We start from the raw sequence: 49,411 nt of genomic DNA on the forward strand, positions 1-49,411 counted from the left end.
CTCTTCATGCCCGCTCTACGCGCTGCCGCCGGAAAGGGCGAGTTCGCTCTCTTCTACAAACGCCTCATCGCCAATGGCAAAAAGCCAATGGTGGCTATCGTCGCCGTCATGCGAAAGATCGTCGTCACCCTAAATGCGAGACTAAGAGAGTTGATGACGAAGGGAGGAGCGTTTCGGTCAATCTCCAAGGTTTGCGATTTGCCCCTAAAAGGAGCGATCAGGGGGCCGATCAGCGTCCAGCCTGCGCCGGCCCACTCAGCCGCGGCGGCGACAGCACATCTTCCGCCGAAATCGTCCGCGCCTCCGAGGGCAGCATGATCGGGATGCCGTCGCGTACGGGGTAGGCGAGCTTGGCGATCCGCGAGATCAACTCGCCGCGTTCCGGGTCCCAGGCCAGCGGCCCCTTGGTCAGCGGGCAGGCCAGCAGCTCCAGCAGTTTTGGATCGACATTGGCCGTCTTGCCGTCACGTCCGTCCGCTGCCATCGTTCCTCTTTCAGCCAACCACCGGCCCAAGATGCGTTGACACACCTTACTGCAAACTCGAGCCAAAATCCTCATTTTCGCGCGCCAGCGCCATTTCGGTGATGGCGATCAGCGTCTCGGCACGGGCTCTCAAGTCGGGCGCTTCCAACAGCGCCTGTTTCTCGGCCGGGCCGTAAGGCGCCATCATCGACAGCGCGTTGACCAGCATGGCGTTTTCGGCGCGGCTGACGCTTTCCCAGTCGGCCTCGAGCTCATTGGCCTGCAGATAGGCGCGAAACGCTTTCAAGAGCGCCGGCCGGTCGACCTCGCTCGCCGCCTGGTCCTCGCTAAGATCGGTGAGGAACGGCGCCAGCTTGCATTGCCGGAACGGCGTCTTCAACGGCAGCTCATGCGTGATGCGGAACCGGCACACACCCTGCAGCGAAATCAAATAGCGGCCGTCGCCGCTCTCGGCCATCGAGATGATGCGCCCGGCGCAGCCGACATTGCACAGTTCCGGCTCGCCATCGGCGCGCAGTGCGCCGTCGAGGCTGGGCTGGATGATGCCGATCAGCCGCGCGCCGGCGATAGCCTCATCCACCATCTGCAGATAGCGCGGCTCGAAAATGTTGAGCGGCATGCGGCCGCCCGGCAGGAGCAGCGCGCCGGCAAGCGGAAACACCGGGATGGTCGACGGCAGATCCTTGCCGACCCGGTAATGTGCGTTTCCGACCTGCACTTAAGTCCTCCGATCGCTTCGGGCGCGACAGTATCGGCCTAATCTGGCGCAGCTGACGCCGGCCGCAAGGTCCCAAAACCATTCCGCCGGCAATTTCGCCGGCGAACGGCTCAGGAAAACAGCAGCGACGACAATTTGCGCCGCGCCGCCAGCGTCGCCTCGTCGGTCATGCCCCAGGCCTCGAACAGCTTCAGCAGCTGCGCCCTGGCGCCGTCCTCGTTCCAGGTGCGGTCGGCCTTGATGATGGCCAGCAGGTTGTCGGCCGCCGCATGGCGATCGCCTCGCGCATTCTGGACCATGGCTAGATCGAAACGCGCCTGGTGGTCGCCGGGATTGGCGGCCAGGCGCTGCTCGAACTCGGCGGGATTGCCAAGCGCTGCCGCTTCAGCCGCCAGCGTCATCTTGGCGCGCAGCGCGGCAAGTGCGGGCGCATCCTTCTTGGCCTCTGGTGCTGTTGCCAGCAGCGCCTCGGCGCCTTGCGCGTCGCCTGCCTCGAACAGAAGCTCGCCCAGCCCGGCGATCGCCTCGATCGTCTCCGGCGCCTGCGCCAGGATGGCGTCATAGATGTCGGCTGCGGTCTGCGCATCGCCCGCCGCATGCGCTTCGGCTGCCGCGGCCAAAGCTTCTGCGACCGGCGGCGCGCCATTGCCCTTGCCGCCGACCTTGGTGATGAATTCGCCGATCTGGCTCTCGGGAATGGCGCCCATGAAGCCGTCAACCGGCTGGCCGTCCTTGAAGGCGATGACCGCCGGGATCGACTGGATGCCGAGCTGGCCGGCGATCGAGGGATGATCGTCGATGTTCATCTTGACCAGCTTGACCTTGCCGCCGGCGGCCTTGACCGCCTTTTCCAGCTGCGGCGTGAGTTGCTTGCATGGCCCGCACCAAGGCGCCCAGAAATCGACCAGCACCGGCTGTTTCCGCGATTCCTGGATGACGTCGGCGGCGAAGGCGGCGGTCGTGGTGTCCTTGATCAGGTCTCCACCGGCCGGTGCCGCGCCGGGCACGGCCTTGGCCGGCTCGGCGCCGCCATACTGCACGGAGGTGGTGTACTGGCCGGAATTGCCGCCGAATTGGCCGCCAAACGGATTGTTGTTGTCGCTCATGTCGTCGCCCTTCCGGTCGCGCCCCTCGCCAGCGGAGCAGACGCGACATCCTTGCTAGAGCAATTCCAGGAAAAGTGTGAAGCGGTTTTCCGCCCGGAATTGCGTTGAAACAAAAAGTCAGTTTTCGCCATCCATGTGGCGATCAGGCCGAGACTTTCAAGATAGCAGCATCATGTCCAGTTGCCTCGACGAATCTGATGAGGTCGGCGGAAGTGATCGACGTCGTCGCCTCATTAATCAGCGGATGCGCATTGATGACGTCATGCGCCATCAAATCCTGGTCGAGCACCACCTTGACCCGTCTTTGGGTGTCGTTGATCAGCCCGAACACCGTGACGGCGCCCGGAATGACGCCGAGCAGCTCCATCAGCATCTCCGGCTTGCCGAAGGAGACACGGCTGGCGGCGCCGATGATCGTGTGGATCTGCTTCAGGTCGACGACCGCATCCTCGCCGACGCTAACCAGGAAGAAATTGTCCTTTTTGTCCTTGAGGAACAGGTTCTTCGTGTGGCCGCCCGAAATCTCGCCGCGCAGCGACTGCGAATCGGCGACAGTGTAGAGCGGCGGATGACGCACGGTCGACACCGATATGCCGAGATCGGCAAGAAAGGCGAAAAGCTCGGCTTCAGTCTTCGGCATCGATGGTCTTTCCCTATCTGGTACAAGTCTGGCCACGCGCAAAGCCGTTTACGGCCAATGATGCCGCCGAGACAAGACCGTCATGCGGGAAGTCAATGAATGACCAGCGTTGCCAACGAGGTTCGGCCAAGCGATTTTGGCGCCACCAAAAAGCCCGTCATTTCCCTGTTGCAATCGCCGCGCTCTTCAGCCATATAGGCCCGGCTTGCGGCCCTAGGGCCGTGTGAGCGGGTGTAGCTCAGGGGTAGAGCACAACCTTGCCAAGGTTGGGGTCGAGCGTTCGAATCGCTTCACCCGCTCCAATTTCCTCAAAGGGAATCAAGCGATGAAGAGGCGCCTTTCGGGGCGCCTTTTGCTTACATGGCTTTCTAAACCGGCAATGAAGGCTCATTGTAGGCGCGTTGCGGGACTCTCGTTCTACCTTAGAACCAGGCGCGGGTAAGACGGCGTGGCGCAAAATTCCTTGGTTTCCAGTTCGGCGAACGGCGGCACCGCTGCCGAAGCACTCGCGTGGCTCGCGTTGCGGAACGCCGCGTCGGATTGCGGCTCAGGTTTGCGCTCGATCGACACGCAGCCCTTGCGCGCGCTCCCGGCAGGACGCAAGTGGGCGGTTGAGATCGCCAAGGTGATCGTCGATGGCCTTATGGCGGGAAGCCTGTCGGCGCCGGCGCAATTGGCTGCCGGATGGGACAGATTCGGCGGCGCCATCACCGAGCTGATCGTCGGACTCGGCAAGATCTGGGACAATCCTGCGGCAGCTCGGCGCATCCAGTATCAGCTTGAGCAAATGCTTCTCGACGCCGACGATCTTGCCGCGCCGCGCAGGCTGGCGCGGACGCTTGGAATTCGCGTCGACGCTCGAAACCCGACCGCAACCGAACTGCCTGAAGGGATCGATCAGATCTACGCCCATCTGATGATGGATGGCCGGATCGAGGCTGTCGTGCAGTTCGGCGTGCTCGGAGCTGTGACAAGGGATCATTGGATTGAATTGATCCAGAATGTCGTGCCCGCTGAGCGGCTTGGCCTTGCAGCCGAGGCATCGTTACCCATGGCGGAAGGCCGGTCCGACCCGGACAGCCATTTCGGCAAACTCGCCCAATTGGCCGCGCAAGCGCGGGAGTTGGTTCGGTCGAGCGCCGAACCTGCACAGCCTCCTGCAACGCCACGCCGAGCACGGACCGCGGACAGGAATGATCGCACGGCGTTCTGGAACAGCTATTTCGCGACCGAGGATCCGTGGAAATACGGCTCGCTCTATGAGCAGGAAAAATATCAGCGGCAACTCGAAATCCTGCCTGCCGGTCCCATCAGACGGGCGCTTGAGCTGGCCTGCGCGGAGGGCCACTTCACGCGGCAGCTGGCGCCGCGTGTGGGCCATCTGGCCGCAACCGACATCTCCGCCATAGCCATCGAGCGGGCCCGTGCGCGATGCAGCGATCAGCCGAATGTTGAGTTCGGCGTACTGGATTTCGCTGCCGACACGTTGCCGGGTGAGATGGATCTGATCTTCTGTTCGGAAGTGCTCTATTATCTGGACGATCTCGCCGAGTTGCGGCGCATCGCCAAAAAATTCGCTGCGGCGTTGGCGCCTGGCGGCAGTTTCATCAGCGCACACGCATTCGTGCTGCGTGACAATGTCGAAAAGACGGGCTTCGACTGGAACACATTCGGTGCCCAAGCGATCTCCGAGACGCTGGCAGCGACCGAAGGCCTCGTGCTCGAGCAATCGATCCAGACCGAGCTCTACCGCATAGACCGCTTCCGCCGCCTGTCGTCGGACGATGTGGCGACGGAACCGGTGATCGATCATGTGCCAATCCGCGCGCCCATCGAAATCGGGGTCGCGCGAAACATCGTCTGGGGCGGGGCCCGGGCCTTGCGCCGCGACGTCGCGCGCAGCGAGCGGCGGCGGCGCATCCCTGTTCTCATGTATCACGGCGTCGCCGATGAAGGTCCGGCGGCACTCGCCCGTTTTCGGCTCGCGCCTGCCGCATTCGCCAGCCAGATGGCATGGCTGCGCGCCAATGGCTTTCACGCGATCAGGTCCGAGCAGCTGGAAGGCTTCATCGCCAACCGTCAGCCTTTCGCTGGCCGCCCGGTGGTCATCACCTTCGATGACGGCTTCCAGAATTTCGCCGACCACGCCTGGCCGATCTTGCGCGCCAACGACCTGACCGCGGAAGTGTTCCTGGTAACGGACCTGGTGGGTGAAACTGCAGGATGGGACGCCGACAGCGGTCCACCGGCGCAGCTTATGGGCGCCGGGACGGTGCGACGCCTCGCTGCCGAAGGCGCGTTCTTCGGCAGCCATATGGCGACGCATCGCGCGATCGATGGTCTGTCGAGCGCTGACCTGGCCGCCGAACTCTTGCGCTCTCGCATGTTCATCGAACGGTGGACAGGCCGGCCAACCACTGCGTTCGCGGCACCCTTCTCTGTCACCGACCGACGCCTCGGCCGACTGGCCAGGGAGTGCGGCTATCGAGTGGGCTTCGGCCGCAAACACGGGCCGGCGGACCTCGATAGCAATCCCATCGACCTTCCGCGCATTGAGATACGCGGGGACCGCTCGCTCGATGACTTTGTTGCCACTGTCGAGGCCGTGCTCGATGAACGCTGAACGTGTCAGTGTCCCGCCCACAATGCGCAAGATACAATCGACGAGACGCCCCGCAGCGTAAGCGCATAGTCCCGTGCGAGCGCCGCCCTAAGCCCTGAGACACGCGAAGGATTCCAACCATTCGCATCGGGCAGGTTTTTTAGTAGGCTGCCGCAGGCAAATTGGGGATTTCGGCGTGATGGTGGTCAACGATCGTCTTCTCGAAGGCAAGATGACCGAGATCGAGCAAGCGCGAGCATGGAGTCCGCGCGTAATCTCAAAATTCGAAACGCTTATCAGGAGCGGCGACGACCAGGCGCTCTATCGCGTCAATCCGCTGGCCTTCGCCCGAGACCGCGCAATCGCCGAGCCTGAAGCAATCGACCTTTTCCTTTACGCGGCCCGATACGGCCTGTTCGATATGAGCTGGGACGTGCTCTGTCCTCAGTCCGGGATGGTGCTCGACAGTTTCGGCGCCCTGCGCACGCTGCAGACGCATTACGTCTGTGGCCTGTGCGACGTATCGGGCGATACCGACCTCGACGACTTCATCGAGGTCTCCTTCTCCGTGTCGCCCCATCTGCGGCGCCTTCCGTTTCACGAGCCCCAAACGCTCTCTGTCGAGGATTTTCACTGGAAGCTGCGCTTCGGCCATGACGGGCGGCTGCCCGGGCAGGATGTACGCTTTCTGGATGTTCTGCGAGGCTTCGTGCGTGGCATGACGTTCCTGGCGCCGGGCACCACAACAATGCTGCGCGCTGATCTCGGTCCGGGCTCCCTGTCGGGCGTCAACGTGCAGACACAGGCGGCATTCGCTGTACCCATCTCAGGGGATCCGGCGTTGGCGCCGACACTTCTCAAGATCAACTATGACGGCAAGCGTTTCTTGCCGGCGTTGCCGGTCGTGCCACCCGGTCCGGTCGTCATTGAGGTTACGAATACCGGATCCGGTCGTGGCGCGTTGCTTCTCATCAACTGGCCGCCCGAGCTTGTCGCGCTGACGACCAAACCGACGCTCGATTTCGACCCATACGTTTCCGGCGGGGCGCTGCTCGCGCGGCAAACCTTCCGCCACCTCTTCCGTTCCGAGCGTGTCGACGAGAAGGAGGGGCTCGGCATCCGGCAGATCACCTTCCTGTTCACGGACCTCAAGGGGTCCACCGCCATGTATGAGCGCCTTGGCGACCTCAACGCCTATGCCCTGGTCCGCGAGCATTTCGCTCTGGTCAACGCGGCGGTTCAGCAACATTCCGGAGCGGTGGTCAAAACTATTGGAGATGCGGTGATGGCGGTATTTTCGCGGCCATCGGATGCAATCTCGGCCGCACTCCACATCTTTGAAGAAATCGATCGCTTCAACGGCGACCACGACGGGCCGGGGATCATCCTCAAGATCGGTGCCCACTGTGGACCGTCGATTGCCGTGACGCTCAACGACAACCTCGACTATTTCGGCCAGACCGTGAACGTCGCCGCGCGCGTGCAGTCACTGGCGGAAGCCGGACAGGTCTGCATCTCCGAGGCGCTCTATTGCGCACCCGGCGTGAGTGACCTGCTTGCGGGTCGAAGCGTCGTCGCGTTTGACGCGCCTCTTCGAGGCGTAGAGGGCGATGCAACTGTCTATCGCATCATGCCAGGATAGAACGCGACTGCGTGCCGCAGCCATTGCCTCGGCCCCAGTAACCCGCCTGTTTACCTCGTTCACAAGCCTATTGGGCGACCTGCGACACGGCAGACATCAGTTCCTGGGGGTTTGGCGCGCCAAACATGTATCGCCCACCCTCCGGCACCTCGGTGAAGCTCCAGCGGACGATCCCCTGCCGGTCCAGCAGGAACTGACCGACCAATTGCCCGTGTCCCGTTGCCATCATCTGCTGGTCGGCGTCGGTCATTTCGTAATGGTCCTTCTTGTCAAGGATTTCGCCGGCCGCCATAGGATTCATAGGACCGGGCAACTCGCCTGGCATGTCGACCCGCATATCCATCACCGATGCCATCGAGACCTTGTACGGCCAGTTCGTCTCGTTCTCGGTGAATTCGAGATTGGGCAGCCCAAAAGCACGATGTGAAGCGCGTTCCGGGTCCGAGGCCGCAAGCAGGTTCGGCATCGGGTGATAACGGAAATAGAGACGTGCCCGTTCGATCGGCGTGTTGACCACCGTCAGGCTCTGCACGCCCTTTTCACGCAGCTCCGGATCAAGCCGCGCCTGGGCGGCGATGTGGCGCCGGCAAAACGCACAATGCAGGCCTCGAAACAAGCCGACCAGCACGGGCTTTTGTCCGCGAAAGTCGTCAAGCGCGATCTTGCCTTCCTGGGTAATGGCGTCGAGGACCACGTTCGGCGCACGGTCGCCCGGCTGAAGCGGCAACAAGTCACTATGCGCGGACATTTCCAACCTCCACCCCCGGCTAGTCGAGAAACGGCAGCACCACAAGCCCTTCCGGGTCGAGCCCGTGCTGGGCGCATATACCCTGCGCCAGGGAAAAGTAGCGTTCGGCCTCGGGCAGATTGTCGAGGTCGAGATTAAGCGTTGCAAGACCATCATAGCACGGAAACAGCAGTTGCGGTTCGCCCGTTTCGCGGGCTACGTCCAGTGCTTCGTGGAACAAGCCAACCGCCAGGTCCGGACGGCCGTTGCACTGGTGGATCTGTCCAAGCACGATCAACGGCACCGCCAGGTGTTCGCGCTGGTCTAGCGCCCGGTCGATCTCGATGGCCTTCTCGGCAGCAGGCACGCCCTCCGTTGGGCAGCGATCCGTGAAAGTACAACAAGCCACCGCCAGATTGACGAGGAGGCGCGCCTGGAAGCCCAGATCACCAATACGGCGCGCCACTTCAAGACCGCGCCGACAGACCTCCATCGCCTTGGCCGGGTCGATGGTCGTGTAAAGCACGCCGAGATTGGTGTAGCCGCGGCAGGCCGCGCCCAGCAGACCGGCGGCTTCGGCCAATTCAATGCTGCGCTCAACCTGGCGCACGGCTTCATGGTTTCGCCCAAGGCGAGCCAGCGCAACACCCTTTGTATTGAGTGCCTCGGCGGTCACGAGAGTGGCATCCTCTGGCACATGCTCAGTTGTCAGAGCGCGTAGGCAATCCAGCGCCGCGTCCGCCCATTTTGCCGCGAGCGCATGATCTCCGCTACGGAATGCCTGTCGGCCACGCTCTTGCCACAGATGCGCCTGCTCGACCGGGGCATCCGCTCCATCGAGGAGCGCCGCCGCTTCAGCATAGCGGGATTCCGCGTTGTCCCGCTTGCCGACGTCCCAGAGCAGTCGACCTATCTTGCGCAAAACGCGCGCCGCAGCGACACGATCGGCTGACGCGCGGTACGCCTGCAGCACCGTCTCGTAGTGATGGTGCGCGATCTCGCGGCGGCCTGCCGGGCCGCTCAAATCGGCAATGCGCTCTGCAATTGCCAGTTTGAGCGGTGTTTGTGCCTTTTCGCCCAACGCGGTCAGCGCGCGCTCGTAGAAACGAAGGGCGTCGTCATTGGCGTATATCATGCGAGCGCGATCGCCCGCCGCCTGCAGGTAATGCGCCCCTCTCTCGCGCTCCGCGCTCAGTGCGAAATGGTGACCGAGCACGGTCAAATCCTCGAGCCGTTCCGGCTTGTCGCCGCACAATCGCTCCAAGGCGGCGCCGACCCGCCCGTGGATGTCGGTCCGGCGTTGCAGGAGCAGGTTCTGGTAGATCACGTCCTGCAGCAATGTTTGCGTAAAGCGGTAGCTTTGCGACGAGACAGAACCAGATCCGGCAACTTCCTCGATGATTTCCGCATCGCAAAGCAGTTCGCAGCCGGCCTCCAGGCGGCCGGGGTCGACCGTCACGGCCTTCAGAAGCGTGGCATCGAAGCGCGGGCCGATTACCGCGGCTTCCTGGGCCAACCGGCGCACGTCTTGAGGCAGCCGGTCGACGCGAGCAAGTAACATTGCCTGGATCGTTGCGGGGATGCCGGTTGCGACTTCGCCTGCCACGGTCCGCCATTGCTGACCCTCGCGCGTCAACACACCGCGATCGATAAGGCCACGAACGATCTCCTCGATAAAAAGCGGGTTGCCACCCGCGCGCTCGAGAATCTGGTCGAGAAGGCCTCCCGCGGAGTTTACCCAACTCTCGCCGAAAAGCGCCGCCACCAGGCTGCGTCCGTCATGGCCGCTGAGCGGCGAAAGCCTGAGCGCTGTGTGACTGACCCGACTTGAGTCGAGCTGGTCGTTGTCCGGCGCCGGACGATGCGTGACCAGCAACATCAACCGCGTCCGTTCCAGCCTGTCCATCACGAAACGCAGTGCCTCGAGCGAGACGGCGTCGGCCCAGTGCAGGTCTTCGACGACAATCAACAGCGGCGACAACGCAAGCCGCCGTTCGATGATTGTGCGGACTGCGTAGAGAATTTGCCGCCGCAGCTGCTCGGGCTCGACATGCTGCAAAGTGGCATCGGGGTCGCCAAGGCCAAGCACATGGTAGAGCAAAGGCATCAGCCGCTTCGCCTCCTCACCCTGCAGGCCGAGATCGGTCAGTAAGGCTGCGAGCTTGTCCCGCATTTCGTCGCCATTGTCGTTTTGCATCATCCCGGCAGCGCTGCGCACCACTGCGCCCAGGGCGCCGAATGATTGTTCGCCCAGCGGTGAGCATGTGGCCTGCCGCACGGCGACATTGCGAAAACGATCCTCGTCGCCGACGCGGGCGACGAACTCCTTCACCAGCCGCGATTTCCCGATACCGGCTTCTCCGACGAGGCGGACAAGTTGGGCCGAGCCGCCGCACGCCTGGTCAAGGCTCGCCAGCATTCTGTTGAGCTCCGCATCACGGCCTATCATCGGCGCACTGAGGCCGAGCGCCTCGAGCCCACGCGCTGCACGCGGCGCGGCCAGCGGTGCATCCAGTCGATGGACGAGCACACTGCCGGCCTTGCCGCGCAAGACGACATCGCCCAGCGACTCGTAAGAGAAGGCATGCCGGGTCAGCCTGTGCGTGAGCTCACCCACCAGCACCTCACCCGGCGCTGCCAGCGATTGCAGGCGTTGCGCCGTGTTCACCGTGTCGCCGGTCACCGAATAGGATTTGGCGGTGCCGATGCCCAATCCGCCGGTAACGACCGGACCCGTGTTTATGCCGATATGGAGCAACAGAGGCGAACCGGAGCGGGCTGTGCTTTCACCGAGCCGCGCCGTCCGGGCGATCATGTCGAGAGCGGCGTGAAGCGCGCGTTCCGGATCGTCCTCATGCGCGACCGGCGCACCGAACAAGGCGAGCAGTGCATCGCCGATGAATTTGTCGACGAAGCCACCAAAGTTTCGCACGGCCGCCGTCAATTCCTTGAACAGTTCGTTCTGCAGCGCTTGCATGACTTCGGGGTCGAGCTGCTCGCTGAGTGTCGTGAAGCCGCAGAGGTCGGCGAACAGGACCGTTACCGTCCGTCGATCGGCGTCAGAGACGGGAGGCTGCCCTTCTCCGCTTTCGATGTTCGGCGACGGAGTTCGAGAGGGTGGCGCAATGGTCCGGCCTGGTGTCGGAGCAGGCCGTTCAACGGCCTTTGCGGACGCACCGACGCTTGCCCCACATTTCGGACAGAACTCGAAATCGGGTGCTAAGGCGTAGCCGCAACTGGCGCAAGGCACGGGCTGGCGCCGGCCACACTTCGGACAAAAGGCGTAGCCGCCCTCAATCTCGAAACCGCAGCCCGAGCAGTCCATAATCACCTCACCACAGCATGATGCCGAAAAATGTAAAGCGGTTTTCGGACGACATCATGCTCTATCTCTTTGACCGGGGGCATGACGCGTGATCTCGCCACGCTCGTCACGGCCAGCACAAGGATGAACCGATAGTCGTCAACCGGCAAGCGGCAGCGCAAATGGGCATCCGGGAGGGTTCGGCGGCAGAGCGCTGCCGACGGGCGGCTAGCCGTTGTTTGTAAAAGTTCCCTCCCAGCCCCTATCTTCCTGCTATCGTGGAGATGAGGAGGCGGACGCATGAGTGAGAACCGTAAGCTGGCCGCAATCCTGGCCGCAGATGTGGTCGGATACAGCCGACTCGCGAGCGCGGACGAAGATCGCACGTTGGCGAGGTTGCGGACGCTGCGCAGCGACCTGATCGATCCGACCATCGCAGTGCACAACGGACGGGTGATCAAGCGCACCGGCGATGGGGCACTGGTCGAGTTCCGCAGTGTGGTGGATGCCGTGCGCTGCGCCGTTGAGGTTCAGAACGGCATGGCTGAACGCAATGCCGGCGTGCCGCAGGACCGCCGCATCGAGTTCAGGATCGGCATCCATCTGGGGGATGTGGTCGAAGAAAGCGACGGCGACCTGATGGGCGACGGCGTCAACATCGCCTCGCGTCTGGAGGGCGTCGCGGCGCCCGGCGCGATCTGCCTGTCCGAGGATGCCTATCGCCAGGTCAAGGCGAGGCTCGACCTTTCGGTCAGCGATCTCGGCAGCACACAGCTCAAAAACATCGCCGAGCCGATCCGGGTCTATTCACTGCAAGTCGGGACCAAGGCGGCCGCGACCCCGGAAACCGTGACGAGCCGGCCGGCCACGGCAGCGCCGCCGAAACTGTCGATCGCCGTGCTGCCGTTCGCCAACATGAGCGGTGACGCTGAACAGGACTACTTCGCCGACGGCATTTCCGAAGACATCATCACGGCGCTGTCCAAACTGTCGCAGCTCTTCGTCATCGCACGCAATTCGTCGTTCACCTTCAAGGGCCAGAACGTCCATGTGCAGGACGTCGGCGCGAAGCTAGGCGTACGGCATGTGCTTGAGGGCAGCGTACGCAAATCGGGCAACAGGGTGCGCATCACTGCGCAGCTCATCGATGCAATCTCGGGCGGCCATCTGTGGGCGGAGCGGTTCGATCGCGACCTGACCGACATATTCGCCGTGCAGGACGACGTGACGCAGCAGATCGTCGGTGCGCTGGCGCTCAACCTGACTGATGGCGCCCGTCCGCGGCTGGCTCCGGAGCCCCCGCGCAACACGGAGGCGTATGACTGTTTCCTGCGCGGCCGGGAGCTGTGGCACCGGCTGACGAAGGAGACGAACACCGCGGCCCGCGGCCTCTTGCAACGTGCCACCGAGCTGGACCCGAACTTTGCCTCTGCCTACGCCTTCCTTGCCCTCACGCACGGCATTGATTACCTGAACAGGTGGGGTGCGTCACCGCCGGAATCGATGGCGCAAGCCGAAGAAGCCGCAACGCGAGCGGTGACGCTGGATGACAACGATCCCTGGGCGCACTGGGCGCTGGCGATAGCCAAGCTGTACACACGACGGCACGATGAGGCCGTCGACGAGGTCGAGCGCGCACTGGCCCTCAATCCGAACTTCGCCGAAGCGCATGTCTGCCGCGGCGAAACGCTGTACTATTCAGGCAGACCCGAGGAGGCCCTCGAGAGTTTCGCCCGGGGAAAGACCTTGAACCCGTACTTTCCGGATGTGGTTCTGCACTTCCAGGCTTTGGCGTTGTTTCAACTGGGAAGGTACGACGAGGCCGTTGACCTCTTGCTGCAACGGCTGGCCCGCAACGCGGCCACCGATGTCTCGCGCGCGCTTCTGGCCGCCAGCTACGGCCATCTGGGCCGTTTGGAGGAGGCTCGCGCGGCATGGCAGGAGGTGCTTCGCGTCAATCCCGACTTTTCGCTGGAATACCGTCGCAAAGTCTTGCCTTACAAGGACCCTGCCGATTTCGAACTCATGGTCGACGGCCTCCGCAAGGCCGGCGTGGTGAAATGATCGGGTAGCGGCCTGCTCAGACGCCAAAGGCCCGGCCGATCTTGCGCCATCGGGCGTTTTCGCGAACCAGTTTCAAGTCGTCGGTCGTCTCCGCAAATGTCCGCAAACGGTATTGCCGGAGCAGATCCGGAAAGAGCGCCCCTACCGGCAGGCCGGCAAGCTGCTCGCGGACCGAGGTCTGTTCATCGATGACCCGCATGCCCCAGGCATTTTCCCGAACCTCAAGCTCCGCAGCCAGATCGCGCTCCTCGGGAGCGTTTTCATCCAGCGCAGCCAGCAGGATCGAGTGGAAAAGCGCGACATAGCCAATCTGTCTCAGGCCACCCACAACCCGCACCCGCGGCAAAATGGCGAGCACAAGGAACATCAGGAACAAGTTCGGCAAAAGCACGCCGTCCAGCAGCGCCTGCCTGAGATGCGGCCGCTCGAACGGGATGGAAACACCATGCGGCCTGTCGGGCTCGATCAGGCGCCCGTTCTCCAGCACAAGCTTGCGCACGCGCTCTTCGCGAATGCCCCAGAAATAGTCAGTGGCATTGGGCAGGAATCTGCCGAATGGGCCCGATGAGGCCTCTTGCAAGGCATGGTCGAGACGCTGGCGCCTTGCGGGCTCAAAGAGCAGCCTAGAAAGAAGGCTGCCATCATCGTCCAGATGCCGCGCCATGGCGGAAGCGGCGAGCCGATCGTCGATGAAAACCGGCCGGGCCATGCCGGAACGATCCCAGTCGGCGACCAGATTCCCGTTGAGTTCTGTCAGCGCATCGGCAGCGGTTGCAAACACCTTGTCCTGGCTGGCGAGCAGTGTACCCAGCCAGCGGCTGGCATCCGTCTCATCGCCCACCGCTTCGAGGGCGCGCTTGTTGAGGGAGACGGGACCGGCCGCGCAGACGCTTTTGCGGCACAGTTTGTGGCGCCCCATGCCAAACAAATTGACCTTGTCGTCGCCGAAATCGAGCCATCCCGGTCCTTCCTGGCCGACGGTCTCCATGGTCATCGTCGTTCCCATGAAGCCGAAGAAGGCCGACAGCCCGTTTTCGACCGCGCCGAGCCAGGCGAGCAGCAGGGCATCGAAGGTGATCCGGTCCATCAGAAGCAGGCAGTGCAGGCCGGACTGGATCACTGGTCTGTGCTCGAATTCGTCGAGCGCCTTGCCGACCTCTTCGGGCTGCATGATCGCAGCAAGCCGCTGATGCAGAACGTCGCGCAGGATCGAGCGGGCAGCGATCGACGGGCCTGATGCAGGGCTTGCCACCGGCCGCCACAGATGGCGGGCGTAGTCGGAAACCGGCGCATTCCAGTTCTGCTCGATGTCATGCACCACTTCCGGGCAGAGCAGCGACAGCACGGCCAGAATTTCCGCCGGAGGCGCAGGGGCTGGGGCAAGGATGGCGGTCATCAGAACCGCAGCCGCGCCATGCTCAGGAGATCGTGGTACCGCCCGTCGGTAAAGCCGGCCTTCACATGCCGGCCTTCGACCTCGAAGCCGTGGCTGGTGTAGAGGCGGATGGCCGGTTCGTTGTCGGCATAAACGGTCAATTCGACCCGCTTCAGGGCGCGCCAGTTGTCGGCCACATCAAGCAGCGCGGCGAGTATGGCAGAGCCTATGCCCTTGCCGACAAAGCCGTCGTCAAGGCCGATGTTGATCTCGCCTATATGCGAACGGCGCGGCGAACCTTGCACGACCAGGCTGCCATGGCCGACCACCTTGCCGTCCATCTCGGCAACGATCCAGGTGGTTTCCGGACCGGACTTGGCGATGCGCCGCTCCACCTGCTCCACCATCTCGAACGGCATCCTGAGCGTGCCCCAGCGGAAGCCCGGCATGTTGAAGATGGCGCAAAGCGCCTCCGCATCGCTTGGCCGTACGGCCCGGAGCTGCGGCTGGATCTTCTCTGGGGATGGCGAGGTCATGGTTTTCCTGGCGAAGGCTATCAGCCCCGCACGATGCACCGGACATCACCTGAAAATCCAGCCGTCTCTGCAGCCTATGATGCCGATTGCGCGCTGAAATACCGGGAAGCGGCGATGAGTTTGGCGCCGCCACTGACGCCGATCCAGCCGAAAAGGGCGAGCCAGCACAATGTCCTGGTCGCCGTCCAGTCGATCCGGTGCACCGCAGCGTCGGTGATGATAAGGCCAAGAATGGCAAGCAGGCCAACCAGAAACTGCGCCAGGCCGAGCACCAGCAGCTCCTCGCGCGGTGCGCTTTTCGAGACGAGATATGCGCCGCCAGCGCCGGCGAGGAAGATGGCGCTGTAGACTTGGGCGTGAAAGGGATCGACCGGCCATGGCCAGGTGCTGCTGACCATCAGGGGAAACAGCAACATGCCGACGCCATAGAGCCCAAGGATCGCCGTTTCTGCCAACATGTAGCCGCGCCATGCGGGGTTCAGGGTCATGCCTTTTGCTGAAGGACGGGCCCTGGAACGCCACAGGAACAGCCCGGATACCGCGGCCGAGGCAAGATAGACCAGGAACCATAACCAGGTCGCTTTTCGCCCGAAGTTGAAATAGCCGAGATTGATCAACGAAACCGCCGACACGATGACGGTGAAGATGAAGGCCATGACGAGCACCAGCCTGCCGGGCGACCAGCGATTCCAGAACAAGAGCGCCGCCATCACCGCCATTTCGGCGGTGTAGAAGCCGCCGAGGAAGCGGGCACTGAATGGCGTGACAGGCCAAGGCCAACGCGGCTTGACCAGTGCCGGCGCGAAAAACAGGCCGGCGCCCACGATCAGGACGATGATGACCCCTAAGGAGAAAATGCGCAGGGCCGCCGGAAATGGCGGGTTGTCGGATGTCGGCATGGAGAAAGCCCCCAAAATGCATGCCCAATGTAGCATCATAGTGCCGCTTGCGGCCGGTGAAAATCGGCGGACGGAAATCGAACTGTCACCAGGCTTGTCTATTCGAATGGCCGTACGGCCCGTTTCGGCGTAAAATGGCGGACTCGGACCAAGGAGCGGTCCGGCCAACCCGCCTAGAGCCGGATGATTTCAGGTCTGTCCGACCTGAAATCTGAATCCGTCTCTAAATCAAGAGATAGAGCATGATGTCGTCCGAAAAACCGCTTCACACTTTTCGGCATCATGCTCTAGTGGCGCATTTTCCGGAGCCTGCACGATGAACGAAGCTCAGGATCTGTTCTCGCTTCTGCGGCAATCGACCGATGTCGATCCGCAGGCAATCGACGCGATCCGGCGAACCATCGCGGAAGGTAAGGACCGCGAACTTTGCCGCATCAACGCGCTGGCCTTCGCCAGCAAGCATGGCCTCGACGAGGAACGCGCCATCAGCGCCTTTCTCCATGCGGCGCGGGTGGGCATCTTCGACATTTCCTGGAATGTTCTGTGCCCCGGCTGTGGCGGCGTGCTCGACACCAACGCCACGCTGAAAACGATGCAGAGGGACGAATACACCTGCTCGCTGTGCTCCCAGGACTATTCGCCGACCCTCGACGAGATGGTCGAGGTAACATTCACCGTCAGTCCCCGCGTGCGCAGGATTGCCGCCCACAATCCGCACGAACTGCCGTTGGTGGAATATTACCGCCAGATCTACTGGGGGTCCGGCGCCGATCTTCCGGAAGAGGATCTGGCGAAACAGATGGAATCGTTCTCGCTGGAGGATCTCGAGCTTGCGCCCGGTGAAAAGGCGGTTCTGCACATACAGCTTCCGTCCCAATTCGTCATCGTCTTCGAGCCTGTCACCCATTCTGCACAGTTCATCGACGTGAAGGGTGAACCTGCGACAGAGCGCCGAACTCTCTCTCTGGTCTTCGACCGCGACCATGTCCAGAGCCAGACGCTGGAGATGCAACCCGGCCCGTTGCGCATTTCGCTGGAAAACAGGACAGACACCCGCGTGCTGCCGGCGGTCTTCATCGCCGGCCATGCATTGCATGATTTCCTCGGCAAGCGCCGGCCCTTCGTGACCGCCAAGCGCCTGCTCACCAACCAGACGTTCCGCGATCTCTATCGCACGGATACGCTCGACATCAACCAACGACTGAAGATCACCAGCCTGACCTTCCTTTTCACCGACCTGCGCGGATCGACCGAGCTCTATGAGCGGGTGGGCGATCTTTCAGCCTTCGATCTCGTGCGCGAGCACTTCCAGGTTCTGCACGAGATCGTCGCGGCGGAGGCAGGCGCGGTTGTGAAGACGATCGGTGATGCGGTGATGGCGACCTTCGCGACGCCAGATCGTGCGATTGCCGCGGCCCTCAGGATGCGCGATGCCATGCGTGCGCTCAATGACAAGAGCGGGCGCGAGGACCTTCTGCTCAAGATCGGAGTCCATGCCGGGCCCTGCATCGCCGTGTCCATGAACGAGCGGCAGGACTATTTCGGCCAGACGGTCAACATTGCTTCACGGGTCCAGAACCTTGCCAAGGCACAGGCGATCTTCGCCACGCGTGCCGTGGTCGACGACAATCTCACCGCCGATCTGTTGAAAAGGAACGCGCTGACGCCCGTGCCTCATGAGGTCTCGCTGCGCGGCATTGAGCGGGAGATAGCAGTCTATACGATCCCCTGAAGACTTGGTCCCTAGAGCAATTCCAGGAAAAGTGCGGCATAATGGAGCAAACTCACCAAATATGATGTTTGCGCCATCGTAAACGATGTGTATATCATCGTGCATGGTGAACATTCGCGATTACGATAAAGCACGCCGAGCTAACCACCCTGCGTGACAAGTATCGCGCCGAGATCAAAAAGCTGACGGTTGATATAGACCATCTGGACGCGGCCATTCGGCTGTTCGATCCGAATGCTGACACGCGGGCGATAAAGGAATACGTGACCAAGCACCGGGCGCAGAAAGGCTCCGTGAAGCGTTTCGTACTCAACACCATGCGGGAAGCCAACACGCCGCTTACGTCGCGCCAGATCACCGAGCTATGGTTGCTGACCGTGGCCTAGCCGCCGACGAGGAGACCGTCACCGCGATAAGGAAACGCATCGGCGCTTGCATAAAGGTCTGTGTCATCCAAGGGCTGGTCGAGGATTGCGGCTGGACCGACGACCACGACGCATTCGGCCCTTACAAGCTATGGAAACTGAAAAGGGGCGACCAGTAGGCCGCCCGCATTTCGTCAATATCGCCTGCTTAGGACGGGAAGTCAGTCGGCAGCGACGGCGCAGGCGGAACGTCAGGGTACTTTCGGCCCATCATGACGTCCGCTACGCGGCCCTGATTGATCTGGAAATACGACGCGATACGCGCGTAGTTGTAATCCAGATGGCGGGCCAGCTTGATCACCGGAACCATCTCCGGAGTGAGCTTGCGGTCTTGCATCGATGCAGTCTCCTAAAGCCCCTTGAAGCGGGCGCCAGGAAATGCGAATCTACGGCTGCGAGGCTGTTAGATCGTCATTCCCAGCACTCCCGCCCAGCGGGTTGGGTTTGTCCGCTGACACCATGGGTCACATTGCATTTTCGGGGTTCAGCCGATTTGCTTTGTGGCCCTTCGTGTTACTGCCGCCCGGCACGGTGTTCATGGTGCCGCTCAGCTACCGCTATCAATGTCCGCCTCCAATCTGCGCTCGTGCTGGAATCGCCTCACGCAGCGACAATAATCGTCTGGCGCTGGCGGTCGGTCAAGAGAAAAGATTCTTAGGAAATTTTCTCATCCTCACGATTTTCTTTCTTTCTTGCGCCATTGAGAATATACTTCGGCGGATCAAACCTCGATTCCAACCGGAGAAATTGACATGGATTCACGCCAGAGAAGTCCGAGCTACCCAAGCACGCCATTAGAACAAGCTATTGATATGGCTCGGGAATTGCATCTTGTTGAACGCACGAATCCAGTAGATCGGGAAGTGGCTGCGAAGGCCATGGGCTACAGCGGCATTTCCGGGCGCTCAGCTACCATACTCTCTAACCTCATTCAGTTTGGGTTACTGGCGAAGACGGGGAAAAACGAAGTTCGCCTGACACCACGAGCCGTTGAAATCCTGTATCCCGATACGCAAGCCACGAGAGCGATGGCACTTCGGGAAGCAGCAAGAGAACCCGAGCTTTTTCAACGCATTATGGACCGTTTCACGGATGGTTTGCCGTCTCAAACTGCTCTGGAAGCGTTTTTGATTAGGCAGGGGTTCACACATACTGCTATCCCCGCTGCGACGAGAGCCTTCTTAGATACCTTTCTCTTTTTGGAGAATGCGATCGGAAGCGAAAGTTATTCACAAGCGGCCCTTCCGGTGGTTGAATCGCAACCAAATCAACAGGTTGAGAGGATTCCGCAAATGACCGTCGCCCAGCTGCCTCCGCCGCTCGCAGAGAGACAGGTAAGCCAACACGATCAAGGGCCTCAGCCATATGAGGTCAGCATCCGGCAAAAAATGCTTTGGATCTCAGGGACTATTCGCGACCAAGCCGAAGCTGATGACGTGATCGCAGTAATCAACGGGCTCAAATCAATGCTGCCCGCGCCCCGCGCCGATCAGGACGAAAAGGACGAAGATTACCCTCATCCGGGCTAGGCGCAGCGCTGCCAGTATCCATAGAGCCTTTTCGACTTCGGGGCGACACTGACAGCGTAGGTCGCCATCGCATACTGAGTGCCGTTCGCCTCGCGGCGGTTATCTTCCCGCCATGCCATCTCGGCGGCGTAGGAACCGAGATAGTCGCCAGCGATACGATGATGAATGCCGATCTCGGCGCGGCGGATGCGCGAGAAAAAGCTCTCCGCGGCGTTGGTGCAAGCGCCATCCTTTGAATAGGCTTCCTGATGGTTGATGCGCTTTATCGGGAAGTAGGCCGCCAGCCTGTCCCAGTGTGACGCCTCGTCGGCGTGGACGGTCGAGCCGTGCTGCACATTGGCGGCGAAGAATGCAACGCCATCGGCTTCCGTGCGGCCAACGTGGATGATGGTGCGGCCATCGGTTTCACGTGCAACGATGACCGACTGGCGCTTGCCGGATTGGCGGCAAGGCGACGGTCCTAGCGGTCGGCGCGGTTGTTTTCCGGTTTCACGTAGCCGCCAAAGTAAGCGCCATCTACTGCCACGTCGCCGGATAGCGCGCCTTCTGCGCGGGCCAGCTTTATGGCTTCGCGGACCTTGTGAAGCATCACGAAGGCGGTTTTGTAATCAACAGAGAGGTCGCGGGAGAGTTGAAGGGCGCTATAGCCCTTGGCGCCGTTTATGAAGACGGCGATGGCGGCGAGAATATCGCGCACGGCCAGCTTGCGGCTGGCAAAGATCGTGCCTGACGTGATGCTGAATTGCTTGTAGCAAGCGCGGCACTTGTAAACCTGGCGCGTCTTGAGGTCGTAGGCATCGACGTCGCCGCATTCCGGGGCAGACCGGCTCCCCATCCGTTTCCGACCAGCGTATCTTGCGGAAAGCTGTCCGGGCTTCCGTGTCCGACATGCGCATGACCTTGACCAATGAGAGGGTCTTGGCGGCGGGGGAGAGGAGGAAATGCTGAGACACATCACATCCGATGATGTTGTGCATCGGATATAGGACATTGAATCAGCACATGCAAGGGTGTATATCATCATCCATGATGTTTTTTCAGGAGAAATGATGATGTCGGATAATTCCCTGACTGCGCCCTATGAGGAGCAGGCGAAAAACATACTGAAAGGCGAGTTGAAGCGCCGAGGCATAACCTATGCCGCGCTGGCCGAAAAACTGACCGCGAAGGGCGCGCATGAAAGCGAGCGCAATCTGGCGAACAAGATAAGCCGGGGCAGTTTCACCGCCGCGTTTTTCATGATGTGCATGGACGTAATCGGCGTCAGGCAAGTCAATCTGGAAGCGTAGGGGAAGGGTGACAAACTGGCGAACGGTCCGTTAACCCGGAACCGGCGACACTTGAAACACGTTTGTGATTCGCTTCCGGGTAAAAAATGGATCACAGTGTTCTTGTTCCGTTCGCTGTGACTCCAAAAGCACGCTCAAGGAAAATATTTCTGGATCGTTTATGGCGAATAGGAATCTGGAATGACATTTGATCAACTCTCGAATCAGACAGGTAGGGGAGATTCATCGTGGTAAACTTTATTATTGGGAGCAGCATAGGGATCGTCTGCAAGGTAAATCCCGGCCCATTTGACGATGAGATGCTTGTTGAGTTTGACTCTATTGACGGCAAGGTGTCAGGGTTCACGCGCAAAGAAAATATTCGTGAAACGGGGGGGCAGCACTTTATCAAGGGTAAGGTCTTATCTGTGCAGGGTGAGGTTGTGACCGTTATGGTCGAAGGCTCTTTCTTCTCGACCAACGGGCTTGCAAATGTCACCGCAAACAAGGTGGAGACTCTTCCTCTCGCTGCATAATGGATGATACTTTCACAGTCGGAAATTAGGGCGGAAGTCGAGGCGGGTCGGATTGTTTTCGATCCGCCGTTAGAGGAAAAACAATGGGGTGAAGCGTCGGTCGATCTGCGACTAGGCTTCGATTTCACGAAACTTCAACCCGCTGATGGAGCTACATTCTCTGTAGCGGGCGGTCTTGGGACGATTGCTAGGGCTGGTATCTATGCCAAGCAACGGCTCTCCACTGACAACGGCATGGGAAAACCGGAAAAATTCGAGCTGGGCTCAGGTGAGTTTGTTCTTGCGCTGACCCACGAACGCATCTCCATGCCAAAACATCTTATCGCTCTTGTCGAAGGCCGAAGCACCTATGCGCGTGTGGGTCTTTCGATGCACCAAACCGCGCCTTGGATACAGCCGGGTTGGAGCGGCCAAATCACCTTGGAAATCAGAAACAGTGGGCCGTTGGATATAGCCCTCCAACCGCTGCTGGACCGACCCTGCCAGCTCACATTCTTTCAACTCACATCAGAGCTTGGCGCCGACCAAGCTTACGGCGCGCAAGATGGCGGACGGTATCAAAACCAAACAAGCGCCCTGCCGGGCGGCAAGTCAGGCGGCTAGCCGCGTACTTGAGCAGCCCACCTCTCCACTTGACGTGGCGTCAACCAATAACTAGATGCTGGCGTGCGACCCCGGCGGTCTGCTTGATCGCCTATAGTTTAACGGTAGAATAACGGATTTTCACTCCGCAGGTTCTGGTTCGAATCCAGGTGGGGTCGCTAAATTTCCTCCCCGGCAACCACATATGCAGCGGGAAACATCATCATATTTGGTGAGTTTGCTCCATAATACCGGAAAAGTGTGAGCGGTTTTCCGTCCGGGAATTGCGAAAAACAAAGAGATAGAGGGGTTCGCCGTTTCCGTAAAACGGGAAACGCTATAAGGACCCGTCTCCACCCTCACACGCGCTTGCAGAGAAAATAACGATCGGCGGGCTCCGAAGTCGGCGCCGGCAGGCGTTGCAGCTGCGGGTGATCGAGCGGCGTGCCGCTCACCGCGAAGCCGCCGACGCGAAGCATGCCCGCAATCAGATCGGGAAGCCAGGTGGCGGTCACTGCATCGCGATCTTCATAGCCGGTGCCGATGTCGGCATGGACAAGAGCGGCGTCGATGCCAATGAATCTCCTCGCCGTCTCGCGTATATCGCCGAGCACGAGATTTTCAGCGTCGGGAATTGAGCTGGCGTGTGCGCCAACTTCGCGGTCGAACACCACGATCCGGCGTCCGGGCAGGCGCTCGCGCAGATGGTGGAACGTCCGGCCATTGCCGAGGCCGAGCTCGAACACAAGCCCCTCCATCTTCGCCACCTCGGGGCAGATTTGATTGAGAATGTCGCGCTGTGCGGTCATCCTGCTGATGAAATTATCGAGGCGACTCATATGCGATTGTATGTCCTGAACCAGCAGCCCCGATCGAGGCTTGCCGCATATAGAGGCGAATGACGAACCCTGCAACAACCGCATAGGCTGCCGACAAGGATCATACCGGGTGGAATAGGCGCTCGCCGCCGCGCAACTGCGATGTCATTTGTAGGGGTCTGCGGCGTCCCGCAAGCCGTCGCCGAGGAAGTTGAACGCCATGATGACGAGGACGACGGGGAGCATCGGCAAAAGCAGCCATGGATAGAACGCGATCACGCTGACGCTGCGCGCCTCGGTGAGCAGGATGCCCCAGCTGGTTATCGGCGCCCTCAGGCCGAGCCCGAGGAAGCTCAGCGCCGTCTCGCCCAGGATCATGCCGGGTATCGAGAGCGTCGCCGTCGCGATCAGATGCGACATGAAGCCGGGAATGAGATGCCGCCGGATGATGCGGCTGCTCCCGGCACCCATCAATTGCGCGGCCAGAACGTAATCCTCCTCGCGCAAGGCCAGAAGCTTTGAACGCACCGCACGCGCCAGTCCGGTCCAGTCAAGCAACCCGAGGATGACGGTGATCCCGAAATAGATCAGGATCGGACTCCAGGTTATCGGCATGATCGCCGCCAGAGCCAGCCATAGCGGAATGCTGGGGATCGATTGCAGAACTTCGATTATCCGTTGAACGATCAGGTCGAAGATACCGCCGTGGTAGCCGGCCAGCCCTCCGATGACGATGCCGAGCAGGAAGCTGAAACTGATACCGACGAGGCCGATCGTCAGAGAAATGCGTGCGCCATAGATCATGCGCGAGAGCACATCCCGCCCGAGCCTGTCAGTGCCGGCCAGAAAGAGCTGGCCGTTTTCGGCCGGGCAGACAAAATGCCTGTCACCTTCGATCAGGCCCCAGAACTGGTAACTGTCGCCCTTGCAGAAGAAACGGAGCCGCTGAACATCATCCTGTTTGTCGATGTAGTTCCGCTTGAGCGTGTCCATGTCCAGCATCATCTGGCGGCCATAGACGAACGGCCCGATGAACTCGCCGTTGTGGAACAGGTGCACCTGCTGCGGCGGCGAATAGATGTAGTCCATGTTGCGCGTGTGCAAATTGTAGGGCGCCAGGAACTCGCAGATCAGTATCCCGAAATAAAGCACCGCCAGGAAGATGCCGGATACAAGGGCAAGCCGGTGCTTGCGGAATTTCCACCACATCAGCCGCAACTGCGACGCCTGAAAGACCTTCGACTGCTCCGGCGTCATCGCCTCGACCGACTGCAGGTCAAAGGGCTCGATGGAAATGTAGTGCTGCAGTGGAGCCCCCGGAGCGGGCAGCGGTGATTGCGTGTTCATTTGGTGCTGCCGCCCTGCAAACGAATTCGTGGATCAAGCATCGCCAGCGCCAGGTCGGAAATCAGCACGCCGATGACCGTCAGGAAGGCGAGAAACATCAGGAACGACCCTGCCAGATACATATCCTGGCTTTGCAGCGCCTTGATCAGCATCGGCCCGGTCGTTTCCAATGACAGCACGATCGCCGTGATTTCGGCGCCGGAGATGATGGCCGGCAGGATGGAGCCGATGTCGGAAATGAAGAAATTGAGCGCCATGCGCAGCGGATATTTGACCAGTGCCCTGAACGGATGAAGGCCTTTGGCGCGCGCGGTCACGACATATTGCTTGTGTAGCTCATCGAGCAGATTGGCGCGCAGCCGCCGGATCATGCTTGCCGTGCCCCCGGTGCCGATGATCAAGACCGGGATCCAGAGATGGGCGAGGATCGACTTCGCCTTGGCCCAGCTCATCGGCTCGCCGAGATATTGCTGGTCCATGAGGTGGCCGATGGACGTGCCGAACCAGATGTTGGCGAAGTACATCAGGATCAGCGCCAGCATGAAATTCGGAATGGCAAGGCCGAGAAGGCCGAGGAAAGTCAGGCCGTAGTCGCCCCAGCTGTACTGATGCGTGGCGGAGTACATGCCGATCGGAAAGGCAATGAGCCAGGTGAAGATGATCGTGACGAAGGAAACCAGCACGGTCAGCCACATTCGGTCCCCGACGACGTCGCGGACCGGCAGCTCATATTCGAAGGAATAGCCGAAATCGCCGTGTAGCATCCCGCCGACCCAGTAGAAGTAGCGAATGACCGGCGGCTGGTCGAAACCATATTCCTTGCGCATCATCTCGATGCGATCGGAATCCACCGCTTCGCCCTGGGCCCGAAGCTCGGCGACATAGCTGTCAAAATAGTCGCCCGGCGGAAGTTCGATGATCGTGAACACCAGTGCCGATATGACCAGCAACGTTGGAACCATCACGGCGATGCGCCAGACAAGATATCGAAGCACGCTCAGGAGCCTCCAAGCCAGAATGTATCCGGCATGTAGACACCGAAATAGGCAGTCGGGTCGTAGCCGTAGAGTGCCTTGTCAGGCAGATTGCGCAGCCGCGAGGACACCAGAATCGGCTGATGCGTTCCGTTCACGGTGCCTATCGAAAACACCTGATCGGTGTAGATCGACAGCATCGAATTCCAGATTTCGGCGCGCTCCGTGGTTGCGGTCGATGCGTTCCAGCGTTCGAGCAAAGCCATCAGCTCGACCACTTCAGGAAGATCGGGCGCCTCGCCCATCTTGCCATGAGATAGGTAGTGCGCGCCCCAGAGCGGCCATTGCAGCTGGTCGTCGATGGTGGGAGCCAGCTGATACGGGTTCATGTCGGCGGTCGCCACGCCATTGTCGATGCCCGACCACATCGACATCATGATCTGGCCGCCAAGCGCGCGGCTGCGGAAGATGTCGCGCTGCGAAGTCCGGATGAACAAGGCGATGCCGATCTTGCGCCAGTGATCGGTGATGAGTTCGAGCGCGTCGGTTTCCAGCGTGCTTTCGCCGGCCGTTTCCACGATGATCTTCGCAGAACGTCCATCGGAAAGCATGCGCAGGCCATCATCGTCACGTGCTTGAAGCCCGGCCTCGTCGAGCAGGGCATTGGCTTGGTCGGGATCATGTGCGACCCATGCTTTCGCGAATTCCGGCCGGTAGAGCGGGCTCTCCGGAAGGACCGTATCTGCACTTTCCTGCGCCAATCCGTAGAACACGGCCAAATTGATCTCGCGCCTGTCCACAGCGAGCGAAAGGGCGCGGCGCACGCGCACGTCACGCAAAAGGCCACGCCACACTGGGTCGGCACAGTTCAGATTGGGCAGCAGCGCCAGCCGCGAACCCTGAGTGCGTTTCCACAGATGCATCTTCACCGGGTAGCGCTTCTCCGCGTCCTTCAGGAAAGCGTAATCCGTGAAGTCAATTCCCAGGCCTTGCAGGTCGCTCTCGCCCGCACCGGTCTTGGCGGAGATGATCGCCGATGAGCTGACATTCAGGATGATCCGGTCGACATAGGGCAGTTGCCGGCCATTCTCGTCTATTCGATGGAAGAACGGGTTGCGTTCGAAGATGAACTGCTCGGCCGGCGGCTTGGTCCGGTTCTGCCAGGGGTCGAGCGTCGGCAGCTCAGGGTTCTCCGGGCGATACTGCCGCGACATGCGGATATGCAGGAGCGTCCATTTCTTGGCCCGGTTCTCCTTCATCAGGCCAGCGAGCCGGAATGGATCCTGGTATTTCTTGTGGAACTGCTTGAGATAGGCGGCCGGCAGAACAAGCGATAGCGGCGCAGCGGCAGCGAGCTTGGGCAGGAAGTCGGGATTGGGCGCATCCCAACTGTAGCGCACCGTCAACGGATCGACGATCTCGAAGCGCGGCGGCTTGCCGCCCGCCATCAGGGCCGGAGCGAGCCCGCCTTGCGAAAGCTCATCGTTCAGCCAGACATCTTCCCAGCAATAGCGAAAATCCTCCGGCGTCAGCAGGCTGCCGTCGGACCATTTATGTCCTTCGCGTATCTTGAAGGTGAAGATGCGATCATCCGCTACGTCGAAACTTTCGAGAATGTCGGCTTGCAAGTTAAGCTTTTCGTCATAGCCGACCAGCCGAGAATACCCGTAGATCGTCATCATCCGGATATCTTTCTGGCTGCCGATGATCGTCCGCAGCGTGCCGCCATACTCGCCGGGCTGCCGGCCCATGGCGGCGAGATTCAACGCGCGCGGGCTCTTGGGCAAGCGCTCGGGCAGTGCCGGCAGCGCCTTGGCCGTCAGCTGCGGCTGAAGAAAGTCCGGCTCCAGATCGCCAGCGCGCGACGTGCCCGGCAGGAGTGCCGAAGCCATGAGGCCAAGGAGGGTGCGACGGCTGATCAATGGCGCAACTCGCTGACATCGGCGGAACGTCGGGCCAGCACGAGATGGCCGCCGCCAAGATCGAGCGGCGACAACATATCCTCTTCGCCCTCGTCGCGGAATTGCGGTCCCCATGCGCTGGTGTCGGAAGCGCCGCCGAGCTTCAGCGTCTTGAAATCCATCGGCCGGTCGAGATCGGGGAAAGGGACTGCGGCGAGCAGTGAGCGCGTGTAGGGGTGGATCGGTTTCCTGAGCAGAATTTCGCGCGGCGCAAGCTCGACGATACGCCCGCCGCACATCACCGCGATGCGGTCCGCCATGTAATCCACCACCGCCAGATTGTGGGATATGAACAGGTAGGTCAGACCCAGTTCTTTCTGCAGGTCCTTCAGAAGGTTCAGGATCTGCGCCTGGACAGAGACATCGAGCGCCGAAACCGGCTCGTCGCAGATCAGGAGCTCAGGCCCCAGCGCCAACGCGCGCGCGATGCCGATACGCTGACGCTGCCCGCCGGAGAAACTGTGGGGATAGCGCTTGATGAAGCGCGGATCGAGCCCGATTGCCTGCATCAGGCTCTTGACCGTGGCCAGTCGGGACGCGGCATTGCCACGTTGATGGATTTCCAGCGGCTCGCTCAAGATGTTCTCAACCGTCATCCGAGGTGAGAGCGACGAAACCGGATCCTGGAAGACCATCTGGATTTTCGCGCGCAGCAAGCGCAAGGCGTCTCCCTCGGCGTCCAGGACGTCGATCGGTCCTTCGCGGCCGTTGAAGGCCACCGAGCCGCCGCTGGGGGTGACAGCCCGCATCAGGATCTTGCTGACGGTGGTTTTGCCGCAGCCGCTTTCGCCGACCAGACCGAGGCACTCACCCCGCCTAATGTCGAAGCTCACGCCGTCCACGGCGCGAACAGACGTTTGATGGCTCCCGCCGAACCATGCGGACTTGCGGGTGGTGTAGACCTTTTTCAGATCCCTGACCGACAGCAGGATGTCGTCCGGCCCCTTCGAGTCCGGCGCCGTCTGCTTGCCCAGCAGGTTGCCGACATTCACCGGCACCTCGCGGAGCGCCTTTAGCCTTTCGCCAGGCTTCAGGTCGAAATGCGGAACGGCTGCCATCAGGCCCTTCAGGTAAGGGTGACCTGGCCGGCGGAATATCGCCTCCACCGGTCCCGCTTCCATGATCTCGCCATGGTACATGACCACCACCTCGTCGGCGACATTGGCGACCACTCCGAGGTCGTGTGTGATCAGCAGCATCGCCATGTTCAGCTTGGTCTGAAGCCCGCGCAGCAATTGCAGGATTTGTGCCTGGATGGTGACGTCCAACGCCGTCGTCGGCTCATCGGCGATCAACAGAGCGGGCCGGCAGATAAGCGCCATGGCGATCATGGCGCGTTGCCGCAATCCTCCCGAAAGTTCAAACGGATACATGTCATAGGCGCGCTTGGGATTGGGAAAACCTACAAGGCTGAGCATTTCCTCGGTCCGCACCTTGCGCTCCGCTCGAGCCATGGGCGTATGAATCTGCAAGGATTCGCTGACCTGATTGCCGATCGTGTGCAGCGGCGACAGTGATGTCATCGGCTCCTGAAAGATCTTGCCTATGCGGCTGCCTCTCAACGCTCGGATTTCTGGTCCATCGCGCGGCATCTTCAGGATATCCTGCGTCGTGCCGGGCTTCTCGGGATCGGAAAACAGGATACGGCCGCGAGCATTGGCTGTGTTCGGCAAAATGCCCATCACTGCCTGGCTGAGAACCGATTTTCCGGAACCCGACTCGCCAACAAGGGCGGTCACCTTGCCCGGCAGGACGCGAAGATTTGCGCGCCTGACGGCATGCAACGGTCCCCCGACAATGGCAAACGAGATGCCGACATCCTCGATTCGCAGCAGATCAACGCTCGAATTCATTCTCACACCAGCCCCACTCCTGGCGACCCTGCCGGCCGGCAGGCCCTGAGCGAGACTAGCGCATTGCCAGCTTAGAGCAACTTGGATTCTAAACGAATTCCCCGGCGCAACCGCCGACCGGACTTACAAAGGCGGTCGGATCATCGTGGCGGTTACTGGAGCTTCCTCCGGTCGCCCGCCGACAGCCGCGCGGCATCGCGATGAAGCAGCATGACCTGCTCGGCGTCCGATATCCGGTCGTGAAACGGCTCCAGCGCAGCGTCTTCATCGAGTGCCAGAGCACCCGACAGGTCAGGTGAAAGCACCGTCAGCTTCTGCTTGATACCCGCCAGCTCCTCCTTGCCGAGCGTCAGCCAGCTGGTGGCGCCGCAATAGCCGGCGAAGTCTTTGCTGGCGAGAACGCTGTGCGGATATTTCTTGGTCAGGGTCTGGAGGCGCTGGACCTCGTTTACAGCCGAGCCGAAGACCGAGAATGTGAGCCGGTCGGTAAGCCCGACATTGCCGAACATCACATTGCCGACATGCAGGCCGATACCAAATTTTATGTCGCCCAACCCCTGCTCTTTTCTGCGCAGATTGAGCTCCATCATACGCGTGCTGGCCTTGTGCGCTGCCGCAAGAGCAGCCTGGCAAGCGATCTCGGACTGCGCGCGGTGCCTTTCGCAGGGATAGACAGCAATGAAGCCATCCCCCAGGAAACTCATGATCTGCCCGCCTTTGCGATTGAAAGGTGCAGCAATGGCATCGAAAAACTGGTTCAACGTATCGATATAGAGCTCGCGGCCGGAGGTTTCGGCAAGCCTCGTCGACCCGCGCATATCGCCCATGACCAGTGCGGCCCGGATTGTGTCGCCCTCGCCGCGCTTGATCTGGCCGTCCAGCACGCGCCTGCCGGCGTCGCCACCGAGATAAGTGGTCATCATGTTGTCGGCGAGCTTGGTGAGCACCGCCATCTTGGCTGCGATAGCGAGATGGTTCTGGATGCGCAGCAGCGCCGAAATCATGCTGTCGCTGAAGCCTGAAGCGCTGTCCGTGGACCAGGACCCCATCATGCCCTGACTGGTATCGCCGTTGAAGGGATGGACGAAAGCCATGTAATCGGTGACGCCTATAAGCCTGAGGTCATCGAAAACAGGAAACTCCGACCGCACCGACGGGTCGAGCCGGCGGCGCAGATGGTCGAGCTTGTTGCTGAGCAGATGGTAGTATGGGCTGGTCAGGAATCTGTCGGAATGAACGCCGTTCTCACTGCGGAAGCCTTCCACTTCCAGGCCCTGGCCGCGAAGCCAGGTGAAGCCAAGCGCGTCATAAAGGGGATGAAGCATCGAAAAGCTCAAATGCACCCGCTTCAGCGGCACGCCGGCAGCAGCCAGCCGTTCACAAAAGCCCTTTACCAAGGTTTCCAGGTCGTCGCCGGCCAGCGCCGATTGGGTCAGCCAATCGGCAACCTTATCCATGAGAATGCTGGAAATTTCTGCTTGCGTTGTGCTCATGCTATCCCGAAACCCGTCGAAGACGAGCCATCTCTTTTGATCTGCCAAATGCTCGAAGTCAATGAAACCGGCTTCGGGGGCAAAAGCCGGCGAAGAATTTCCCGAATGACTGTCCTTGCAGGAAGGAAACAGGCGTAACTGCGTTTACTTCGCGAAACATTATGTGGCGAGGCTGCCCCCGGAGTGCAATCCCAATCCTGACATCGGGCAAAGAATTCGCCGGCTCAGCCGCCGTCAGGCCTTCACCACCGTCTCTCGGGCGAGCCCGAGGCGGCCAAAAACATTGCGTGTGTCGACGATCAGAAGTGCGTGATCAGCGATCGCTTGATAGTCGATCGTGTCGTGGTCGGTTGCGACGACGACCGCATCGAACTCCTTCAAGGCCGCCTCGGTCAGCTCGACCGAGCGACGCCCTTTGATCGCCATATGCTCGCGTGTGGTCGGAATCTCGGTAACATGCGGATCGTGGAATTCCGCCTTGCCGCCCCATTCCTCGATGAGTTCAATGAGCCGCAGTGAGGGGCTTTCGCGGATGTCGGGCACATTTTTCTTGTAGGCGAGCCCGATGATGAGAATACGCGAGCGGCTGAGCGCCTTGCCGCAGCGCCGGTCCAGCGCCTTTGCCAGTTCATCGACCACATGACGCGGCATGGCCGTGTTGATTTCCGCCGCCAGCTCGATGAAGCGGGTGGGCAGTTCGTATTCGCGCGCCTTCCACGTCAGGTAGAAGGGATCGATCGGAACGCAGTGCCCGCCAAGGCCTGGGCCAGGATAGAAAGGCATGTAGCCGAAGGGCTTGCTCTTTGCCGCCTCGATCACCTCCCAGATGTCGATGCCCATTGCACCGAGCACGACCTTCAACTCGTTGACGAGGGCTATGTTGACCGAGCGAAAGATGTTTTCCGTCAGCTTGACCGCCTCGGCGGTCGCCGTGCTGGAAACCGGAACGACGGTCTTGACCACGCTTTGATAGAAAGCCTGCACAAGCGTCGCTGCCTCAACGCCGTCGCCTGCCACGACCTTGGGGATCGTCGCGACTTCAAAGCTGCGGTTGCCGGGATCCTCGCGTTCGGGCGAGAAGCCAAGGAAGAAGTCCGTCTTCGAATGCAAGCCGGTTTCTTCCAGTATGGGCTTGATCACGTCGTCGGTGGTGCCGGGATAAGTGGTCGATTCCAGCACGATCAGCTGGCCGAGGCGCAGATGCTTGGCGATGGTGCCTGCCGTGTTCCTGACAAAGGAGAGGTCCGGTTCACGGTGTTTCGTCAGCGGTGTCGGAACGCAGATGATGATGACATCGCAGACGGCCAGTTCGGCAAAATCCGCGGTGGCGCGGAACCGTCCGCTCGCCACATGGCCGGCAAGGGCCGTCGACGTCACGGCCTCGATGTAGGATTGGCCGCTGTTCAGGCTCTCGACCTTCCGGGCTTCGATGTCGAAGCCGGAAACCGGGAAGCCGGCGCGTGCGATTGCAACCGACAGCGGCAACCCGACATAGCCCAGTCCGATCACGCCGACTTGCGCGGCGCGCGTCGAAATCCGGTTCAGAAGACGGTCATATGTCGATCGTGAGGCGTCCAAAAAACTGCTTTCCCGTCAATTCGGACAGACTATCCGCTCCATGGCGAGGCTCACCTGGCCCCGAGAGCCGTGGCCGAGGCATATTGCGGAAAACCGATTTCCGCAAGCCGTCATCAGGCCGGCGCCTTGGCCTTCAGGCTCGCGGCAGCCATCGCATAGCCGCCGTCGGCGCCATCTATGAAATGAACGTGATCGGGCTGCAGCGGTGAGATGACGAGGCATGTCATCAAGGCCGATTTCTGGCGGTGCAGGCCATAGCTGCAGATGCCCGCTTCCTCCGCCTGTTTCAGCCGGCTCTCGATCCGTTGCAACACATCCGCGTCAACGTCGATGGTCATCTTCAAGCCGTCGTCGAACTTGCGGAAATCCGAATTGCTGGCCACTTCGCGTTTGTAAACCTTCGGATCGAAACGGCCGATCGTCCAACCAAGTCTGTCGGTGACGGCCGTAAGCGTCATCAGGAATATCACCCACAGCTTCGCCAGCCACCGCCGCCCTGGCGGCGCCGTGGCCCGCGCCTCGACATCGAGGCCGGCGGGCAGCAGACTGTAGGCCGGCCCGTCTACCGGCACCGGGTGGCCATCGCGTTCTTGCCTGCCGGCAAGGGCGATGATGTCGGACGCCAGAAACTGAAAACCGCGCAAATCTCGCGAAGCCCCTGGTATGGCTATGATCGAGACAATTTCGCCGTGCCGGGCTTCAATCGGGTTCCAGCGGCAAGAGAGGCCGGTCAGATCCGGCCGCGCGCCGGCCGGCGCAGGGTCGATGCGGTAGCGCCCCGCTTTCATCTCGGCTTCCGCCCAACTGCCGCCACCGCCGGCGAACATGGCATAGAAGGCCGCTTCGGAGGCCTGGAACCGCGCCACGCGAACGTCGAGGCCTTGCGCTCTTATGTCCTTTATCGGCACGATTGCCGCACGCAAGGTCAGGTCCAGTTCGTCCGCCACCCATCTCTGGACAGAAGCCAGCGCGTTGCGGGCGATCTCCAGCGCCGAGCCGGGAAACGCCACGAGTGCGCCGTCGCCGCCGAAGACATAGGGAAGATCTTGCCGACCCAGCGCATTGAGCAGCGCCGAAATGACGCTGGCGCCGGCCATATTGACGGTTTTATAGCGCCCGGCCCCGATCGCCTTGGTCGAGCCGACGATGTCGGCGGTGGCCAGCGCCCAGCCATCGGGGAGCGGCCGATAGTTATCGATATCGGCAACGCTTTCGAACTTTGCGAAGACCGGCAAAGAAGCGACAAACGGGTCGGACGCGACAGCTGTTTCCATGAGCATCAGATAGCACATTCCAGCCCCTGAAGGTGAAGTCGATCATGCGTCGAAATTGACTTGGCACAGCTTTGCGATGATAGGATCGCGCAATGCGAATTGCCTTTTACGCGCCGCTGAAGTCGCCCAATGATCCCGTTGTCTCCGGCGACCGCCAGATGGCACGGATGCTGGTCAAGGCGCTGCAGCACGGCGGGCATAGCGTCGAACTGGCATCGGAGTTGCGCTTCTATCTACGCCAGCCGGAGCCGAAAAGTTTCGATGCGCTCAAGATCGAGGCCCGGGACGAAGCCGCGCGGCTGACAAGGCTTTGGCAGCGTGACGGCAAGCCCGATCTCTGGTTCTGCTATCATCCCTACTACAAGGCGCCCGACCTGATCGGGCCAGAGCTGGCGTCGGCCTTTGCTGTCCCCTATGTGACAGCGGAAGCCTCCTATTCCAGGCGGCGCAACGCCGGCTTGTGGGCCGATAGCCAGGCGCTGGTGGCGCGAGCCGTCGAACAGGCGGCGCTGAACATCTGCTTCACGCAAAGGGATCGGCAGGGACTGGCAGATGTGATTCCTGCCGCCGCTCTCGGCATGCTTTCGCCCTTCATCGACACATCGGCATTCCGGGAGACGCCGGCCCGGGGTTGTCCGACGCGCCTCGTGACCGTTGCCATGATGCGCCCGGGCGACAAAGTCGAAAGCTATCGCATGCTGGCGCAAGCGCTCGGCTCGATCGGCCACCTGCCCTGGACCATGTCGGTCATCGGCGATGGACCTGCCCGTAACGAGGTCCAGGCGCAATTCGCTGGCTTGCCCGCCGACCGTATCGAATGGCTTGGCGCGATCGAGCCGGCCGCCGTGCCGGATGTCCTTTACACCAAGGGAATTTACGTCTGGCCCGGTTACGGCGAGGCCTATGGCGTTGCCTATCTTGAAGCACAGGCCGCCGGCCTGCCGGTGGTGGCTCAGGACATCGCCGGCGTGCCGGAGGTCGTACGGGATGGCCAGACCGGGTTTCTCACCTCACCGGGCGATGTGGCGGCGTTCGCTTCCGCCATTGCAAGGCTTCTGGCCCATAACGACGAAAGAACCATCATGGCCGCGCAAGCCAGGCGTTTCGTCCTCGAAGAGCGCTCGCTGGGTGGTGCGGCGGCGCGTCTGGCCGAACTTCTCAAGAAGATCCCGGTCTCATGACACCCGATCCGATCTGGCAGCCCTTGGTGGACGAACTGGCGCGCCGGCAACGGGCGGGCCGCAAGGCGGAGTTCTGGCTGCGCGACGATGACGCCGTGGATCCGACGCCCGGGCTTGATCGGCTGCTCGACCTCACCGGTGAATTCGCGGTTCCGGTCACTCTGGCTGTCATTCCGGCCGAGACCGACGGCAAGCTTGTCGTCCGGCTTGACGAGGCGCCGCATGCCACGGTCGCCATCCATGGCTGGGCGCACCGAAATCATGCGCCCGCGGACCAGAAAAAGCAGGAGCTCGGCCCGCATCGGCCACGCGAGGCGGTGCTCGACGATCTGGCTCGCGGGCTGTCGCACCTAAGCGGCCTGCACGGCGCACGTGCCGTTCCCATGCTGGTGCCACCCTGGAACAGGATCGACGCCGGTCTGGTATCCGACCTTGGATCCATAGGATTTGCGGCATTGTCGATCTATGGGCCGCCGAAGCCGGCTCCCCTGGCTGTCATCAACAGCAATGTCGACATCATGGATTGGCATGGCACGCGCCGCTGCCGCGACCATGGCCTGTTGGTTCAGGCCATCATCGCGCAGTTGCAGCATGCATTCGATGGCGGCGAACCGGTCGGCCTGCTCACCCATCACCTCGTCCATGATGAATCGGCCTGGCTTTTCCTTGAACGGCTGTTCGCAGTCACCGCTCGGACTGAAGCCTGCACATGGCTTCCGATCCGGACATTGATCGGGCGCAGCGCCGCTAGAGCATGATCCCGAAAAGTGGAATCCGGTTTTCTCGGACAAACGGTTTCCGTTTGTCCAGAGATCATGCTCAAACAACGAGAGAAAAATAGCTCAGCGCTTTTTGTGCAACGAGACCGGGAATTGGAGCGTCTGGCCATCCCGCGCGGCAAACGCGCCGGCAAACCTCTCCTTGGCCAGTCTCTCCATCTCGTCCAGTTGCTCGTCGGTGCGTGTCGGATCGTGGTGAAACAGCGCAAGCCCCCGCGCACCGGCCGCCTCGCACAGCTTGACGCCCTGTTGCCATGTCGAGTGCCCGTTTCCGCGGTAGCGCTCCATTTCCTCCTCGGTGTAGGTGCAATCGTAGATGACGAGGTCGGCACCTTCGATCAGCTGAAGCACCGCCTGATCGAGTTTTCCCGGCTCGTGCTCGGTGTCCGTGATCACCGCCACGGTGCGGCCGCCCCATTCGACCCGGTAGCCGATGCAGCCGCCCGGATGGGTAAGACTGCCGGTTCGCAGCACAACCCCTTCGCGCGGCCGAAGCACGGCTCCGGATACGAAATCGCGGTAGTCTAGGCTTGCCCTGCAGATATCCAGTTTTACCGGAAACCACGGCGGCCGAATGAACTCGTCGATCATCTGTCGGGTCGTCATGTGTCCAGCGAGATGCCCGGACCAAAGCGTAAGCTTGATGCCCCGTTCATACATCGGCTTGAAAGCCGGCAGCCCGATGATGTGGTCGTAGTGGCAATGGGTGAAAAACAGGTCGAAATCGGTGACGCCCGACGCCCGAAGCGCCTTTCCAGCAGGCCGCAGGCCGGAGCCGGCATCGAACAGAAGCGTATGCTTGCCGCATCGCATTTCAATGCAGATTGTGTTGCCGCCATAACGAGCGAATTCTGGCCCGGATACCGCAATGCTGCCGCGCACGCCCCAAAACCTGACCAGGAAAAAATCGTCGTCCATGCTACCTTTTGCCTACCGTAGCTTCAGGCGTTTCGTGCATCGATCAGATCCGCGGTCGTATGGCTTAGCCGATCGGCAAGAACCCGCACCATCTCGATGGTCATTTCCGGAAACTCCTTCATAAGCCTCAGGAAATGATCCTTGCGGATTCTCAGGACTTCCAGCGAAGTTGCCGCCCTGACGGTGGCGGTGCGGGAGCTGTTGCACAATATGGCGATCTCGCCAACGATCGAATTTGGCAGCAGTTCGGCAACTTTTATCGGCCCGCTGTCGGAATCGACCAGAATATCCGCCTTGCCTGAAAGGATGACATAGGCAGCGTCTCCCTCGTCGCCCTGCCGGAAAAGAATCTCGCCGGCGCTGTAGTTCACGCGGTCGGATGTGAACGCAAGCAGCTTGAGCTTTGCCGGCTCGATGCCAGAGAACAAGGGAACGCGTTGCAGCATTCCAACTTCATCCTTGAGCAGCATTGTCGCAAACCTTCCTAAATTCGCGTCTGCCAGACTATGACAGAAGTTCCTTGAAGATACCGTTCCCTGCCAAAAGTGTCTCGTGCGTACCGTCTTCCACCAATTGGCCAGAGTCAAAGACGATAACGCGGTCGAACATCATCGCCATTGCCGGACTCGTCACGACCCACACGATTGCCGGCGAATGGCCGTCGCGTCTGGCTTCCTCGAGCACGTTTCGCAGCACCTTGTCCTGAATGCGCTGGTCGAGCGCCGATAGCGGCCGGTTGAGAATGAGAAAATCGGGACGCTTGAGCAGGGCCCGGGCAACATCGAGCTTCTGGCGCTGTCCACCGGTCAGCCGCCTGCCACCGGCGCCGACATTGAAGTCCAGGCCAACATCCAGCAGCTCGGCATAAAGCCCCAGTTCGTCAAGAATGTCATAGACGATTGAGCGTATGCGGTCCGGCGCGTCGGGATGGTTGGTGCCCACGCGCCCGAACAGGACATTGTCCATGACGGTGGCCGCGGCAATGTATTTGTCAGGATCATACCGTTCGATCGCGTTTTGCAGCTGGGGCGGCAGATTTTCATAGAACTGGTTGCGCGCGGCGACGATCTTGCCCATCAGCTCGTCGGTCAGCAGGCCGAAGCGGTGCCGGGGCTCAATGTAGGCAAAGCTCAAGGTGATGATCATGGCGCGGTCGGCCTCCGAAACGGCCTCGTAGGGACGGTTCTTGAGCCGCTGCAGCAAGGTCTCGTAGGCGGGTATCTCCTCGGCGCTCATGAAGGCGAGCTGCTGGAAGAACTGGTGATCGGGCGGCAGGTCGGCAAACAGCTCGATTGCCTGTTCGGCAATCTCCATGCCCATTTCGTAGAGCGTGCGGTCGAGGCCGGCTTGCTTCAGCACGGAAGCAAAATAGGGATTGGCCGCCAGAGCCTTGTCGGCCAGCTCGGGGCCGGCGGCAGCGCCGAAAAGCAGGTTCTGACCGATCGTCGCTTCAGTGTTGTAAGCGCCCGGCTCGAAAGGAACCACCAGTTCGCGAAGCCCTTCTTGTTCCAGCCGGGTTCGCAGCGCTGCACGCAGTTCGACGATCCGCCCGGCAAGCTTCGTGTGACGCGTGAGGTCGGCCGAAGAGCGCAAGCCAAGATCCAGAATGTCGCGCGACAGAAGAACCGCGTCGAGCACCCGGCGCACGGCTTCAAAGAGGTCATGCGGGCCGGTAGCACCGGCAGAGACATAGTCGATCCAGTCGCTGTGGATATCGAAATCCGGATTACCCGACCGGCGCGCCTCGTCGATGTTCCAGCGCTGCTTGTCTGCCGCGGCGCCTTCATAAGTCACCGATGTCAGCGGCGCATGCTTCAACCCGTAGAGCAGGTTATCGCGCAGGCTTGCCTGGAACAGGAAAACATCCGACGAGGCGTAGGACATGCGCCGGCCGGTCACTGCTTCGGGGAGTTCAAGCAGGTCATCCGCGCCCGAAGCGACCTTTCCGCTTTCCGGCCAGTTCAGCCGTGCGAAGGCTTCTGCCAGCGCCTCCGCTCCACCTGTTGAGGTGCTGACCAGCGCCACCGTCTCGCCCGGCTTGACCTGCATGGAGATACGGTTGAGGAGCATTGCGCCGCCATCGTCTGCTATGGACAGACCGACCGCCGACAGCGGGTTTGTCATCCGACCGGGATCGTCGATCGTCAATGCCCCGATGCTCGGCGCAATGATATCCTCGACGCTGAACTGTTCGACGACCTGCTGGTATTTGACCTGGACGTCCTGCCGATCCTGATCCCAGTCGATCAGTTCCTTCATCGGTCCGGGCAGGTCCTTGTAGGCGCCGATCACGGCCACCAGTTGGCCGACGTCGAGCCGGCCCGCGATAACCAGATAGCCGCCGATCATGTAGAACAGAAACGGCGTGAGCTGCGCGAGAAAATTGTTGAGGAACTTTACCATGAATTTCCATTGGTAAAGATCGAAGCGGATCTTGAAGATGAGCCCTAGCCGGGCGGCTATGTCGGCGCGCTCGTAGTTCGAGGTGTCGTGGACGTGAACCGCGCCGATGCCGTCGACGATTTCGCCAACCCGGCCCGAAAGCGCGCGTGCCGTCAATTGCCGCTGGCGCCCGAGCACGAGCAGCCGCCGCCGCATGCGCGGGATGAGCACGATCTGGATCACCACAATCACCACCGCAATCATGCCGAGCCAGACGTTCTGGACCATGATGAACAGCATGGCCGTCAGCGCCTGGCCGCCGAGCAGAACCGGCTGCAGGAAGGCATCGCCGATGAAGCCGCCCAGCGGCTCCACCTCGTCCTTCACCATGGTCGCCACTTCGGCGGATTTCACCCGCTTGAAGTAAATCGGCGGAAAACGCAGCACACGATCGATCAGATCGAAGCGGATACGCCGCAGCATGCGTTCGCCGAGGCGGCCTTTGTAGGTATTGATGTAGAGTTTGAACAGGCCGTTGATGACGACCAGCAAGAGGAACACGATGCTGAGGGCAAGCAGCGTCGCCGTGCGGTCGAGTTGAAAACCGGAGAAGAACTGGACCTCGCCAATGAACGGCAGGTCATAGTGCAGCCTCATGAAGGGAAGGGTCGCGCCGGGTTGCTCGAAGCCCTTGCCCTGGATCGGGCCGTTGACGATCAGCTTCGGCAGGTTGAAGGACATGAAATAAGGGATCATCGATAGCAAGACGATCGCCAATATCCAGATCTGCTGCTTCCTGGTGTGCCTCCAGATATAGCGGGCTAGGCTGGGTTCCATATGCGACTGCGGACCCCTCAGTTGGAACGATGCAGGCGGCCAAACGGCTGGCGGCTTGCGTGGGATTTTGGCGAATAGCCTAACAGCAGGGGGCGGCCGCTGCGCGACTCGTGCCGGCGGATGGACGCCAATGGTCCGAACAGATGCAATAGGTTCCCTCCGGCAGCGGGCAATGGCAAAACGACTTGCGGCATAGTCACATCCGCAAGTCGAACAGCCTCGCGGGAGGCAAGATTGCGTTGTGTCGCCCGAAATCCCAACATAGAAGACGAATATGATGGATGTCACGCAACCACGCAATGCCGGCATGGACGGCCACGAGCAAGCCCTGGACCTCACGCGGGGAATTGCGGCCTACGTCAACCACCCTCTCGTGGCCGCGCTGGCACGCGTTATCGCCAAGCATCCGCAGGCCGATATCGCCAACGCCTTCAACCACAAGCAGGTCGCCTGCAAGATGTGGGCGCTCGACAGGCTGTTCGAAAGCTGCGGCGGCCGGTTCGGGCGCATATGGGTTCTGGGTGGATGGTACGGCGTGTTGCCGGCAATGCTTTTCAACGACGCCCGTTTCGACATCGCGGCTGTCGACAGCATCGACATCGATCCCGAAGTCGGACCGGTCGCCCGGACCCTCAACCGGGAAGCCGGCGACCGCTTCCGGGCGCTGACGGAAGATATGTACGCACTCGACTATGCGGCCGGGCAGCCTGACCTGGTGGTCAATACGAGCTGCGAACACATAGCCGATCTGCCCGCCTGGCTTGCCCTGCTTCCGCGGGGCACGACTGTTCTGCTGCAATCGAACGATTATTTCAGCGAGCCGACGCACATCAACTGCGTGGCGTCACTGGCAGCCTTCGAAGCCATGGCGGCGCTGCGGGAGATCAGGTTTTCCGGCGAACTGCCGACAAAAAATTATACGCGCTTCATGCTGATTGGAACTGTTTGAAGCGCGTTGGGCGAATCGAACCCGGACGCGACCCGCGTTAGGTTTTCGGGGACCAGGTCCGATACCGCTCGCGCAGGATTTGCGCCGAGCGGCGCGCGCCTTCCAGATCGAGACGATGCGCGGCCGGCTTCGGTCCCGCAAGCGCCTGCTCGATCGCTTTCGCCAGACCCTCAGGCGTCAGGTCCTTTTCCGCCAGCACCGTCGCCAGACCGAGTTCTTCGAGCATCAGGGCGCGGACCGTCTGTTCGGTTTCCCCGCCGGCCGCGAACGGTACAAGCAGGGAGCGACACCCCGCGCGCAGGACATCGCAGACCGTGTTGTAACCCGCCTGCGAGACCGACAGCCGGGCACCGGTCAGCAGGCTGGCGAAATCCTCGCGGAACCGGAAGATGGACAGGCCCGGCGTGGCATCGCGTGAAATCGCGTCAAACTCGTCCTTCGGCAGGTTTGGGCCGGTGATCAAACACCACTTCCAGGCGTTATCGGCATTGTGCGCCGCCGCGATGGTGGATCGGACAAGGCTCTTTCCGGCAGCCCCGCCGCCAACCGACACCAGAACGTTGAAACGCTCGGAAGCCGCGGGCGCCGGGGGCGCGGCAACGAGCCCTGTGTAGGCAACCTCGGCCCTGATCGCTCCCGCCAGTGGAAATGTCTTGCCGATGGTTGCGAAAGCCGGATCGCCATGGACCATGACAAGGTCGAAATGCCTGTTGACGAGATCGACCGTTTCCTCGTTTCGGCCCGGCTTGACGCGCTCCTGAAGGATATCGCGCACCGACGTCGCCAAAAGCGGCCTGGGCGACATCGCATCGATGGCCTCGATCAGCGGCAAGAGTTCGAAACGCATCTGCCGGCGTCCAAAGGGAAACGCCTCGACAATGACGATGTCAGGCCTGCATTCGCGGAATGCCTGCAGCAGCATCCCGCAACGCCGCGTCTTGAAATCATCGTCGACGGGCTTGCCTTGCAGGTCGACAAGCCCGGAAAATCCTTCATCGCCGGAGGTGACAGGCGGCAGCGTTACAGATTTTACACCAGGTCCCGGAAACCCCGCGACCGGCGTTCCGCCGGTCACTACGGTGACGTCAAACCCGTCATCGGCCAAGGCCGCCGCAATGCGGCTGGCGCGGGCGAGATGGCCGATGCCGAGCAGGTGCTGGACATAGAAGAAAGCGCGCAGCCGCTTCATTCGGCGGCCCGCCACTCCCGCTCGAACAGGTCCTTGAGCTGTCCAATGCTTGCGATATGGTCGAAATTGCCGCGCACGCGCCGCTCCGCGGCGTCGCCGAGGCGGGCGCGCAGCACGGGATCACGGATCAGGCGCTCCAGCGCCCGTGCCAGGGCAGCCGGATTTTCCGAGGGAATCAGCAGCCCGGTTTCATCCGACGATAAAAGCTCCGGCACGCCGGAAATATCGGTCGACACGCAGGCAAGCCGCTGGCTGGCCGCCTCCACCAGAACATTGGGCAGACCGTCCCGATCGCCATCCGCGGTGATCCTGCAAGCGAGCGCAAAGATGTCGGCGCTGCGATAGTGCTCGAGCACCTCCCTCTGCGCCATCGCGCCTTTCCAGGAGATGCGACCCTCCAGTCCGAGCTTTCGCGCCAGCGCCTTGAGCCGTTCCAGTTCCTCACCGCCGCCGATATGCTCGAACCGCCACGCCAGTTCACCAGGCAAGAGGGCGAGGGCCTCCAGCAACGTGTCGTAACCTTTCTTTGCAACGGCGCGCCCGACACTCAAGATGAGGACCGGTTCCTCCGGCGCCGAGCCGTCATGTTGTTTTCGCGCCGCGTCGAAACTGCCGAAGCGATCGAGGTCGAGCCCATGATAGCTCAGATGCACGGACGAGCTGCCGTTGGCGAGTTTTTTCAGGCGGTCGAAGCCGGTTTGCGTGCAGGTGACCGTCCAGCGCGCCGAGGAAAGCTTGCCGGCCAGATCCCAGTCCGCCGAAGTCCAGATGTCCTTGGCATGGGCCGAGCAGCTCCAGGGCTGGCCACGAAGCTGGCTGGCATAGCGCGTCACCGATGCTGGCGTGTGCGCGAAATGGGCATGCAGCCAGCCGGCGTCTTGCGGCCATTCGGCCGCCAGCACGAGCGCTTGGCCGAAGCGGCGCACGCGATTGCGCGTAAAGTCGCGGGGGATATCGGCAGCCAGCGATTTGAGCGCGCGCCAAAAGCCCGGCCGCAGCAGAGACGCAAACAGCGAGCGAACCACGCGCAACGGCTCGTCATGCAAATATTCCGGCAGATAATGGACGGGCGCCTTGATCTCGTCATGCACGGGGTGACGCTGTGCGTCGGTCGGCCGCCTGAGCGCGAAGAGTATGAGGTCGAACCCCGCACGCTCCAGACCGAGCAGTTCTTGCGCGATGAAGGTTTCCGACAGCCGCGGATAGCCCTTCAGAACCACGACGATCTTGCGGCTTTGCAACTCAGTTCACACCTTCAATGACCGAAAGGTGATGGCCGGCCCGGCGGTCGAGCAGTTCTGCGACGATTTCGGAAATATGAGGCAGCCCTTCCAGCGTCAGATGCGGATTGCTTTGCGATGGGCGGGGCCGATCCGGCAACACCTTCAATGCATCGGCGAACCGCTGGGAATCCTCGGCTTCTTCCGGCAAAAGCATCTCGATGAGGCCGAGTTCGGCTGCGCGCCGGGCGCGGATCAGCTGTTCCTCGCGGGGCGTGACGCGTGGCACGATCAGCGCCGGCTTGTCGAAAGACAATATCTCGCAATAGGTGTTGTAACCGCCCATCGCCACCACCGCCTTGGCGCCGGCAATCAGCTCTTCCATGCGGTTGTCGAACTCGATGATCTTGACATAGGGGATCTTGGCACCCTTCCTGACCAGCTTGTTGCGCTTGCGCGCCGGCATGTAGGGCCCCAGCACGATCAGCGCCCTGTGCTGCAATTGCGGATCCTGCTGATAGGCATCGATGACGTCGTGGATCAGGTCGGCGCCGTCACCGCCGCCACCGGTGGTAACCAGAATATAGTCGCCCTCGGGCCTGTGGCCAGGCAACTCGTTCTGCTGCAGGCTCCGCTGCAGGAAACCGACAAACTTCATCTTTGCCCTGACCGCCGGCGGCACATCCAGGCCGGTCAACGGATCGTAGAAATCCGGCGGGCCATAGACCCAGACCTTGTCGTAGAACAGGCCGATCTTGCGCATCACATCCCTGCGTGCCCACTCCGCTTCGAGCAGATGCGGCGCGTCCATCACCTCGCGCAGGCCAAGCACCAGCGTGGTGCCCCGCGTCTTGAGGTAGGACAGCGTGTCCTCGATCTCACCGCGCAAGCCGAGCGGCTCCTTGTCGACGATGAAGATATCCGGCCGGAAGCTCTCCGCCGTGTGGCGGATGATCGACTGCCGCATCCTCAGCGTCTCATGCAGATCGATATCCTTTTCCAGCGAGGTGTATTCGCCGTTGCGCAGCTTGATGACGCTGGGGATCTTCACGAAGTCGACACGGGCGCGATAGTCGAAGGCGCCGGCGATGGTCGCACCCGAGATGATAAGCACCTGAAGTCCGCGGAAATCCCCGACCAGCGAATGCGCGATCGTTCGGCACCGCTGCAGGTGGCCGAGCCCGAACGTATCGTGGCTGTACATGAGAATTCGGGCGTCTTTTGCGTGCTGTGTCATGTTGAACGTCTTTTAGAATTCTCGCCGGACGGTGGGCAACCCCGCAAGCTTCGAAATCATCCGCGGGCCTGCCGACCTGTTCTGAGATGTGATGGGCGCGAGGTACACAACGGCGTTCTTCCCCTGGGCACGAATGCCAAGGGGCGCTGTTTGTGGCGCGATCCCTTGTCTTCGCAGACGATAGACGACCCGAGCACAAATCTCTGTCATGAGGCTTGACCCCGTGGAATTACATGCCTGCGGCCTGAGGCAGGCAGAGCGCATATTGCGAAAAGTTGAGAGCGACCAGGGGAAACGAGGTTGCCGCACATTGTGAGGAGAACCCCGCACCTTGGGAAAATGCTTCATAATCCATTGAAACGCAACGACCGCCAGAGGCCGCACGTTGCGGCCTTTTATCCTGCCATCACCCTCGACCGGTGGCAAGCCTCGTCACGTGGAAGGGGTTTCCGGATAGCGCGCCCGCCGCACCTGAGCCAAGGCCGACAGCTGGGCGCGCATGATTTGCCCAATCGGTCGACGCAGATTTCGGTGACGCGGATCGCCACAAGGTTGCAACCACAGCCTAAGTTGTTCGTGACTTTGGCGCGTGCGGAGAGCAAGTCGTAGTTCTGAGACAAAAGCATCAGCTCGCCGTTGAAAGAAAATCGGGATGCGGTAGTATCGCATCAGATGATTGCGACTGCTTGACCGGGGGGTGCAGTGGATTCGTCTTCTTTCAAGCGCTGGCCGGCAACACTGGGGGTGCGCGATCCTGCGGTCTTCCAGACTGTTTCGCGCCGTATCTTCGGGGATTTGCCATGACAGCTGAAGCCAATACTGATCAGCTTACCAGGGAAGGTGTCGAAGCCATCGTTGCGGCAATCACGGCGCGGGTCACGGACCGCGAGGCGCTGATCTGGCTGTGGCCGCAGCTTGAAAAGCAATTGACCTCCTATGACGGCCATCTGCAGACGACATTGTTTCCCGGTTTCGAGGCGCCTGCCGTGACGGCGTTGCCGCGGGCGCTCAGCCGGCGCGAACTGGCCGCCACGCTAAGGCTGGCGCTGCTGACGACCCTGGACAGGATCAGCCCTCTCGAGGCCGCCGCGTCCGCAAGTGCTGCCGACATACTGGCGGAATGGAACAAGCTTTCTGCCTTCGTCAGAAACAACATCAGCGATGGCTTTTCCGGATTTCAGAATATTCGCACCCGGCTCTATACCCAGTTCGGCGCGCCCAGCAATCCAGCCAAGGCGATCGACCGCGTCAACGCCTATTACAGCCAGCTCTCGGGTGCCGGCTTCCCCAAGGCGAGCTTCAAGTCGCCGGTGCATCCCGTGCTCAAGGCCCGGCTGGCGAACACGGTGGCGCTGCTGACGGCTAAGGGCGCCACAGCCGCGCTGACCAAGATCAAGAGCGTCGGCGGGTTCAACATCAGGCCCAATGTCAATTCGCCCGCGCGGCTCAGCAATCATTCCTTCGGCTGGGCGGTGGACATCGATCCGGCGATCAACCCCAATGTCGACAAGGATAATCTGCCATTGGCCATCATCGCCGCCTTCACCGGTGTCGACCTCTACGGCGCCGAGAGCGCCACGCTGCGCGCCGGCGGCCCTTATGACACGCTGCTGCCGGCGGCTATTATACTGTCGAAGGCCAACGCCGCTGTCGTTGCCGCTTTCGCCAATGCCGATGGCCTCAAGGCCGCCATGGGCAACGCCATAACACGGCTGGCCGGCGTGACACTGCCGGCGGCGAAGCTTGCCACGGCCCACGCCCTGGCAACCGCCGTGCCGGCCAAGCAGACCGATCTCGCCACGCTGCTTCAGGGTGCCGGCGCCACGCCGGCCAAGGCCAAGTCGACCGCGAAGCTGCTGGCCGATGCCGCCGACCTCTCCCGCAGGGCGGCCAGGGTCAGCTCACCCAAGATCATCGGTACCGACGCTTCGGTTGCCCGCTTCGGCTTCTTCAATCTTGCTCCGCAAGCCGCAGCCGGGTTGGCCGCCAGCGACGGCGGCGGCCTGCGCTGGCTGGGCGCTGCCACCAAAACCAAGGACTACATGCATTTCGAGCTTGCGGAGGCCGATCAGCCGAAGCTGTTCTGATGGTACGTAGCGTCTCCAGTTTCTCGATACTTCATTCATTAATCGAGTTTTATCGATTGTGGGCGGAACGGTCCGACCGCCTCAAAAATTTAAGTGCGCTGATAAGAGGAGCGCCAATGAGATTCGCAGCCATGCAAGATCCATGTGACCACTGGCTTATCTACGATTTGATGTCAGCCCTGCCGGCGGAGGTAGAAGGACGATTGCTGATGGGGCTGACGCGGCGCGAAGCCGAGCAGCTTGCCGCGCAAGCCAACGCGGGGTTGGTCAGGCAGGCAACCCGTTCGCCGGGTCCGTGCCCAATCTTCGTGAACACGCCGGCCTGACTACGCCAGCCTTGCCCTTGTCGTACGCGGCGTCGCCAGCAAAAGGCTGGTCTCGCTCCCCGTAATTCCCGGGATCAGCCGTATCCGCCTCAGCACGGCGTCGAAATCGGTGAGCGACGCCGTGCCGAGTTCGACCACCAGGTCCCAGCGGCCATTGGTGGTGTGGATGGTCGAAACCTCGGCCAGACCGCCGAGCGCCCGCACCACGCGGTCCGCGGCATGGCCTTCGATCTCGATCATCATCACCCCACGTATCCTCTGGTCGACGGCGTCGGCGCGCAGCACCACGGTGTAGCCGATGATCTCACCCGACTTTTCCAGCCGCTCCATGCGCGCCCGGACCGTGGCGCGCGACACCCCGAGATCGACCGCGAGGTCGGAGATGCTGCGCCGCGCGTCGTGCCTGAGCAGCGTGACCAACCTTTCGTCGAGCGCGTCCATGACTTTATCCATTTTGATCAAGATGACTTCTCGAAATGATAAATCATTCTTTTCGAAATGCCAATTTCGCCTGTTCAAACTGCCGGGCGGGAATGGTTCATTCCACGCATCAATCGCCCAATCAATTGCAAGGACAAAAAGAATCATGCGCTGCAGGATCGTTGGCGCGCCGGTGCAGGACGGCGCGGGCAGGATGGGATGCGAGATGGGGCCGAGCGCGCTGCGCACGGCAGGGCTTGTCTCGGTCCTCTCCGAACTCGGCCATGAGGTCGAGGACTGGGGCGCGGTGCAGCCGGCTGCGGCGCGCGCCATCGTGCATGGCAATCTTGCGCTGAAGGCGCTGCCGGAGATTTCCGCCTGGACGGAGGCGATCGCCGAGACCGCCTATGCGGCCTCGCAGGACGCCATGCCGATCTTTCTTGGCGGCGACCACGCGATATCAGCCGGCACGGTATCAGGCATAGCGCGCCGGGCGGCCGAGCGCGGCCGGCCGCTCTTCGTGCTGTGGCTCGACGCGCATCCGGATTTCCACACGCTCGACACCACCGTCAGCGGCAACCTGCACGGCGTGCCGCTTGCCTATGCCAGCGGCCGGCCGGGCTTCAACGGCTATTTCCCGGACCTGCCCGTCGCCGTCGATCCCGCCCGCATCTGCGTCATGGGCCTGCGCAGCGTCGATCCGGCCGAGCGCCGGGCGCTGAACGAAGCGGGCGTGACCGTGCACGACATGCGCACCATCGACGAGCACGGCGTCGCGCCCTTGCTGCGCGCCTTCCTCGCCCTTGTCGAAGAGGCCAACGGCCTGCTGCATGTCAGTCTCGACGTCGACTTCCTCGACCCTTCGATCGCGCCGGCTGTCGGCACCACAGTGCCCGGCGGCGCCACCTTCCGCGAGGCGCATCTGGTGATGGAGATGCTGTCAGACAGCGGCCTGGTCTCCAGCCTCGACCTTGTCGAGCTCAACCCTTTCCTCGACGAGCGCGGCCGCACCGCGACCCTGATGGTCGACCTCACCGCCAGCCTGATGGGCCGCCGCATCATGGACCGCCCGACCCGCAGCCATTCCGGAAGCATTGCATGACCCAACCTTCCCGCCTTGCCATCGTCCCCTTCGTCAGCGTCGACCGCATGATGAAGCTGGTGCTGACCATCGGCGTCGAGCGGTTCCTGACCGAACTCGCAGCCTATATCGAGGAGGATTTCCGCCGCTGGGAGCTGTTCGACAAGACACCCCGCATCGCCTCGCACAGCCATGACGGCGTCATCGAGCTGATGCCGACCAGCGACGGACGCCTCTACGGCTTCAAATATGTCAACGGCCATCCGAAGAACATGCGCGAGGGCCGCCAGACGGTCACCGCCTTCGGCGTGCTTGCCGATGTCGGTTCCGGCTATCCGATGCTGCTCACCGAAATGACCATCCTGACGGCGCTGCGCACTGCGGCAACCTCCGCTGTCGCCGCCAAATATCTGGCGCCCAAGGGTTCGCGCTCCATGGCCATCATCGGCAATGGCGCCCAGTCCGAGTTCCAGGCTGTCGCCTTCAAGGCGCTGCTCGGCATCGACCGGCTGCGGCTCTACGACATCGACCGCTCCGCTTCGGAAAAATGCGCCCGCAACCTCGCCGGCAAGGGCTTTGACATCACCATCTGCACGGCCGGCCAGGATGCGGTGGAAGGCGTCGACATCATTACCACGGTGACCGCCGACAAGCAGTACGCCACCATCCTCACCGACAACATGGTCGGCTCCGGCGTCCATATCAACGCGGTCGGCGGCGACTGCCCCGGCAAGACCGAGCTGCATCGCGACATCCTGCTGCGCTCCGACATCTTCGTCGAGTTCCCGCCGCAGACGCGCATCGAGGGCGAGATCCAGCAGCTCGACGCCGACCATCCGGTGACCGAGCTGTGGCAGGTGATGACCGGCCAGGCGGAAGGCCGCAAGACGGCGGAACAGATCACGCTGTTCGATTCCGTCGGCTTCGCCACGGAAGATTTCTCCGCACTCCGCTATGTCCGCGACCAGCTCCAGGCCACCGGCCTCTATGAAGAGCTCGATCTGCTTGCCGACCCCGACGAGCCGCGCGACCTGTTCGGCATGCTGGAGAGGGCGGCCATACAGCCGGCGGCTTGAAGAAATTTGCTTGAGTAGTCAAAGCCGATCGAAACTCTGCTTGCCACGGCAGCGCCGCCCCTCATTGCCCTGCCGGGCATTTCTCCCCGTATAGTGACGGGGAGAAAGTGGCTTGTCCGAACCGGATAGATGGGTAACAGAATGGACCGATTAGATGGGTGACAGTTTTCTCCCTCGCCGGGAGGACCGGCGATGGTTTGGCGAGAGACTGGCATCATGGATGAGCGGCTTCGGTTTGTGGTGGGGTGGCTGACCGGCGAGG

At 61.5% G+C, this 49,411-nt stretch carries 41 protein-coding genes, 2 tRNA genes and 1 pseudogene; 17 read left to right on the forward strand and 27 right to left on the reverse strand.

Annotated features, from left to right (window positions below):
• Positions 1–229: 229 nt before the first annotated feature.
• The 4 genes from AC04SG_RS28745 to AC04SG_RS28760 form a co-directional block, all read right to left on the reverse strand.
• The gene (locus AC04SG_RS28745) at positions 230–484 is read right to left on the reverse strand and encodes a Trm112 family protein (protein ID WP_192258776.1); all 255 of its coding nucleotides are present in this window, start codon (positions 482–484) and stop codon (positions 230–232) included.
• 46 nt (positions 485–530) lie between these two features.
• On the reverse strand, positions 531–1,202 hold the full coding sequence (locus AC04SG_RS28750) for an LON peptidase substrate-binding domain-containing protein (protein ID WP_192258777.1): 672 nt from the start codon (positions 1,200–1,202) through the stop codon (positions 531–533).
• A 110-nt stretch (positions 1,203–1,312) separates the two neighbouring features.
• Complete coding sequence (trxA, locus tag AC04SG_RS28755; protein WP_488553807.1) at positions 1,313–2,308, reverse strand: thioredoxin; 996 nt, start codon at positions 2,306–2,308, stop codon at positions 1,313–1,315.
• A gap of 142 nt (positions 2,309–2,450) precedes the next feature.
• Positions 2,451–2,948, reverse strand: coding sequence for a prolyl-tRNA synthetase associated domain-containing protein (locus AC04SG_RS28760; RefSeq protein ID WP_488553808.1), 498 nt, complete (start codon positions 2,946–2,948; stop codon positions 2,451–2,453).
• A 227-nt stretch (positions 2,949–3,175) separates the two neighbouring features.
• Between AC04SG_RS28760 and AC04SG_RS28765 the strand changes: the two genes are divergently transcribed.
• Positions 3,176–3,250 (forward strand) — tRNA-Gly (locus AC04SG_RS28765).
• Between the two features lie 115 nt (positions 3,251–3,365).
• Here AC04SG_RS28765 and AC04SG_RS28770 read toward each other — a convergent pair.
• Positions 3,366–3,656 carry a hypothetical protein gene (locus AC04SG_RS28770; protein ID WP_488553809.1) on the reverse strand — a complete coding sequence of 97 codons (291 nt, stop codon included), beginning with the start codon at positions 3,654–3,656 and terminating at the stop codon, positions 3,366–3,368.
• Between the two features lie 79 nt (positions 3,657–3,735).
• Between AC04SG_RS28770 and AC04SG_RS28775 the strand changes: the two genes are divergently transcribed.
• The gene (locus AC04SG_RS28775; RefSeq protein WP_488553810.1) at positions 3,736–5,571 is read left to right on the forward strand and encodes a polysaccharide deacetylase family protein; all 1,836 of its coding nucleotides are present in this window, start codon (positions 3,736–3,738) and stop codon (positions 5,569–5,571) included.
• A gap of 178 nt (positions 5,572–5,749) precedes the next feature.
• Positions 5,750–7,192: a DUF5939 domain-containing protein gene (locus AC04SG_RS28780; protein WP_488553811.1), complete on the forward strand. Its 1,443-nt coding sequence runs from the start codon at positions 5,750–5,752 to the stop codon at positions 7,190–7,192.
• 67 nt (positions 7,193–7,259) lie between these two features.
• On the opposite strand, the gene AC04SG_RS28785 is transcribed toward AC04SG_RS28780, so the two are convergent.
• On the reverse strand, positions 7,260–7,940 hold the full coding sequence (locus AC04SG_RS28785) for a peroxiredoxin-like family protein (protein ID WP_192258806.1): 681 nt from the start codon (positions 7,938–7,940) through the stop codon (positions 7,260–7,262).
• Between the two features lie 19 nt (positions 7,941–7,959).
• Positions 7,960–11,244: an adenylate/guanylate cyclase domain-containing protein gene (locus tag AC04SG_RS28790; RefSeq protein WP_488553812.1), complete on the reverse strand. Its 3,285-nt coding sequence runs from the start codon at positions 11,242–11,244 to the stop codon at positions 7,960–7,962.
• A gap of 279 nt (positions 11,245–11,523) precedes the next feature.
• Between AC04SG_RS28790 and AC04SG_RS28795 the strand changes: the two genes are divergently transcribed.
• A complete protein-coding gene (locus AC04SG_RS28795) occupies positions 11,524–13,287 on the forward strand; it encodes an adenylate/guanylate cyclase domain-containing protein (protein ID WP_488553813.1) in 1,764 nt (587 codons plus the stop codon).
• 16 nt (positions 13,288–13,303) lie between these two features.
• Here AC04SG_RS28795 and AC04SG_RS28800 read toward each other — a convergent pair whose 3' ends face one another.
• The 3 genes from AC04SG_RS28800 to AC04SG_RS28810 all read right to left on the reverse strand — a co-directional run bounded on the left by AC04SG_RS28800 (position 13,304) and on the right by AC04SG_RS28810 (position 16,097).
• On the reverse strand, positions 13,304–14,683 hold the full coding sequence (locus AC04SG_RS28800) for a hypothetical protein (RefSeq protein WP_488553814.1): 1,380 nt from the start codon (positions 14,681–14,683) through the stop codon (positions 13,304–13,306).
• Positions 14,683–15,198, reverse strand: a complete 516-nt coding sequence (locus AC04SG_RS28805) for a GNAT family N-acetyltransferase (protein ID WP_488553815.1) — start codon at positions 15,196–15,198, stop codon at positions 14,683–14,685. The genes AC04SG_RS28800 and AC04SG_RS28805 overlap by 1 nt, the downstream gene beginning before the upstream one ends.
• A 74-nt stretch (positions 15,199–15,272) precedes the next feature.
• Positions 15,273–16,097 carry a hypothetical protein gene (locus AC04SG_RS28810; RefSeq protein WP_488553816.1) on the reverse strand — a complete coding sequence of 275 codons (825 nt, stop codon included), beginning with the start codon at positions 16,095–16,097 and terminating at the stop codon, positions 15,273–15,275.
• A gap of 316 nt (positions 16,098–16,413) precedes the next feature.
• On the opposite strand from AC04SG_RS28810, the gene AC04SG_RS28815 reads away from it, so the two are divergent.
• Positions 16,414–17,829, forward strand: coding sequence for a DUF5939 domain-containing protein (locus AC04SG_RS28815; protein WP_488553817.1), 1,416 nt, complete (start codon positions 16,414–16,416; stop codon positions 17,827–17,829).
• 573 nt (positions 17,830–18,402) lie between these two features.
• Here AC04SG_RS28815 and AC04SG_RS28820 read toward each other — a convergent pair.
• Positions 18,403–18,591 (reverse strand): hypothetical protein, encoded by a 189-nt coding sequence (locus AC04SG_RS28820; protein WP_488553818.1) that lies wholly within the window; start codon positions 18,589–18,591, stop codon positions 18,403–18,405.
• Between the two features lie 415 nt (positions 18,592–19,006).
• Here AC04SG_RS28820 and AC04SG_RS28825 point away from each other — a divergent pair, with 415 nt between their 5' ends.
• A complete protein-coding gene (locus AC04SG_RS28825; protein WP_488553819.1) occupies positions 19,007–19,783 on the forward strand; it encodes a hypothetical protein in 777 nt (258 codons plus the stop codon).
• Here AC04SG_RS28825 and AC04SG_RS28830 read toward each other — a convergent pair.
• A pseudogene (locus AC04SG_RS28830) lies at positions 19,780–20,736 on the reverse strand (IS1595 family transposase). The gene AC04SG_RS28825 and the pseudogene AC04SG_RS28830 sit on opposite strands and share 4 nt — an antisense overlap.
• A 57-nt stretch (positions 20,737–20,793) precedes the next feature.
• Here AC04SG_RS28830 and AC04SG_RS28835 point away from each other — a divergent pair.
• The 4 genes from AC04SG_RS28835 to AC04SG_RS28850 all read left to right on the forward strand — a co-directional run bounded on the left by AC04SG_RS28835 (position 20,794) and on the right by AC04SG_RS28850 (position 22,348).
• Positions 20,794–21,072 (forward strand): DUF6471 domain-containing protein, encoded by a 279-nt coding sequence (locus AC04SG_RS28835; protein WP_488553820.1) that lies wholly within the window; start codon positions 20,794–20,796, stop codon positions 21,070–21,072.
• A gap of 227 nt (positions 21,073–21,299) precedes the next feature.
• The gene (locus tag AC04SG_RS28840) at positions 21,300–21,587 is read left to right on the forward strand and encodes a hypothetical protein (RefSeq protein ID WP_488553821.1); all 288 of its coding nucleotides are present in this window, start codon (positions 21,300–21,302) and stop codon (positions 21,585–21,587) included.
• A gap of 3 nt (positions 21,588–21,590) precedes the next feature.
• The gene (dcd, locus tag AC04SG_RS28845) at positions 21,591–22,190 is read left to right on the forward strand and encodes a dCTP deaminase (RefSeq protein ID WP_488553822.1); all 600 of its coding nucleotides are present in this window, start codon (positions 21,591–21,593) and stop codon (positions 22,188–22,190) included.
• Positions 22,191–22,275: 85 nt separating this feature from the next.
• A tRNA-Glu gene (locus AC04SG_RS28850) sits at positions 22,276–22,348 on the forward strand.
• A 180-nt stretch (positions 22,349–22,528) separates the two neighbouring features.
• Here the strand turns inward: AC04SG_RS28850 and AC04SG_RS28855 are convergent.
• The 8 genes from AC04SG_RS28855 to AC04SG_RS28890 form a co-directional block, all read right to left on the reverse strand.
• Complete coding sequence (locus AC04SG_RS28855) at positions 22,529–23,008, reverse strand: class I SAM-dependent methyltransferase (protein WP_192258786.1); 480 nt, start codon at positions 23,006–23,008, stop codon at positions 22,529–22,531.
• 144 nt (positions 23,009–23,152) lie between these two features.
• Positions 23,153–24,334, reverse strand: a complete 1,182-nt coding sequence (locus AC04SG_RS28860; RefSeq protein WP_488553823.1) for an ABC transporter permease — start codon at positions 24,332–24,334, stop codon at positions 23,153–23,155.
• Positions 24,331–25,329 carry an ABC transporter permease gene (locus AC04SG_RS28865; RefSeq protein WP_477344868.1) on the reverse strand — a complete coding sequence of 333 codons (999 nt, stop codon included), beginning with the start codon at positions 25,327–25,329 and terminating at the stop codon, positions 24,331–24,333. The genes AC04SG_RS28860 and AC04SG_RS28865 overlap by 4 nt, the downstream gene beginning before the upstream one ends.
• 2 nt (positions 25,330–25,331) lie before the next feature.
• Complete coding sequence (locus AC04SG_RS28870) at positions 25,332–27,230, reverse strand: ABC transporter substrate-binding protein (RefSeq protein WP_488553824.1); 1,899 nt, start codon at positions 27,228–27,230, stop codon at positions 25,332–25,334.
• Positions 27,227–29,122 (reverse strand): ABC transporter ATP-binding protein, encoded by a 1,896-nt coding sequence (locus AC04SG_RS28875; RefSeq protein WP_488553825.1) that lies wholly within the window; start codon positions 29,120–29,122, stop codon positions 27,227–27,229. Before AC04SG_RS28875 ends, AC04SG_RS28870 begins: the two co-directional genes overlap by 4 nt.
• Positions 29,123–29,274: 152 nt before the next feature.
• On the reverse strand, positions 29,275–30,615 hold the full coding sequence (locus AC04SG_RS28880) for an adenylate/guanylate cyclase domain-containing protein (RefSeq protein ID WP_192258791.1): 1,341 nt from the start codon (positions 30,613–30,615) through the stop codon (positions 29,275–29,277).
• Positions 30,616–30,849: 234 nt separating this feature from the next.
• On the reverse strand, positions 30,850–32,193 hold the full coding sequence (locus AC04SG_RS28885) for a nucleotide sugar dehydrogenase (RefSeq protein WP_477344876.1): 1,344 nt from the start codon (positions 32,191–32,193) through the stop codon (positions 30,850–30,852).
• Positions 32,194–32,306: 113 nt separating this feature from the next.
• Positions 32,307–33,485 carry a DUF3095 domain-containing protein gene (locus AC04SG_RS28890; RefSeq protein ID WP_488553826.1) on the reverse strand — a complete coding sequence of 393 codons (1,179 nt, stop codon included), beginning with the start codon at positions 33,483–33,485 and terminating at the stop codon, positions 32,307–32,309.
• 74 nt (positions 33,486–33,559) lie between these two features.
• Here AC04SG_RS28890 and AC04SG_RS28895 point away from each other — a divergent pair, with 74 nt between their 5' ends.
• On the forward strand, positions 33,560–34,648 hold the full coding sequence (locus AC04SG_RS28895) for a glycosyltransferase family 4 protein (RefSeq protein ID WP_488553827.1): 1,089 nt from the start codon (positions 33,560–33,562) through the stop codon (positions 34,646–34,648).
• Positions 34,645–35,406, forward strand: a complete 762-nt coding sequence (locus AC04SG_RS28900; RefSeq protein ID WP_488553828.1) for a polysaccharide deacetylase family protein — start codon at positions 34,645–34,647, stop codon at positions 35,404–35,406. Before AC04SG_RS28895 ends, AC04SG_RS28900 begins: the two co-directional genes overlap by 4 nt.
• 84 nt (positions 35,407–35,490) lie before the next feature.
• Here AC04SG_RS28900 and AC04SG_RS28905 read toward each other — a convergent pair whose 3' ends face one another.
• The 3 genes from AC04SG_RS28905 to AC04SG_RS28915 are packed head-to-tail and all read right to left on the reverse strand — an operon-like array spanning position 35,491 to position 39,564.
• Positions 35,491–36,345, reverse strand: coding sequence for an MBL fold metallo-hydrolase (locus AC04SG_RS28905; protein ID WP_488553829.1), 855 nt, complete (start codon positions 36,343–36,345; stop codon positions 35,491–35,493).
• Between the two features lie 23 nt (positions 36,346–36,368).
• Positions 36,369–36,815: a cyclic nucleotide-binding domain-containing protein gene (locus tag AC04SG_RS28910; RefSeq protein WP_192258797.1), complete on the reverse strand. Its 447-nt coding sequence runs from the start codon at positions 36,813–36,815 to the stop codon at positions 36,369–36,371.
• 34 nt (positions 36,816–36,849) lie between these two features.
• The gene (locus tag AC04SG_RS28915; RefSeq protein ID WP_488553830.1) at positions 36,850–39,564 is read right to left on the reverse strand and encodes an ABC transporter transmembrane domain-containing protein; all 2,715 of its coding nucleotides are present in this window, start codon (positions 39,562–39,564) and stop codon (positions 36,850–36,852) included.
• 277 nt (positions 39,565–39,841) lie between these two features.
• Between AC04SG_RS28915 and AC04SG_RS28920 the strand changes: the two genes are divergently transcribed.
• Entirely contained in the window at positions 39,842–40,513 is a 672-nt protein-coding gene (locus AC04SG_RS28920) for a class I SAM-dependent methyltransferase (RefSeq protein WP_488553831.1), read from the forward strand.
• 37 nt (positions 40,514–40,550) lie between these two features.
• Here AC04SG_RS28920 and AC04SG_RS28925 read toward each other — a convergent pair whose 3' ends face one another.
• From AC04SG_RS28925 to AC04SG_RS28935, 3 genes are read right to left on the reverse strand one after another with little or no spacing between them, the layout of a single operon-like run.
• The gene (locus AC04SG_RS28925; RefSeq protein ID WP_488553832.1) at positions 40,551–41,702 is read right to left on the reverse strand and encodes a glycosyltransferase family protein; all 1,152 of its coding nucleotides are present in this window, start codon (positions 41,700–41,702) and stop codon (positions 40,551–40,553) included.
• Positions 41,699–42,943 (reverse strand): glycosyltransferase family 4 protein, encoded by a 1,245-nt coding sequence (locus AC04SG_RS28930; RefSeq protein WP_488553833.1) that lies wholly within the window; start codon positions 42,941–42,943, stop codon positions 41,699–41,701. Before AC04SG_RS28930 ends, AC04SG_RS28925 begins: the two co-directional genes overlap by 4 nt.
• A 1-nt stretch (position 42,944) precedes the next feature.
• The gene (locus tag AC04SG_RS28935) at positions 42,945–44,159 is read right to left on the reverse strand and encodes a glycosyltransferase family protein (protein ID WP_352556875.1); all 1,215 of its coding nucleotides are present in this window, start codon (positions 44,157–44,159) and stop codon (positions 42,945–42,947) included.
• An 800-nt stretch (positions 44,160–44,959) separates the two neighbouring features.
• On the opposite strand from AC04SG_RS28935, the gene AC04SG_RS28940 reads away from it, so the two are divergent.
• Together AC04SG_RS28940 and AC04SG_RS28945 are read left to right on the forward strand one after the other, a co-directional pair.
• Positions 44,960–46,246: a M15 family metallopeptidase gene (locus AC04SG_RS28940; protein WP_488553834.1), complete on the forward strand. Its 1,287-nt coding sequence runs from the start codon at positions 44,960–44,962 to the stop codon at positions 46,244–46,246.
• Entirely contained in the window at positions 46,246–46,572 is a 327-nt protein-coding gene (locus AC04SG_RS28945) for a hypothetical protein (RefSeq protein ID WP_488553835.1), read from the forward strand. The genes AC04SG_RS28940 and AC04SG_RS28945 overlap by 1 nt, the downstream gene beginning before the upstream one ends.
• Here AC04SG_RS28945 and AC04SG_RS28950 read toward each other — a convergent pair whose 3' ends face one another.
• The gene (locus AC04SG_RS28950; protein WP_112560188.1) at positions 46,573–47,013 is read right to left on the reverse strand and encodes an Lrp/AsnC family transcriptional regulator; all 441 of its coding nucleotides are present in this window, start codon (positions 47,011–47,013) and stop codon (positions 46,573–46,575) included.
• A 145-nt stretch (positions 47,014–47,158) separates the two neighbouring features.
• On the opposite strand from AC04SG_RS28950, the gene rocF reads away from it, so the two are divergent.
• Positions 47,159–48,094 (forward strand): arginase, encoded by a 936-nt coding sequence (gene rocF, locus AC04SG_RS28955; protein WP_488553836.1) that lies wholly within the window; start codon positions 47,159–47,161, stop codon positions 48,092–48,094.
• Positions 48,091–49,149: an ornithine cyclodeaminase gene (gene ocd, locus AC04SG_RS28960; RefSeq protein ID WP_488553837.1), complete on the forward strand. Its 1,059-nt coding sequence runs from the start codon at positions 48,091–48,093 to the stop codon at positions 49,147–49,149. The genes rocF and ocd overlap by 4 nt, the downstream gene beginning before the upstream one ends.
• Positions 49,150–49,411: the final 262 nt, after the last annotated feature.

It is taken from the genome of Mesorhizobium sp. CNPSo 4684 (assembly GCF_057784315.1).

Coding starts and splice junctions, on each gene's coding strand:
- AC04SG_RS28940 (WP_488553834.1), top strand. CDS start 44,960: ATGACAGCTGAAGCCAATACTGATCAGCTTACCAGGGAAGGTGTCGAA.
- rocF (WP_488553836.1), top strand. CDS start 47,159: ATGCGCTGCAGGATCGTTGGCGCGCCGGTGCAGGACGGCGCGGGCAGG.
- AC04SG_RS28790 (WP_488553812.1), bottom strand. CDS start 11,244: ATGGACTGCTCGGGCTGCGGTTTCGAGATTGAGGGCGGCTACGCCTTT.
- AC04SG_RS28935 (WP_352556875.1), bottom strand. CDS start 44,159: ATGACACAGCACGCAAAAGACGCCCGAATTCTCATGTACAGCCACGAT.
- AC04SG_RS28855 (WP_192258786.1), bottom strand. CDS start 23,008: ATGAGTCGCCTCGATAATTTCATCAGCAGGATGACCGCACAGCGCGAC.
- ocd (WP_488553837.1), top strand. CDS start 48,091: ATGACCCAACCTTCCCGCCTTGCCATCGTCCCCTTCGTCAGCGTCGAC.
- AC04SG_RS28785 (WP_192258806.1), bottom strand. CDS start 7,940: ATGTCCGCGCATAGTGACTTGTTGCCGCTTCAGCCGGGCGACCGTGCG.
- trxA (WP_488553807.1), bottom strand. CDS start 2,308: ATGAGCGACAACAACAATCCGTTTGGCGGCCAATTCGGCGGCAATTCC.
- AC04SG_RS28880 (WP_192258791.1), bottom strand. CDS start 30,615: ATGAGCACAACGCAAGCAGAAATTTCCAGCATTCTCATGGATAAGGTT.
- AC04SG_RS28805 (WP_488553815.1), bottom strand. CDS start 15,198: ATGACCTCGCCATCCCCAGAGAAGATCCAGCCGCAGCTCCGGGCCGTA.
- AC04SG_RS28800 (WP_488553814.1), bottom strand. CDS start 14,683: ATGACCGCCATCCTTGCCCCAGCCCCTGCGCCTCCGGCGGAAATTCTG.
- AC04SG_RS28775 (WP_488553810.1), top strand. CDS start 3,736: ATGCTTCTCGACGCCGACGATCTTGCCGCGCCGCGCAGGCTGGCGCGG.
- AC04SG_RS28820 (WP_488553818.1), bottom strand. CDS start 18,591: ATGCAAGACCGCAAGCTCACTCCGGAGATGGTTCCGGTGATCAAGCTG.
- AC04SG_RS28905 (WP_488553829.1), bottom strand. CDS start 36,345: ATGGACGACGATTTTTTCCTGGTCAGGTTTTGGGGCGTGCGCGGCAGC.
- AC04SG_RS28875 (WP_488553825.1), bottom strand. CDS start 29,122: ATGAATTCGAGCGTTGATCTGCTGCGAATCGAGGATGTCGGCATCTCG.
- AC04SG_RS28945 (WP_488553835.1), top strand. CDS start 46,246: ATGGTACGTAGCGTCTCCAGTTTCTCGATACTTCATTCATTAATCGAG.
- AC04SG_RS28770 (WP_488553809.1), bottom strand. CDS start 3,656: ATGGCGCCGCCGAATCTGTCCCATCCGGCAGCCAATTGCGCCGGCGCC.
- AC04SG_RS28815 (WP_488553817.1), top strand. CDS start 16,414: ATGAACGAAGCTCAGGATCTGTTCTCGCTTCTGCGGCAATCGACCGAT.
- AC04SG_RS28760 (WP_488553808.1), bottom strand. CDS start 2,948: ATGCCGAAGACTGAAGCCGAGCTTTTCGCCTTTCTTGCCGATCTCGGC.
- AC04SG_RS28890 (WP_488553826.1), bottom strand. CDS start 33,485: ATGTGCTATCTGATGCTCATGGAAACAGCTGTCGCGTCCGACCCGTTT.
- AC04SG_RS28860 (WP_488553823.1), bottom strand. CDS start 24,334: ATGAACACGCAATCACCGCTGCCCGCTCCGGGGGCTCCACTGCAGCAC.
- AC04SG_RS28780 (WP_488553811.1), top strand. CDS start 5,750: ATGGTGGTCAACGATCGTCTTCTCGAAGGCAAGATGACCGAGATCGAG.
- dcd (WP_488553822.1), top strand. CDS start 21,591: ATGATACTTTCACAGTCGGAAATTAGGGCGGAAGTCGAGGCGGGTCGG.
- AC04SG_RS28825 (WP_488553819.1), top strand. CDS start 19,007: ATGGATTCACGCCAGAGAAGTCCGAGCTACCCAAGCACGCCATTAGAA.
- AC04SG_RS28895 (WP_488553827.1), top strand. CDS start 33,560: ATGCGAATTGCCTTTTACGCGCCGCTGAAGTCGCCCAATGATCCCGTT.
- AC04SG_RS28915 (WP_488553830.1), bottom strand. CDS start 39,564: ATGGAACCCAGCCTAGCCCGCTATATCTGGAGGCACACCAGGAAGCAG.
- AC04SG_RS28810 (WP_488553816.1), bottom strand. CDS start 16,097: ATGCCGACATCCGACAACCCGCCATTTCCGGCGGCCCTGCGCATTTTC.
- AC04SG_RS28920 (WP_488553831.1), top strand. CDS start 39,842: ATGGATGTCACGCAACCACGCAATGCCGGCATGGACGGCCACGAGCAA.
- AC04SG_RS28910 (WP_192258797.1), bottom strand. CDS start 36,815: ATGCTGCTCAAGGATGAAGTTGGAATGCTGCAACGCGTTCCCTTGTTC.
- AC04SG_RS28925 (WP_488553832.1), bottom strand. CDS start 41,702: ATGAAGCGGCTGCGCGCTTTCTTCTATGTCCAGCACCTGCTCGGCATC.
- AC04SG_RS28745 (WP_192258776.1), bottom strand. CDS start 484: ATGGCAGCGGACGGACGTGACGGCAAGACGGCCAATGTCGATCCAAAA.
- AC04SG_RS28950 (WP_112560188.1), bottom strand. CDS start 47,013: ATGGACGCGCTCGACGAAAGGTTGGTCACGCTGCTCAGGCACGACGCG.
- AC04SG_RS28795 (WP_488553813.1), top strand. CDS start 11,524: ATGAGTGAGAACCGTAAGCTGGCCGCAATCCTGGCCGCAGATGTGGTC.
- AC04SG_RS28900 (WP_488553828.1), top strand. CDS start 34,645: ATGACACCCGATCCGATCTGGCAGCCCTTGGTGGACGAACTGGCGCGC.